The sequence below is a fragment of the Streptomyces sp. NPDC044921 genome (genome assembly GCF_056432865.1).
The window spans coordinates 1-57,671 of sequence record NZ_JBWKIF010000007.1; the positions used below are offsets into that span (position 1 = coordinate 1).

52 protein-coding genes, 1 tRNA gene and 2 pseudogenes (1 of these 55 running past the window's edge) are annotated in these 57,671 nt (G+C 69.4%); 28 read left to right on the forward strand and 27 right to left on the reverse strand.

The genetic code is table 11. The features are described 5' to 3' along the window. Positions 1–97: 97 nt before the first annotated feature. Positions 98–215 (forward strand): annotated as a pseudogene (locus AC07DA_RS12725) (IS481 family transposase); the annotation flags it as partial. Positions 216–283: 68 nt separating this feature from the next. On the opposite strand, the gene AC07DA_RS12730 reads toward AC07DA_RS12725, so the two are convergent. The 3 genes from AC07DA_RS12730 to AC07DA_RS12740 form a co-directional block, all read right to left on the reverse strand. Continuing rightward, entirely contained in the window at positions 284–1,549 is a 1,266-nt protein-coding gene (locus tag AC07DA_RS12730) for an ImmA/IrrE family metallo-endopeptidase (protein WP_479127341.1), read from the reverse strand. Between the two features lie 33 nt (positions 1,550–1,582). Next, positions 1,583–2,218 carry a hypothetical protein gene (locus AC07DA_RS12735; RefSeq protein ID WP_479127343.1) on the reverse strand — a complete coding sequence of 212 codons (636 nt, stop codon included), beginning with the start codon at positions 2,216–2,218 and terminating at the stop codon, positions 1,583–1,585. 217 nt (positions 2,219–2,435) lie between these two features. Beyond that, on the reverse strand, positions 2,436–3,107 hold the full coding sequence (locus AC07DA_RS12740) for a TetR/AcrR family transcriptional regulator (RefSeq protein ID WP_479127345.1): 672 nt from the start codon (positions 3,105–3,107) through the stop codon (positions 2,436–2,438). Between the two features lie 139 nt (positions 3,108–3,246). Here AC07DA_RS12740 and AC07DA_RS12745 point away from each other — a divergent pair, with 139 nt between their 5' ends. Beyond that, on the forward strand, positions 3,247–3,924 hold the full coding sequence (locus AC07DA_RS12745; RefSeq protein ID WP_479127347.1) for an antibiotic biosynthesis monooxygenase: 678 nt from the start codon (positions 3,247–3,249) through the stop codon (positions 3,922–3,924). Between the two features lie 55 nt (positions 3,925–3,979). Continuing rightward, positions 3,980–5,194: an MFS transporter gene (locus AC07DA_RS12750; RefSeq protein WP_479127349.1), complete on the forward strand. Its 1,215-nt coding sequence runs from the start codon at positions 3,980–3,982 to the stop codon at positions 5,192–5,194. 47 nt (positions 5,195–5,241) lie between these two features. On the opposite strand, the gene AC07DA_RS12755 is transcribed toward AC07DA_RS12750, so the two are convergent. Continuing rightward, positions 5,242–6,681 carry an MFS transporter gene (locus AC07DA_RS12755; protein ID WP_479127351.1) on the reverse strand — a complete coding sequence of 480 codons (1,440 nt, stop codon included), beginning with the start codon at positions 6,679–6,681 and terminating at the stop codon, positions 5,242–5,244. Between the two features lie 92 nt (positions 6,682–6,773). Between AC07DA_RS12755 and AC07DA_RS12760 the strand changes: the two genes are divergently transcribed. Next, positions 6,774–7,418: a TetR/AcrR family transcriptional regulator gene (locus AC07DA_RS12760; protein ID WP_479127353.1), complete on the forward strand. Its 645-nt coding sequence runs from the start codon at positions 6,774–6,776 to the stop codon at positions 7,416–7,418. Between the two features lie 93 nt (positions 7,419–7,511). Here the strand turns inward: AC07DA_RS12760 and AC07DA_RS12765 are convergent, their stop codons facing one another. Continuing rightward, positions 7,512–9,197 (reverse strand): ribonuclease J, encoded by a 1,686-nt coding sequence (locus AC07DA_RS12765; protein ID WP_479127355.1) that lies wholly within the window; start codon positions 9,195–9,197, stop codon positions 7,512–7,514. Between the two features lie 81 nt (positions 9,198–9,278). After that, a complete protein-coding gene (locus AC07DA_RS12770; RefSeq protein ID WP_451524630.1) occupies positions 9,279–9,908 on the reverse strand; it encodes an antibiotic biosynthesis monooxygenase in 630 nt (209 codons plus the stop codon). Between the two features lie 301 nt (positions 9,909–10,209). Here AC07DA_RS12770 and AC07DA_RS12775 point away from each other — a divergent pair, with 301 nt between their 5' ends. From AC07DA_RS12775 to AC07DA_RS12800, 6 genes are all read left to right on the forward strand, one after another. Beyond that, positions 10,210–10,656: a MerR family transcriptional regulator gene (locus tag AC07DA_RS12775; RefSeq protein WP_479127358.1), complete on the forward strand. Its 447-nt coding sequence runs from the start codon at positions 10,210–10,212 to the stop codon at positions 10,654–10,656. After that, complete coding sequence (locus AC07DA_RS12780; protein WP_479127360.1) at positions 10,653–12,254, forward strand: peptide chain release factor 3; 1,602 nt, start codon at positions 10,653–10,655, stop codon at positions 12,252–12,254. The genes AC07DA_RS12775 and AC07DA_RS12780 overlap by 4 nt, the downstream gene beginning before the upstream one ends. 391 nt (positions 12,255–12,645) lie before the next feature. Then, positions 12,646–13,707, forward strand: coding sequence for an acyltransferase family protein (locus AC07DA_RS12785; RefSeq protein WP_479127822.1), 1,062 nt, complete (start codon positions 12,646–12,648; stop codon positions 13,705–13,707). 190 nt (positions 13,708–13,897) lie between these two features. Continuing rightward, positions 13,898–15,943, forward strand: coding sequence for a glycosyltransferase (locus tag AC07DA_RS12790; RefSeq protein WP_479127823.1), 2,046 nt, complete (start codon positions 13,898–13,900; stop codon positions 15,941–15,943). 72 nt (positions 15,944–16,015) lie between these two features. Beyond that, positions 16,016–16,798 carry a hypothetical protein gene (locus AC07DA_RS12795; RefSeq protein ID WP_479127362.1) on the forward strand — a complete coding sequence of 261 codons (783 nt, stop codon included), beginning with the start codon at positions 16,016–16,018 and terminating at the stop codon, positions 16,796–16,798. Between the two features lie 301 nt (positions 16,799–17,099). After that, positions 17,100–17,852 (forward strand): hypothetical protein, encoded by a 753-nt coding sequence (locus tag AC07DA_RS12800; protein ID WP_479127364.1) that lies wholly within the window; start codon positions 17,100–17,102, stop codon positions 17,850–17,852. A gap of 159 nt (positions 17,853–18,011) precedes the next feature. Here AC07DA_RS12800 and AC07DA_RS12805 read toward each other — a convergent pair whose 3' ends face one another. After that, on the reverse strand, positions 18,012–18,428 hold the full coding sequence (locus AC07DA_RS12805) for a MerR family transcriptional regulator (protein ID WP_102910773.1): 417 nt from the start codon (positions 18,426–18,428) through the stop codon (positions 18,012–18,014). A 409-nt stretch (positions 18,429–18,837) separates the two neighbouring features. Between AC07DA_RS12805 and AC07DA_RS12810 the strand changes: the two genes are divergently transcribed. Then, a complete protein-coding gene (locus AC07DA_RS12810) occupies positions 18,838–20,340 on the forward strand; it encodes a SulP family inorganic anion transporter (protein WP_102910777.1) in 1,503 nt (500 codons plus the stop codon). A 108-nt stretch (positions 20,341–20,448) separates the two neighbouring features. Here AC07DA_RS12810 and AC07DA_RS12815 read toward each other — a convergent pair. Together AC07DA_RS12815 and AC07DA_RS12820 are read right to left on the reverse strand one after the other, a co-directional pair. Further along, positions 20,449–21,679, reverse strand: a pseudogene (locus tag AC07DA_RS12815) (MFS transporter). Then, positions 21,676–23,082, reverse strand: a complete 1,407-nt coding sequence (locus AC07DA_RS12820) for an NAD(P)-binding domain-containing protein (protein WP_479127367.1) — start codon at positions 23,080–23,082, stop codon at positions 21,676–21,678. Before AC07DA_RS12820 ends, AC07DA_RS12815 begins: the two are co-directional and overlap by 4 nt. 109 nt (positions 23,083–23,191) lie before the next feature. On the opposite strand from AC07DA_RS12820, the gene AC07DA_RS12825 reads away from it, so the two are divergent. Next, on the forward strand, positions 23,192–24,250 hold the full coding sequence (locus AC07DA_RS12825; protein ID WP_479127369.1) for a flavin-containing monooxygenase: 1,059 nt from the start codon (positions 23,192–23,194) through the stop codon (positions 24,248–24,250). 51 nt (positions 24,251–24,301) lie between these two features. Further along, a complete protein-coding gene (locus AC07DA_RS12830) occupies positions 24,302–24,676 on the forward strand; it encodes an ArsR/SmtB family transcription factor (protein ID WP_102910770.1) in 375 nt (124 codons plus the stop codon). 105 nt (positions 24,677–24,781) lie between these two features. Here the strand turns inward: AC07DA_RS12830 and trxA are convergent, their stop codons facing one another. Genes trxA through AC07DA_RS12845 form a run of 3 tightly spaced genes read right to left on the reverse strand, consistent with a single transcriptional unit; the run spans position 24,782 to position 26,542 of the window. Next, positions 24,782–25,105: a thioredoxin gene (gene trxA / locus AC07DA_RS12835; RefSeq protein WP_102910769.1), complete on the reverse strand. Its 324-nt coding sequence runs from the start codon at positions 25,103–25,105 to the stop codon at positions 24,782–24,784. 28 nt (positions 25,106–25,133) lie between these two features. Further along, positions 25,134–26,123 (reverse strand): thioredoxin-disulfide reductase, encoded by a 990-nt coding sequence (gene trxB / locus AC07DA_RS12840; RefSeq protein WP_479127372.1) that lies wholly within the window; start codon positions 26,121–26,123, stop codon positions 25,134–25,136. Further along, positions 26,120–26,542, reverse strand: coding sequence for an arsenate reductase ArsC (locus AC07DA_RS12845; RefSeq protein ID WP_328336361.1), 423 nt, complete (start codon positions 26,540–26,542; stop codon positions 26,120–26,122). The genes trxB and AC07DA_RS12845 overlap by 4 nt, the downstream gene beginning before the upstream one ends. 89 nt (positions 26,543–26,631) lie before the next feature. On the opposite strand from AC07DA_RS12845, the gene AC07DA_RS12850 reads away from it, so the two are divergent. Genes AC07DA_RS12850 through AC07DA_RS12860 form a run of 3 tightly spaced genes read left to right on the forward strand, consistent with a single transcriptional unit; the run spans position 26,632 to position 29,151 of the window. Continuing rightward, positions 26,632–26,940 (forward strand): ArsR/SmtB family transcription factor, encoded by a 309-nt coding sequence (locus AC07DA_RS12850; protein ID WP_365962786.1) that lies wholly within the window; start codon positions 26,632–26,634, stop codon positions 26,938–26,940. Beyond that, entirely contained in the window at positions 26,937–28,043 is a 1,107-nt protein-coding gene (gene arsB, locus AC07DA_RS12855) for an ACR3 family arsenite efflux transporter (RefSeq protein ID WP_479127376.1), read from the forward strand. Before AC07DA_RS12850 ends, arsB begins: the two co-directional genes overlap by 4 nt. A gap of 37 nt (positions 28,044–28,080) precedes the next feature. Further along, entirely contained in the window at positions 28,081–29,151 is a 1,071-nt protein-coding gene (locus tag AC07DA_RS12860) for an ArsO family NAD(P)H-dependent flavin-containing monooxygenase (protein WP_479127378.1), read from the forward strand. A 573-nt stretch (positions 29,152–29,724) separates the two neighbouring features. On the opposite strand, the gene AC07DA_RS12865 is transcribed toward AC07DA_RS12860, so the two are convergent. The 5 genes from AC07DA_RS12865 to AC07DA_RS12885 form a co-directional block, all read right to left on the reverse strand. Continuing rightward, positions 29,725–30,336: a hypothetical protein gene (locus AC07DA_RS12865; protein WP_365962789.1), complete on the reverse strand. Its 612-nt coding sequence runs from the start codon at positions 30,334–30,336 to the stop codon at positions 29,725–29,727. Between the two features lie 159 nt (positions 30,337–30,495). Beyond that, positions 30,496–32,559 carry a hypothetical protein gene (locus AC07DA_RS12870; protein WP_479127380.1) on the reverse strand — a complete coding sequence of 688 codons (2,064 nt, stop codon included), beginning with the start codon at positions 32,557–32,559 and terminating at the stop codon, positions 30,496–30,498. Then, positions 32,556–33,005, reverse strand: a complete 450-nt coding sequence (locus AC07DA_RS12875) for a hypothetical protein (RefSeq protein WP_479127382.1) — start codon at positions 33,003–33,005, stop codon at positions 32,556–32,558. Before AC07DA_RS12875 ends, AC07DA_RS12870 begins: the two co-directional genes overlap by 4 nt. Before the next feature lie 598 nt (positions 33,006–33,603). Continuing rightward, positions 33,604–33,765 (reverse strand): hypothetical protein, encoded by a 162-nt coding sequence (locus tag AC07DA_RS12880; RefSeq protein WP_479127384.1) that lies wholly within the window; start codon positions 33,763–33,765, stop codon positions 33,604–33,606. A gap of 74 nt (positions 33,766–33,839) precedes the next feature. Continuing rightward, positions 33,840–34,304: a hypothetical protein gene (locus AC07DA_RS12885; protein WP_102912304.1), complete on the reverse strand. Its 465-nt coding sequence runs from the start codon at positions 34,302–34,304 to the stop codon at positions 33,840–33,842. A gap of 254 nt (positions 34,305–34,558) precedes the next feature. On the opposite strand from AC07DA_RS12885, the gene AC07DA_RS12890 reads away from it, so the two are divergent. Both AC07DA_RS12890 and AC07DA_RS12895 read left to right on the forward strand, forming a co-directional pair. Beyond that, positions 34,559–37,216, forward strand: a complete 2,658-nt coding sequence (locus AC07DA_RS12890) for an AAA family ATPase (protein WP_479127387.1) — start codon at positions 34,559–34,561, stop codon at positions 37,214–37,216. A gap of 243 nt (positions 37,217–37,459) precedes the next feature. Continuing rightward, positions 37,460–38,080: a hypothetical protein gene (locus AC07DA_RS12895; protein WP_479127389.1), complete on the forward strand. Its 621-nt coding sequence runs from the start codon at positions 37,460–37,462 to the stop codon at positions 38,078–38,080. Positions 38,081–38,277: 197 nt separating this feature from the next. On the opposite strand, the gene AC07DA_RS12900 is transcribed toward AC07DA_RS12895, so the two are convergent. After that, a complete protein-coding gene (locus AC07DA_RS12900) occupies positions 38,278–38,589 on the reverse strand; it encodes a helix-turn-helix domain-containing protein (protein WP_479127391.1) in 312 nt (103 codons plus the stop codon). A 111-nt stretch (positions 38,590–38,700) separates the two neighbouring features. On the opposite strand from AC07DA_RS12900, the gene AC07DA_RS12905 reads away from it, so the two are divergent. Beyond that, the gene (locus AC07DA_RS12905; protein ID WP_479127393.1) at positions 38,701–39,612 is read left to right on the forward strand and encodes a hypothetical protein; all 912 of its coding nucleotides are present in this window, start codon (positions 38,701–38,703) and stop codon (positions 39,610–39,612) included. Between the two features lie 3 nt (positions 39,613–39,615). Further along, positions 39,616–41,382, forward strand: coding sequence for a hypothetical protein (locus AC07DA_RS12910; RefSeq protein ID WP_479127395.1), 1,767 nt, complete (start codon positions 39,616–39,618; stop codon positions 41,380–41,382). 206 nt (positions 41,383–41,588) lie between these two features. Here AC07DA_RS12910 and AC07DA_RS12915 read toward each other — a convergent pair. Beyond that, positions 41,589–41,675 (reverse strand) — tRNA-Leu (locus AC07DA_RS12915). Between the two features lie 471 nt (positions 41,676–42,146). Here AC07DA_RS12915 and AC07DA_RS12920 point away from each other — a divergent pair. The 6 genes from AC07DA_RS12920 (at position 42,147) to pknB (ending at position 50,368) form a co-directional block, all read left to right on the forward strand. Beyond that, entirely contained in the window at positions 42,147–43,010 is an 864-nt protein-coding gene (locus AC07DA_RS12920) for an FhaA domain-containing protein (protein WP_479127397.1), read from the forward strand. 10 nt (positions 43,011–43,020) lie between these two features. Further along, positions 43,021–43,530: an FHA domain-containing protein FhaB/FipA gene (locus AC07DA_RS12925; RefSeq protein WP_425944265.1), complete on the forward strand. Its 510-nt coding sequence runs from the start codon at positions 43,021–43,023 to the stop codon at positions 43,528–43,530. Between the two features lie 140 nt (positions 43,531–43,670). Then, a complete protein-coding gene (locus tag AC07DA_RS12930) occupies positions 43,671–45,218 on the forward strand; it encodes a Stp1/IreP family PP2C-type Ser/Thr phosphatase (RefSeq protein WP_479127400.1) in 1,548 nt (515 codons plus the stop codon). 27 nt (positions 45,219–45,245) lie between these two features. Beyond that, positions 45,246–46,697: an FtsW/RodA/SpoVE family cell cycle protein gene (locus AC07DA_RS12935; RefSeq protein WP_479127402.1), complete on the forward strand. Its 1,452-nt coding sequence runs from the start codon at positions 45,246–45,248 to the stop codon at positions 46,695–46,697. Then, positions 46,694–48,172: a peptidoglycan D,D-transpeptidase FtsI family protein gene (locus AC07DA_RS12940; RefSeq protein ID WP_479127404.1), complete on the forward strand. Its 1,479-nt coding sequence runs from the start codon at positions 46,694–46,696 to the stop codon at positions 48,170–48,172. Before AC07DA_RS12935 ends, AC07DA_RS12940 begins: the two co-directional genes overlap by 4 nt. A 168-nt stretch (positions 48,173–48,340) precedes the next feature. Further along, on the forward strand, positions 48,341–50,368 hold the full coding sequence (gene pknB, locus AC07DA_RS12945) for a Stk1 family PASTA domain-containing Ser/Thr kinase (protein ID WP_479127406.1): 2,028 nt from the start codon (positions 48,341–48,343) through the stop codon (positions 50,366–50,368). A gap of 85 nt (positions 50,369–50,453) precedes the next feature. Here pknB and AC07DA_RS12950 read toward each other — a convergent pair whose 3' ends face one another. From AC07DA_RS12950 to AC07DA_RS12975, 6 genes are read right to left on the reverse strand one after another with little or no spacing between them, the layout of a single operon-like run. Further along, positions 50,454–51,203, reverse strand: a complete 750-nt coding sequence (locus AC07DA_RS12950) for a class E sortase (RefSeq protein WP_479127408.1) — start codon at positions 51,201–51,203, stop codon at positions 50,454–50,456. Positions 51,204–51,216: 13 nt separating this feature from the next. Further along, positions 51,217–52,464 carry a class E sortase gene (locus AC07DA_RS12955; protein WP_479127410.1) on the reverse strand — a complete coding sequence of 416 codons (1,248 nt, stop codon included), beginning with the start codon at positions 52,462–52,464 and terminating at the stop codon, positions 51,217–51,219. Further along, positions 52,461–53,099, reverse strand: a complete 639-nt coding sequence (locus AC07DA_RS12960; RefSeq protein ID WP_479127412.1) for an aminodeoxychorismate/anthranilate synthase component II — start codon at positions 53,097–53,099, stop codon at positions 52,461–52,463. Before AC07DA_RS12960 ends, AC07DA_RS12955 begins: the two co-directional genes overlap by 4 nt. Further along, entirely contained in the window at positions 53,096–53,293 is a 198-nt protein-coding gene (locus AC07DA_RS12965; RefSeq protein WP_179272487.1) for a hypothetical protein, read from the reverse strand. Before AC07DA_RS12965 ends, AC07DA_RS12960 begins: the two co-directional genes overlap by 4 nt. Before the next feature lie 17 nt (positions 53,294–53,310). After that, positions 53,311–53,988, reverse strand: coding sequence for a class E sortase (locus tag AC07DA_RS12970; protein ID WP_479127414.1), 678 nt, complete (start codon positions 53,986–53,988; stop codon positions 53,311–53,313). A 24-nt stretch (positions 53,989–54,012) separates the two neighbouring features. After that, a complete protein-coding gene (locus AC07DA_RS12975; protein WP_479127416.1) occupies positions 54,013–54,792 on the reverse strand; it encodes a DUF881 domain-containing protein in 780 nt (259 codons plus the stop codon). 139 nt (positions 54,793–54,931) lie between these two features. On the opposite strand from AC07DA_RS12975, the gene crgA reads away from it, so the two are divergent. Beyond that, positions 54,932–55,186, forward strand: coding sequence for a cell division protein CrgA (crgA, locus tag AC07DA_RS12980; protein ID WP_479127419.1), 255 nt, complete (start codon positions 54,932–54,934; stop codon positions 55,184–55,186). A 257-nt stretch (positions 55,187–55,443) separates the two neighbouring features. Here crgA and AC07DA_RS12985 read toward each other — a convergent pair whose 3' ends face one another. Together AC07DA_RS12985 and AC07DA_RS12990 are read right to left on the reverse strand one after the other, a co-directional pair. Beyond that, positions 55,444–56,334, reverse strand: coding sequence for a rhomboid family intramembrane serine protease (locus AC07DA_RS12985; protein ID WP_479127421.1), 891 nt, complete (start codon positions 56,332–56,334; stop codon positions 55,444–55,446). A 93-nt stretch (positions 56,335–56,427) separates the two neighbouring features. After that, entirely contained in the window at positions 56,428–56,955 is a 528-nt protein-coding gene (locus AC07DA_RS12990) for a peptidylprolyl isomerase (protein ID WP_059417132.1), read from the reverse strand. 338 nt (positions 56,956–57,293) lie between these two features. On the opposite strand from AC07DA_RS12990, the gene AC07DA_RS12995 reads away from it, so the two are divergent. Then, on the forward strand, positions 57,294–57,671 hold the 5' portion of the coding sequence (locus AC07DA_RS12995; protein WP_479127423.1) for a DUF5324 family protein. 327 nt of this gene lie beyond the right edge of the window; the window shows 378 of its 705 coding nt (coding positions 1–378); it begins with the start codon at positions 57,294–57,296; its stop codon lies off the right edge, out of view.

Here is a 57,671-nt window from a genome sequence, read left to right on the forward strand (position 1 = left end):
GCTACGAACGCAAGGCCGAGCACTTCCTGGCCTTCACGGCCATCGCCTGCAGCCTCATCTGCTACCGCAGACTCACCAAATGAGACGACGTCTTAGACGACAGGCCGCGTTTCCCGACTGGCCGGACTGGTACAACTACCACCGTCCCCCACGCCGGAATCAGCGGCCACACCCCAGCCAGCCGCGTCACCAACCTCTCCGAACAGCACAGCTAGCCCCAGCTGCGTCGCCAAGCCGTCCGGACAGCACAGCTAGGCGCCCCGCAAGCCCACCGCCGGGTAGGTCACGTCCGCCGGGGGCTCTGTGGACCGGACATCCTCGATCGACCAGGGTGCCGCAGTGGTATAGGGCGCCCCGCGCCCTCATCGATCGACTCGTCGAGGGGAGGCCTCGCTGGCCCGGTGACAGCCGTGGAGGCTGAGGGTGCCATGGGTACGACACCAGGCCGTGATGGACTGGCCGGGGTGTGGACCAAGCGCAGCTCGGGGCGTGGCGCCGGCGATTTCCTGCCGCCCCCCGGAACGCTCACCGGCACAAGCCCGAAGACGTAGTCGTTGAGATCGTCGAGGTGAATGCCCATGTGGGCCGCGATATCAGCGGGGGCCATGCTCTTGGTGCGCAGGGCGTCGAAGACCTTGGCCAACAGTTGGCTGCTCTCCCTGGCCAGCAGGGACCCGGGCTCACCGTTGCGGTAGCCCATCTGGGCGAGTTTCTTCACTGTCTGGGTATGGCGCCACTCGGAGAGGAGGCCGAGGTCGCGGAGGCGGTAGGCAAGGGCCATGGCGGAAACACCCCAGCGGCGCTTGGCGCTGAGGATTCGCTCGACGGACGCGTCATTGAGGCGTTGAGCGATGATGCCGGCCCGGGGCATGAGGAAAGCAGAGGCGAAGGAGTTGGCCTCCGGCTCACCCTCCCGGCCGCCGGGAATGCGGTGCTCTGAGTGCAGGACCAGGTGACCGAGTTCGTGGGCGGCGTCGAACCTGCCACGCTCGCCGGTCTTGCGTGTATTGAGGAAGATGTACGGCGTACCGGACTGGACGGTGGAGAAGGCGTCCGCGTCCAGGCAATCCGGCGCCAACGAGAACACGCGTACGCCGTTGGCCTCTAGCAGATGGACCAGGTTGGGGACTGGGGCCTCGCCCAGGCCCCAAGCAGCTCGTACCTGCTCAGCGGCCTGTTCAGGGGTGAGATGTGGATAGGTGGGCACGTTGGGGGCCGGCAGGCGGAAGCGCTCCTCCATCCAGGCGTTGAGGGTGGACGCCACGGCACCGGAACTGAGCGTGGCGTCGCGCTCCAGGGCGCTCATCTTGGTCGGCGCCCGGAAGCTGACCGCGTCCAGTTGCATCTCCGGCGCGGGCGGGGCCTGGAAGAACGCCACGGGGAAGCGAAGGATCTCGGCGAGCGTGGCCAGCGTGTCCGCAGACGGGGCTTTGCGGTGCTTCTCGAAGGCGTTGATGCTCTGCGCGGACAGGCCGGAGGCGGCCGCCAAAGCGGCCTGGGTCATACGACGACGCTTGCGCGCGAGAACCAGCCGCTCTGGCGTGAACACCTTGCCTCAACTCCCATGTCTTGCTCTGACCAGCTAATTCTCCCCCAGAAGCTCCACGACGACCTCCGGGCCCTGGTCGTCCCCGGGCTCGTCGAGCGAGATGTCGAAGCCGGGGTCGTCCATCGGCGGGAGGCTGATGGGTATGCGCGTCAGCCACTCGTCGACGAACTTGCCGTTCATCTTCACCGGCAGCGAGAGCTCCGCCTGCATGATGCCCTCTTCCCGCTTGTACAGCAGACACCAGGTAGGGAGCTGATCCAGCTCCACCCCGTACTCCACCTCGTCACGAGAAAGGAAGGCCAGCTGGCCGTTCTTCTCCACCATCCGCGCCATTGCGGGACCCTTGGGGTTCTTCGACCGAACGCGGCGGCTCAGGTCGGCCACGCCGCCCTCCGCGCTGATGGCCGTGATGGCGTGCGTCCGGTCGGGGTGAATCACCCGCAGGATGCTGTCCCGCGAGGTGCGTCCCCACCCGTCGGGCACCAGCACCTCCGCCAGGTAGCGGTTGGCCCGGCTCCAGAACAGGAACCCGCGTGCCGCCGGGGCATCGAAGTCGGTACACCCTCGCACGTCCTCCAGCGCCATACTCAGCACCAGGGTGAACAGATCTGAGGACACATCTAGTTCGGCGAGTTGCTGAGCGTGCTGCTGGGGGTCGAGCTCGGCCAAGGTCAGGTCCTCCAGGCTTAGTTGGTTTCAGAAATGGTACCTCAGTCGAGGTGGCGTTTCTGAAACCAGACGCATCATCGCACATCAGTTCGACTTTGTCACCCAAACCCAACTGACCCGTAACGCTTGGCTCTTGTTGGCGTATCAGCTCGCATGCCAGCTAGCCCGGCCCTAGTGCCGCAGCCGAAGCGGGGCATGGCGCAGTGCCGTGCCCCGCTCAGGGCAGGTCGAGGGCGAGGCTTGCGGGGATGGAGTCGAAGGCTTCTTCGACGCGGCGAGCCAGCGATTTGGTGCCGCCGTGTCCGCGGCGTCGATCGGGTCCCTCGGGGGTACGGCCGGCGACCCAGTTGCGGGCGCCGCAGCGCCAGGCGCTGAGGGCGAATTCACCGAGCAGGCGCAGGCGTACATCGTCCCGGCCATCGATACCGAGGCGTTCTTCGAGGGTCTCCACCAGACGCTGCTGGGTCTTCATGGAGGACAGGATGCTGTGGTCGCGGAGGACGGGGGTGCCGGCAGCGAGACGGCGGGTGCGCAGGAAGCGGTGGTCCCAGCCGTCGGGCATGGACAGGATCGCCGCGCTCAGCGAGGTACGCAGGGCGTCGAGCGCCGGACCGGGGCCGGCGTGCTGGGCGAAGTGGGCGATGTAGGCGTCCCACAGCTCGCCTTCGGCCGCCATGGCGACGTCTTCCTTCGTGCCGTAGTAGCGGAAGAAGGTGCTGCGGCCGATCTCCGCGTGAGCGGTGAGCTCTTCGAGGGTGACGCGGTCGAACCCGCGTTCACTGAACAGCTCCAGCGCGGCGTCGGCGAGCGCACGGCGGGTGCGCCGCTTCTTGCGCTCGCGCAGCGACAGGTGCCCGTCGCCGACGGGAGCAGGGAGGTCGGTGGTCATCGATCCAGGGTACCGAGGCGGGACCAGGGCTTAAATGACACTGGAGCCATTTCGGAACTCATGACAGTCTTGGACTCAGTTCCATTTCCTCTAGGTGGGCAGCGCCCTGCCCACTGGAGCGACCTGTGGGGAGACTGTCGTGATCCGCCATAGCAAAACCCCGCCCGAGATCACCCGCGCCGATGCCGGCCTTGCGGTGATCACCGTCCGGCATTTAGGTGACGCCGCGAAGCAGTCGGCCATCGCCGACGCGGCGGTCAATACCCGTCGTGAAAGTCCCTGGCCTGCAGGGCTGTTGAGCTGGTCCGTGTTCACCAGCACCGACGTGCAGGCGCTGATGGCGTACGAGCAGTGGGCGGACGACGACGCCTTGGATACTGCTCTGGCGGCACCGATGCCGTATACGCCGGGTATTCCTGGCACCGAACCGTCCGCTCCGGTCCGCTACCGCCTGCACCGCTCCCACATCAGCCACGGTGAGGCCGCGGTGGGGTGCGTCGTGACGCCCGTGTTCGACGTGGACGGGCCGGAGCGCCAACGGCACTTCGTCGACGAGGTCTTCGCGATGACGAAGGACATGGCGCCGATGCCCGGCTCCGTCGCCGCGCACTTCCACACCAGCCTGGACGGCACCCGGGTGTTCAACTACGCCGAGTGGAGCGACGAGCAGGCCCACCTCGACGCGGTCACCGCCGACGACCCACGAGGCTTACGGCGTCGGCTCACCGGCGAGATCGCAGGGGTGCGACCGTGTGGATACCGCCGCTGGCATCCGCACGCCACCCTGCTCGGCACCGGGCCCGGCGATGCCCGCTGACGCTACCGTGCCCGGAAGTTCACCGGAGTCGGCGGCGGACAGGGGCTCACTCACGGTGCTGTTGCTGGCCTCCACGCTGGGGGTCATGGGTGGCGCCACCATCGCTCCGGTGATCGAGGTGATCCGCCAAGCCCTCGATGTAGGCGGCACAGCCGCCGGACTGGTGCTGACCTCCCACAGTCTGGCCATCGCCCTCGTCAGCCCGCTCGTGGGCCGGACCACCGACCGGTTCGGCCCCCGGCTGCCGCTCGCTGCGGGACTGGTGGTGTACGGGCTGGGCGGAGGGGCCGGCCTGGTCATCGACTCCTATCCGGTGCTGTTCGCCTCCCGCTTGATTCTTGGTGTGGGGGCGGCGGCGGTCTTCACCTGCTCCACCGCTGCGCTGCTGGGCCTGTACCGGGGCGAGATGCGGGACAAGGTGATGGGCTGGCGGACGACCGCCACCACCGCGGGTGGCTTCGCTTACCCGCTCGCGGCCGGTGCCCTGGGCAACGCCTCCTGGCACGCGCCGTTCGCCATTTACCTCATCGGCCTGCCGCTCGGCGCAGCCACTCTGCTTGCCCTGCCCAAGACCAGCCATGCGAGTCCGAGCGACCCGTCTGCGAAGGGCTCGCGTCGTGGCGCGGTGCGGTTGCTGCGTGAGCACCCGCTGGTCTTGGCCCTGTGCGGGCTGTGGGTGGCGACCACCGGGCTGATGATGGTCCTGGCTGTCTCCTTACCCCGCCGCCTGGACCAACTAGGAATCCACGACACCCTGGTGGTCGCCTTGTACGGCACTGTGCTCGCGTCCGGCGCCGCCAGCCTGGTCGGACTCACCTACGCCAAGCTCACCGCCCGCCTGGGCTATGCGGCGCTGATGCGGACCGCGGCCGGAGCATGGACGGCGGCGCTGCTGGTGTTCGCCGTCGCCGAGCACTGGGCGGTACTGATGCTCGTGCCAGTACTGACCGGCATCGGCAGCGGCATCACGATGCCCACCCTGACCGTCCTGGTCGACCACGCCGCACCCGCCGAACAGCGCGGGACGGCCACCTCTTTGCAGGCCACGGCACTCTTCGGCGGTCAGTTCGCCTCGCCCTTGGTCTTCGGGCCGCTGATCGACGCCACCTCGATCGCCACCGGAGCCCTAGTCGCCGCGGCAGGCACCGCAGGGATTCTCGCCGCGTTGTTCCGGCTGAAGGAACCGGACCAGACGACCGGGCTCACAGACACGGACGAGGGCGATCGGCCCGAAGCGCCGGCCGGCGAACGGCCACAGCGCGGCAGCTGACAGTGGCGCTCCCAGTCCTTCCTCGTGCACGGTGGCCGGGTCGGGGCTCAACGTCCCGGCAAGGCCGCCGCTTCATTGCGGCGCGGGGTCGGCAGCGCCACTGCCAGGGCGGCAACGCCTACCAACATGGCTGCGATGGCCAGGAACACCGTGCGGTAGGACATGGCCGAATCAGTGGTGGCTGTGGCAAGGGTGACCAGGACGGCCAGGCCGATCGCGCCGCCGATCTGTCGGGCTGCGTTCATCAGCCCGGAGGCCGCGCCGGCGTCCGTGGAGGAGACACCGGAGGTGACGGTGGTGGTGATCGGGGTGATGAGCAGGCCCATCCCGGCGGACATGGCCAGTGCCGGCCCGAGCAGTCCGTCCAGGTAGCCGCTGTCCGCCCCGATCCGGCTCTGCCAGACGAATCCCGCAGCGGACAGCAGCGCGCTGCCGACGATCAGCGCCCGGGCACCGGTGTGCCGCATGACCATGGGAGCGAGGCGGGCGGCCGCGATCCCGGCCAATGTGTGCGGCAGAAACCCCACACCGCATGCCAGCGCCCCGTAGCCGAAGACGTCTTGCATGTACAGCGACAGGAAGTACCACATGGGGATGAAGCAAGCGCCGGCCAGCAGCATCACCGCGTTGCCCGCCCAGACCGGGCGCATCCGGACCAGGTGCGGCGGCAGCAGCGGGGCCGCCGCCCATCGGGCCTCGACGACTGCGAACGCGGTCAGCGCCAGCGCGCCGACGGCCAGTCCGACGAGGGCGGCGGGCCCGCTCCAGCCGTGTACGCCGGTCTGGTTGACGCCGTAGACGAGCGCGGTGACTCCCAACGTGGCCAGCGTCGCGCCCAGTACATCAAGTCTGGCGGGCATCGTGCCCGGGCGGTCGTCCGGCAGCAACCGGACGGCCGCCAGCAGAGCGGCAGCACCGATGGGTACGTTGATCAGCAGGATCCAGCGCCACGACAGAGCGTCCGTCAGTACGCCGCCGATGAGGTTCCCAGCGGCGCCGCCGGCGGAGCTGACCGCGGTCCAGATCGCCAACGCCCTTATGCGCCCCGGCCCTTCGGTAAAGGTGGTGGTGAGGATGGTCAGCGTGGCCGGGGCCAGAACCGCAGCACCCAGGCCCTGCACCGCACGCATCGCGATCAACACGGCCGGGCTGGTGGCGAGCCCGCCCACCAGACTGGAGGCGGCGAACAGCACCACTCCCCACACGAACACCCGTCGCCGGCCGTACAGATCCGCAAGGCGGCCCCCCAGCAACAGGAATCCGGCGAAGACCAAGGCGTAGCCGCCGACGACCCACTGCAGACCCGCGGCGGTGAAACCGAGCGCGGACTGAACGGAAGGCAGGGCTACGTTCACCACCGACACGTCGAGCACGACCATGAACTGTGCCGCGCATGCCAGCCACAGCACCGCCGCCGGAGGACTCGCCCGAACCCGCTGGGCTGCGGTGTCTGGTGCGCCGTTCCCGCATGCTCCGCGCTCCACCATCACCCCTCCACTCGTGACCGCGAATTTTTATCGTACAGCGGTACTATGAAAACGAACGGGCGGGCAGGAAGGGACACAGGGTGCCGAAACGGGTGGATCACGCCGAGCGGAGAGCGCACATCATCGACGCGCTGGTCCGCGTGGCTGCGGCCGAGGGCCTGCACTCGGTAACGATGCGGGCGGTCGCCGCCGAGGCGGGCATGTCACTGAACCTGGTGCAGTACTACTTCGACTCCAAGGCCAAGCTGATGCACGCCGCCCTGGAGCGGCTGGAGCAGCAGAGCCACCAGCGGTGGTCGAAGCGGCTGGCCGATCTGCCGCAGCCGCATACGGCGCACGCTTTCATCGAGGCGTTCCTGGCCGAGGCGCTGCCGACCGACGAGGCCAGTCGCGCCTTCCACCTGGTGTGGACCTCCTACGCGGTGCTGGCGATGACCGACCGGGAGCTGGCCGCCGAGCCGTTCGTCGCCGGGCCCGATCGCCTGGAGCGGCAGCTGACCGACGTGCTCAGCCGAGCTCAGCGCGACGGCGCGCTGGCCGGCGGGCGGGATCCGGCGGCGGAGGCGGCCCGACTCCTGGCCCTCAGCCACGGGTTGGGCACCGGCGTCCTGGTCTGCCAACGGTCCGCCGAAGCAGCCATGGCCATCCTGCGCGCCCACCTCGACCAGCTCTTCGACGACCGTCTCGTATGGTCGGCGCCCCGGTCGCCTGTCGAAGTGACGAGTGACGGCGGGTGATCAAGCGCAGCCCGCTCGCCTGTGCGTGCCGTAGTGGGTGAGGTGGTGTCTGTCCGTCCTGAATGAGGCAGGGGCCCGGAGCGCGGCCCCCGGTCAGGCGTCGATGATGACGGGGATGATCAGTGGCCTGCGGCGGTGGGTGCGGAAGGCCCAGTTGGCCACGGCGCGGGCGATGAGCTGTTCGAGTTGGTGGGCGTCGCCGACGCCTTCCTCGGCCGCGGTGGCCAGGGTCTTCTCGATGACGGGGATGACCGGCTCGAAAGTGGCGTCGTCGTGGACGAAGCCGCGGGCCAGGAAGTCGGGAGCCTCCGCCAGGGCGCCTGTATCGGCGTCGACGATGGCCACGACCGTGATGACGCCCTCCTGGGCAAGGGTGACACGGTCCTTGAGAGACGCCTCGGTGGCGCCGCCGACTTCCATGCCGTCCACGTAGACGTTGCCGGCGGGCACCTTGCCGGTGATGGACGCGCGGCCGTCGACGAGGTCGACGACGACGCCGTCCTCGGCGATGACGACCCGGTCGGGGTCGACGCCGGTGCGGATGGCGAGGTCGCCGTTGGCCCGCAGGTGACGCCATTCGCCGTGCACGGGCATGACGTTGCGGGGCCGGACGATGTTGTAGCAGTAGACGAGTTCACCGGCGCTGGCGTGCCCGGAGACGTGCACCTTCGCGTTGCCCTTGTGGACCACGTGGGCGCCCCACCGGGTCAGGCCGTTGATCACACGGTAGATGGCGTTCTCGTTGCCGGGGATGAGGGAACTGGCGAGCAGGACGGTGTCGCCCTTGCCGATGCGGATCTGGTGGTCGCGGTTGGCCATGCGTGACAGCGCGGCCATCGGTTCGCCCTGCGATCCGGTGCACACCAGAGTGATCTTGTGGTCGGGGAGCTTCTCCAGCTCCTTCGTGCTCACGACCAGACCGGAGGGGACCTTCAGGTAGCCCAGGTCACGGGCGATGCCCATGTTGCGGACCATGGAGCGGCCGACGAAGGCGACCTTGCGGCCGTGCTGGTGGGCGGCGTCCAGGACCTGCTGGATGCGGTGCACATGGCTGGCGAAGCTGGAGACGATGACCCGGCGCGGCGCGGTGCGCATCACCTGCTCGATCGCCGGGTTCAGCTCACGTTCGGAGGTGGTGAAGCCGGGGACCTCGGCGTTGGTGGAGTCGGTGAGGAACAGGTCCACACCCTCCTCGCCGAGGCGGGCGAAGGCGCGCAGATCGGTGATGCGGTCGTCCAGGGGGAACTGGTCCATCTTGAAGTCGCCGGTGTGCAGCACCGTCCCGGCTCCGGTGCGGATCGCGACCGCGAGGCTGTCCGGGATGGAGTGGTTGACCGCCACGAACTCGCAGTCGAAGGGCCCGAAGCCGCGCCGGTCGCCCTCGCGCACGCGCACCGTGCGCGGCCGGATGCCGTGTTCCTTGAGCTTGGCCTCGATGAAGGCGAGGGTGAGCTTGGAGCCGACGAGGGGGATGTCCCTCCGCTCCCGCAGCAGATAGGGCACGCCGCCGATGTGGTCCTCGTGGCCGTGGGTGAGCACCACGGCCACGATGTCGTCCAGCCGGTCCCGGATCGAAGTGAAGTCCGGCAGGATCACGTCCACGCCGGGCTGGGTCTCCTCGGGGAACAGCACGCCGCAGTCGACTACGAGCAGCTTGCCGGAATGCTCGAACACGGTCATGTTCCGGCCGATCTCGCCCAGGCCGCCCAAGGCGGTGACCCTCAGCCCTCCCTCGGGCAGTGGCGGGGCGGCTTTGAGTTCTGGGTGCGGATGGCTCATACCCTCACGCTACCGAAGGGTCTGCCGGGACTACCCACTGCCCGCCGCTGCACGCGAGGAGAGGCGCGGCGCCGGGCTCGGTCACGGCAGGGGCAGGGAGCGGTGGAGGCGGTAGCGCCCGCCGTGGGTGAGGCGCACCCCGGGCGTACTGGAGAAGATCTCGTGCCCCTGGTCGTGGTCACCGGCCTCGGCGGCCTCCTCGTGCGCCTCGACGCTGATCCACTCCGTGTACAGCAGGACGCGGCTGCCGTCGGCGCTGTGCAGGAAGTGGGCCGAGATCGCGCCGCGGTGCCCGCCGTCCTTCGGCTGGGCGGCAATCACGGCGTCGGTGAAGTAGCGCTGACGCTCGGGCCCGTCCACGTCGAAAGCGGCCGTGATCAGGCAGCCCGGGACGCGGGTCTCGTTCTCCTCGACCAGGCTGCGGTACAGCCGGTAGCGCGGCGGACCGGCCAAGGGCGCGGCGTAGCCACCGTCACGCAGGTACGCGTCGTACGCCCCGACGCTCTCCCATTGCGCGAGCGACAGCACCGTCTCACCGTCCGTGCTCGCGAACCAGCTCACCTCAGACAGGCCGCAGGGCGGGGAACCACTCTCCAGCGCATGCAACTCGTCGTCCATGACCAGCCGCTGCCGGTCGGGTCCTCCGACGTACCGTGCGCCGATCACGGCGGTACCGGTGCGGGCTATGGCCGGGAAGCGGTCGGTGGTCAACGCGGTCTCCCTGAAAGGTGAGGGGTGGTCGGTCCCGACGATGATGCGGGGGGCGGGGGCCTGCGCGGGCAACTGCTTTACCGAGCCGCAAGGCAGGGCGTCGGGTGCGCCGGAGGGAACTCTCGGTGGGTGGGCAGACGGCAGCGCCACCCCGAGGGGGAGTGAGGCGACGCTGCCGAGACGACGACGGCAGCCTGTCCGCGGTTGCCCTCGGTTCCACTCGCTTGCAAACCTACCCTAACGAGAGGGTAGGTTTGAAGTCCGGCAAGGGCGCCGGCACGCGACGTGAGGCGGTGAAGCCGTGGGCGAGAAGCTGATGCAGATCGGCGAGGTGTCCGAACGCACAGGACTGTCGCTACGAACGATCCGCCATTACGAGGACATCGGAGTGGTCGCCCCCAGCGAGCGCAGCATGGGTGGCTTCCGCCTCTACACCGAGGCCGAGGTGCGCCGACTGGCGCTATTGCGGCGAATGCGGCCGCTGGGCTTCTGCCTCGACGACATCCGCGCCCTGCTGGACGTACTGGAACAACTCCCCGACGACGGCCGACCGTTGCCGGAGGACCACGAGCAAGTACACGAGGAACTGGTGGAACGGTTGCGTACGTACTGGGTGAAGGCCGACGCGCGGTGCGAGGACCTGCGGCGGCAGCTGGGCCATGCGGAAGACTTCGCCCGCTCCCTGCATGGCCACCTGGCCCGGCTCGTGGACGCCACGTCCGAGGCGGACACGGAGGCGGTGCGATGAGCTCCACCAGTGAATGGGCTGCCTCCGAGGCGGCCCGCCGACGCACGTTCGCCGTAATCAGCCACCCCGACGCGGGCAAGTCCACCCTGACCGAGGCCCTCGCCCTGCACGCACACGCCATCACCGAGGCGGGCGCGGTGCACGGCAAAACCGGGCGGCGCGGAGTGGCCTCGGACTGGATGGAGATGGAAAAGACCCGCGGCATCTCCGTCACCTCCGCGGTACTGCAGTTCGCCCACCGGGGATGCGTGCTGAACCTGCTGGACACCCCCGGCCACGCCGACTTCTCCGAGGACACCTACCGCGTGCTGGCCGCGGTGGACTGCGCGGTGATGCTCATCGACGCCGCCAAGGGCCTGGAGGAGCAGACCCGCAAGCTCTTCGACGTTTGCCGGCACCGCGGTATCCCGGTCATCACGTTCGTCAACAAGTGGGACCGGCCCGGCCGTGAGGCGCTGGAGCTGCTGGACGAGATCGAGCGCGAGTTCCGCCTCAAGCCCACCCCCGTCGCCTGGCCGGTCGGCGACGCCGGATACCTGCGGGGACTGATCGACGTACGGAGGCCGGGACAGATGCTGCGCTACGCCCGCACCCCCGGCGGTGCCCGCGAAGCCATCGAGGAACCCGTCTCGGCTGATCGGGCTGCTCTGGAGGACGGCGCGGACTGGGGAAAGGCGGTCGAGGAGCTTGATCTCCTCCAGGTCGACGGTGCCGTACACGACCAGGAGGCGTTCCTGGCGGGCCGGACCACGCCGGTCTTCTTCGGTGCGGCGATCTCCAACATAGGAGTGCGGCTGCTGCTGGACGCGATCGTCGACCTGGCCCCTCCACCCGGCCCGCGCGAAGTGGAAGGCGGAGGCGTACGCCCGGTGGACGCCCCCTTCTCGGGGCTGGTGTTCAAAGTGCAGGCCAACATGGACCCCGCCCACCGGGACCGGATCGCCTTCATGCGCGTGTGCTCAGGGATCTTCGAGCGCGGCATGACCGTCACCCGCGCCGCATCCGGCAAGCCGTTCGCCACCAAGTACGCGCACAGCGTCTTCGGCCAGGACCGTTCCATGGTCGACATCGCCTATCCCGGCGATGTGGTCGGCTTGGTCAACGCCACCGCCCTGCGCGTCGGCGACACCCTCTACGCCGGCCAGTCGACGGTGTTCCCGCCGATGCCCACCTTCGCGCCCGAGCATTTCGCCGTGGCCCGCCCGGTCGACCTCGGCCGGTCCAAACAGTTCCGGCGCGGCATCGCCCAGTTGGACGAGGAGGGTGTCGTCCAGGTCCTGGTCTCCGACCTGCGCGGGGACCAGGCGCCGGTACTGGCCGCGGTCGGCCCGATGCAGTTCGACGTCGTCAGCGCCCGCATGGCCGGGGAGTTCTCCTCCCCCGTGAAGCTGGAGACGCTGCCCTTCCGCCTGGCCCGCGCCACCGACACGGCCGGCGCGGAAGCCCTCAACCGCTCCCGGATCGTCCAGGGTGAGGCCCTCACCCGCATCCGCGACAAGGCGCAGCTCGCCCTGTTCCCCGACGGCTGGCAGGCGGGCTCCTTCGAGCGGGAGTTCCCCACCGCCCGACTGGACCACCTCATCGCCGCCCACGAGTAGGACGGCAGCCGACAGGGAGCAGGCTAATATCTCACCCTAGGTGAGAGTGCATATCTGATCCTGTCGGCCATCGATCGGTTGATCAGCACTTCTGGACCTTCGGCTCGAAGAGCTGCTGGGCGAGCCGGTGACATGTAAAGCAATCGCCATGGTTCGGCAAAGACCAGGTAAATAGGCTGCTAGAGTGAGTGGCAGATGATCGCCCTCACGGCCGTTGCGTGCGGATGGGGTGAGTGTCGCCGGTGCCTGAGGCTGTCGCTCCGCGCCGCGGCCGGTGACTTGTGTCGTCGGTTCGGCGCCTGAGCGCTCTCGGGAATCTCTTCTGTAACGAGAGGGTAGCGTCTTGTCGAACGACATACCGAATGCCGTCACACAAGTCCGTTCCCCAGCTCTGGAGGCGGCAACGCAAGACAGCGGCCCGTCATCTCACGGCGGTACGCGTGACGCGTTCTTCGACAACGCGAAGTACCTGCTGATCGTCCTGGTGGCCGTAGCGCATGCCTGGGAGCTCGTGGAGACCAGCCGCGCCACCAAGGCGCTGTACGTCCTCGTCTACACGTTCCACATGCCGGCGTTCATCATCATCTCCGGTTACCTGTCGCGGAGCTTCACCGCCCGGCCTCATCAGATCAGGCGCCTGGTCGGTGGCATCGCCGTTCCGTACGTCGTCTTCGAGACCGCCTACTCCATGTTCAAGCGGTACGCCGACGACGCGCCCGACCATCCCATCAGCCTGCTCGATCCGTGGCTGCTCACCTGGTTCCTCGCCGCCCTGTTCATCTGGCGGCTCACCACACCGCTGTGGCAGCAACTGCGGCACCCCTTGGCGGTCGCGCTGATGGTCGCGGTGCTCGCCTCCGTCACCCCTGGCTTCGGCGACGACCTCAACCTCCAGCGGGTTCTGCAGTTCCTTCCGTTCTTCGTGCTCGGTCTGTGCCTGAAGGCCGAACACTTCCAGCTCCTGCGACGCCGTGAGATCCGGCTGCTGGCCATACCTCTCTTCGTCGGCGCGCTCACCTTCGCCTACTGGGCGTCGACCCGCCTGCGGACCGAGTGGTTCTTCCGACGCTCCAGCGCCCAGGAGATCGGGGAACCCTGGTGGACCGGCGTCGTCATGACGTTCGCGCTCTTCGGCTGTTCCGTGCTGCTGACGGCCGCCTTCCTCTCCTGGGTACCGCGTCGGCGCACATGGTTCACGGTGCTCGGCGCCGGCACGATCTGCGGCTACCTGCTCCACGGCTTCCTGACCAAGGGAGCGGAGTACGCGGGTGTCCTCGACACCCACACCTGGCTGAACGACCCGGCCGGGAAGGTCCTTCTCTCTCTCATCACCGCCGTTGCCGTCACCCTGTTGTGCACCCCACCGGTGCGCAGTCACCTACGTCCGGTGACTGAGCCGGACCTGTCCTGGGCCTTCCGCTCAAACCTGACGGAGCGGCCGGCCAAGGGCTGAGCCCCCCTATTTCCCCTTTCCCCGCCGTACGGCGGCTGTGGCCGGCTGACGCCCGCCCAGCAGCGATGCCGCACATGGCGAAGAACACCCCTCCGGCCGCAGGAATGCCTGCGGCCGGTGGCGCGGTACGCCTGCCGCACCCCAGTCGGGCACCTGCCCTTTCACGAGAAGGCCAAAGTCTGTGAGTGATATGCCGGTTGACGTCGTCCCGGATGTTTCGGTCGTTGTCGGCGCGTACAACGCGATGCCCTATCTGACGCGCTGCGTGATGTCGGTGGTGGAGCAGACGATCGGCCGCGGCAGCATCGAGCTGATCGCCGTGGACGATGGCTCGACGGACGGCACCGGCGACGAACTGGACCGGCTGGCCCAGGAGTTCCCCGAGGTCATCCGTGTCGTGCACCAGGCCAATTCCGGAGGGCCCTCGGCTCCGCGCAATGTGGGACTGGAACTGGCCCGCGGGCGGTATGTGTTCTTCCTGGACGCCGACGACCACCTCGGCCCCGAGGCCCTTGAACGCATGGTCGCCATGGCCGACACCAACGGATCCGACGTGGTGCTCGGCAAGATGGTGGGGGTCGGCGGCCGGGGCGCACCCCGCTCGATGTTCCGGCGCAACCAGCCGAGAACGGACGTCTTCAGTTCACGCGTCTACTGGACACTCAGCCCGCTGAAGCTCTTCAGACGCGAGCTCATCGAGCGGCTCGGGCTGCGCTTCCGCACCGATCTGCGGGTCGGTGAGGACCAGCCGTTCGTCGCCATGGCCTACCTGCACGCCGCCGCGATCTCCGTTGTGGCCGACTACGACTGCTACTACTGGGTCGAACGCGAGGACGGCAACAACGTCACGCTGACCACCCGGGGAACACAGCCCAGACTGCGCTTCCTGCACCTGATGTCCAAGCTGCTGGAACGGGAAGTGGAAGCAGGACCACGCCGGGATCTGCTGATCCGCCGCCACCTGGAGGTCGACCTCAACGGCGCCCTCACCCACCTGGTACGCGAGAACGAGCCGGACGTACGCGAGGCCGCCCTCGCTGGTGTCCGGCGCCTGCTCGACACCTGGTGCACCGACGAGATCACCGAGCGACTGCCCGCGATGACCCGGCTGCGCTTCAACCTCGCCCACCGGGGGATGCTGGACGAACTGCGCACGGTCATCGACTTCGACAGATCCGGCCGTCGGGACAAGGTGGTCGTCGACAAGGGACGTGCTTTCGGCGCCTACCCGTTCTTCCGGGATCCCACCGTCGGCGCCCCGGACGACTGCTACGACATCACCGAGCAACTGCCCGTACGTCACCACCTCGACTCGCTATCGCTGAGCGGCAGCTGGCTCGAAGTCCAGGGCCACGCCTACATCCATCGCGTCGACACCCACGAGACGGGCACTGAGGTCGTCCTGCGTGAGCGCGAGAGCCGCACCGAGTACACCTTCCCCGCAGCAACCACCGACACAGCGGACCTGACGACATCGGAAGGGGAAGGCCTGTACGACTACGACCGAGCCGGGTTCGCCGCACGGATCGACACCGCCACCGCAGCCGACGGCGGCCCCCTGCCCGCCGGACTGTGGGACGTCTTCCTCCGCGTGCGCAGCCAGGACATCGTCAAGGAAGCCCGGCTGGGCAACCGGCGGTCCCCGGACATCGACTCCCGTCCCCGGCCGCACCTGGTGCGGCTCGCGGAAGCACGGGCCGAGATCATCACCCCCTACTTCACCAAGCCGTACGACAACCTCACCCTCGACGTCGGCCAGCGCAAGCACTCCGTGCGCCCGCACTGCACGATGAACGGCGTCACCTGGGCGGACAACGCCCCCGCCACCCTCACCCTCGACGGCCGCATCGGCGTCCAGGACATCACCGCCGAGGACCTGGTCGTACGGGCCCACCGCGAGGGCCGTACCATCGAGCTCGACGCCTTCCAGACCCTGACCATCGGCGCCGGCGGCCGAGTCGAGCTCCGCGTCGACCTCCCCCGCGCCGTCGCCGCCGGAACGCTGCAGTGGGGCGACTGGCGGCTCTCCGTGGCCTTGCGGGTTCCCGGGGCGGAGGAGGTGCCCGTCCCTGGAGATCGCGCTCTTCCCACCTTGCGTTTCCGCCACCGGGGCCTGCCCGCATACGTCAGACCGCTTGCCGGGCACGACCGCCTCACCCTGCGTCTCGCTACCGTCGACCCGATTGCCGGCGTCCGACGGCACCTTCGCCACGTACTCAGTCAGAAGAAAACCTGACCGGGGTGCATACTCTCACGTGACGGTAGACTTCGATGGGCAAATACTCCGCGGCGAGGAGGGCGGACGATCATGGCCGGTGTGGCGGCATGTCCGTCGTGCGGGGAGGCCGAGGACCTGCGTGGCGAACAGGTGAAGGACGACATCAGGATCACCTGTCTGAGCTGCACGGCGCAATGGATGCGCGGCGGCGCGCGCTGCGCGAACTGCGGCGGCCAGGACATCGTCCACCGCCCGCAGGCCATGACCCGGCACTCGCGCGGCACCCAGCTGTCCATCATCGGCTGGCGCGAGCTCCCGCTGTGCCGCCGTTGCGACGCCGAGGCGCTGGAAAAGTCCATCTCCCAGAACACCCCCGTGCCCAGCGACTACGTCGCCGCCTGTCTCGGCGCCGCCCAGAACTCGGCGGCGGCTGCCGCGCCGCAGGCAGAGGCGCCTGCTCCCGCCCCACCCCCGAAGCACGCTCCCGCCGCCGCGGCGAACTCAGCCGAACCCGCGAAGAGTTCACCCGCTCCGCTCGGCCCGGCTCGCCCTCGGCAGACCCGGCCGAAGGCCGCGCCGTCGCCGTCCATGGCGCCCACCGTCCGGCAGGCCATCGCCGCGTTCATGGGCGAGTCCTCCGGGCAGGCCGATGCCACCGCGATGCTGCTGCTGGGCACCCATCTGGGCTCCCACAACCGGCTGACCGTGCTGGACGAGGACGGCGCCGCCGACCGGCTCGCCCGCTGGAGCCTCGGGCACTGGGGTGACGGCGGCGACCGCGCGCAGCGGTGCCTGAGCACGATCTGCCGGGCGGTCGACTTCTGGGGCGCCCGCGGCTGGCTCACCTCCGACCCGGCCGCCGGCCTGCGCTGAGGAAGACCGGAAGCGTAGAGAGCCTACCTGGGGCTGCCGCGCCGAGGAGTCTGCTTCACACCAAGCGACTCTCACGTTAGGTTAGAGATGAACATCGGAAGGCCACCGTTCGTCCCGCCTCGGGCCACAGAGGCGGGGCCTCAGGGCCGTCGTTCCGAAGCGGCCGTCGGGTCGCAGCCCGCGAGGCCGCCTCCTGTCCTGCCCCGCAGGTCTCGCGGGCCGCACACCCCCGGCGCGGTTGCGGACCGCATCCCCGAAGCCGCCTGATCGGCAGTCCGTCCCGAGTGCGCAAGGAGTCCGCATGCTGTCCTCGACCTCGCCCCCCGGCACCGGATCCGCCACGGACGGGCCGGAGACTGAACGCTTCTTGGCGGCCGCCGTACGCCTCGCCGGCACCCTCCCCGCCGTGCGCCCCACCTTGGCCATCGTGCGAAGCTGGGACCGCGGTGGCCGGGAGCGGGCCCTGCTGCTGCGCACACGGCTGGCCGAACACGGCATACGCAGCACGGAGTTGAGTCCCATCCCCGAAGCCGGCGAGCGTGGCGGCCCAGACCGCGGCGTCCGGCGCCCGGCCGTCGATTTACTGGTGCACGCCGGAGGACCCCATCCGGAGCAGGCCATGCGGGCCGCGGCCCTGTGGCAGCTGCCGCTGCTGATCGACCGCCCCGAGGGGCGGTCGGGCGGCGAGCTGAACGCCTTCGGAGCCCATCGCAGCCCTGTCATCGGCATCCATCTCCCCGTCGGCGGCTTCGGCGTCGCCGTGCGCGAGACCATCCTGGTCTCCCTGCAGCCGCACCCGGGCAACGCTCGCCTCATCCTCGGCAACGAGAAGATCACCGCACCCGGCGACCTGCCCCTGCGCATCACCCTGGCCGAGGAGGGGCTGCTGGAGGCGCGCGGTGACTCCTTCGGCAGACGCCTCATCCGCCGACTTCGCTTCGAACGCGCCTGGGGCGCCTACCGGTTGGACGTGGACGGCGCACCCGCCCGCGAGGTGCGCGCCCCACTGCGCATCGAGGCCCTGCCCGGCCGCCTGCACCTGCTGCACCCCTAGTAGCACGCCAGCGCGCCGGGGCGAGGTTGGGCGGGTGAACTCACCCCGTGGCGGGCGCAGCCACGGGCTTCCGGCCCGCAAAACCGTTCCCGGGCCGCATCAAGGGGCGGACCGCCATAGCCGTGGCCCCCGTCTGGGTACTGCGACCGCCGACGCGGCTCAGGTGCCCGCGCGGGCATCGGCCTGCAGGCGTCGGCGGAGTGTGGTGGCGAAGTCCTCGGCCATCTCCAGACGGGCCCGCAGGGTCTCGCAGCGGGCGTCGGCCACCTTGCGGTAGGAGTCCAGCCGCTCCCGCAGCCGCTCGCGCTCCTCGCCGGCGGGCGGGTCGTCGGTGGCGGCGAGGCGGTCGGTGATGTCCAGCAGGTCGCGCATCTCCTCCAGGGAGAAGTCCAGCGGCTTCATCCGGCGGATCACCATCAGGCGCTCGACGTCGGACTCCGTGTACAGCCGGAAGCCACCCTTGCTGCGGGCCGAGGGGATCACCAGGCCCACTTCCTCGTAGTGCCGGATGGTGCGCAGAGACAAACCGGTCCGCTCGGCCACCTCACCGATCTGCATCTGCCGCTGATCCGTCATCGCCCGATGATCCCCTTCGTTGTTTACTTCGATTTTCGAATCCGCAAAGCAACCCACCTTACGTGAGATGAATCACGGGATCTCGGCGGGTATTTACCTGTGTTTCACAAGCCGCAAGTCGCACTCTGCCCTCACGTCAGGGTAGAGTCTCTACGTGTTCACGGCCGCCGTCGAGAGTGACGGCAGGAGTGAACGCCATAGCGTGGGCCTGACCGGGCCCCGATGGCATCCGAGACTTCCGGGCCATGATGCCCGACCGGCAGCCGGACGGCTGCCTTGCAGATCGGCTGGGCCCCGTTGAAGTGGCCGGGCCGCCGAGGATTCCGCCTCATTTTTCGTGCGCGGAGTCGTGTACGACGTGGACGCGTCCGCCCTCTGCTGGCGCATCCGCCTGAACAGAAACGGTTGCATGTCCTCACCGCTGTCCGCAGCCCCGAAGTTCCGCCTGGCCAAGCCCGACTGGCTCGACTCCCCGAAGGTCTTCCGTACCGAGGTGCTGGCCGGCTTGGTCGTCGCCCTGGCCCTGATCCCCGAGGCGATCTCCTTCTCCATCATCGCCGGGGTCGACCCGGCGGTCGGCCTGTTCGCCTCCTTCACCATGGCCGTCGTCATCTCGGTCGTGGGCGGCCGCAAGGCCATGATCTCCGCCGCGACCGGCGCGATCGCCCTGGTCATCGCCCCGCTCAATCACGAGCACGGTCTCGGCTATCTGATCGCGGCCGTCATCCTCGCCGGCGTCTTCCAGGTGATTTTGGGCGCGCTGGGTGTGGCCAAGCTCATGCGGTTCGTGCCGCGCAGCGTCATGGTCGGCTTCGTCAACGCCCTCGCCATCCTGATTTTCATGGCGCAGGTGCCGGAGCTGCACGACGTGCCGTGGGCCGTGTATCCGCTCGTCATCGGCGGTCTCGCCCTGATGGTGTTCTTCCCGAAGGTCACCAAGGTGATCCCGGCCCCGCTGGTCTCCATCGTCGTCCTGACCGTGATCACCGTGGCGGCCGCGATCGCGGTGCCGACCGTCGGCGACAAGGGTGAGCTGCCCTCCTCGCTGCCCGTGCCGGGCCTGCCCGACGTGCCCTTCACGATGGACACGCTGACCACCATCGCCCCCTACGCCTTCGCGATGGCGCTGGTCGGTCTCATGGAGTCGCTGATGACGGCCAAGCTCGTCGACGACATCACCGACACCCACTCGGGCAAGACGCGTGAGTCGATCGGCCAGGGCGTCGCCAACATCATCACCGGCTTCTTCGGCGGCATGGGCGGCTGCGCCATGATCGGCCAGACGATGATCAACGTGAAGGTGTCCGGCGCGCGCACCCGCCTGTCGACCTTCCTGGCGGGCTCCTTCCTGATGGTGCTGTGCATCGTCTTCGGCCCGGTCGTCTCCGACATTCCCATGGCCGCCCTGGTCGCCGTCATGATCATGGTGTCGTTCGCGACCTTCGACTGGCACTCCATCGCCCCGAAGACCATCAAGCGGATGCCGCTCGGCGAGATGACCGTCATGGTCGTCACCGTCGCGTGCGTGGTCGCCACCCACAACCTGGCCATCGGCGTCGTGGTCGGCTGCATCACCGCGATGGTCGTCTTCGCCAAGCGCGTCGCGCACCTGGTCAACGTCTCCGGTGTGGTCGACCCCGACGGCAACCAGGTCGTCTACGCCGTCACCGGCGAGCTGTTCTTCGCCTCCTCCAACGACCTCGTCTACCAGTTCAACTACAAGGACGACCCGGACGACGTCGTCATAGACCTCTCCGCCGCCCACATCTGGGACGCCTCCTCCGTCGCAGCCTTGGACGCCGTCGAGACGAAGTACGCCCAGCGGGGCAAGAAGGTGACCATCATCGGCCTGAACAAGTCCAGCGCCGACATGCACGAGCGCCTCGCCGGCCAGCTGACCGGCAGCCACTGAGACTGCAGAGGCCGCCCTTCCCCTTGCTACGGACGTAGCAAGGGGAAGGGCGGCCTCTCTGTGCCTGGGCCGGGCCCGGGGCAACTACCGGTCACGAGTTTTCCCGGATCAGACATGAGGGCTGCCGTCACCGGACCGCACGGTCGTACGCAGGGCGATGAGGGCCGCCAGGAGGGAGAGGACGGCCAGCACGCCGAACATCTGGGAGTAGCCGCCCAAGGGCAGGACGAGCACGGCTCCGGCGAACGGTGCCAGTGCCGCGGCCATCGAGGCGGGAGCGGTGAGGAGTCCTGACAGCCGGCCGTAATGGGTGGCCCCACCGGTCGGTCACCGCCGTGGCCTGGAGAAGAGTGAGGTTGCCTCGGACCGCGCCAGCTGCGATCGACAGGCCGACCAGCAGGGCGTATGGGCCGGGGACGAGCGCGAGGGCCGCTGTGGTGGCACCGCCGAGCGCGATCAGGGCGGTGGTGCGGGCGGTCGGTCGGGTGTGACGGGCGAGTGCGGCATACAGGATGCGGCCCAGGGTCTGTCCGGCACCGCCGAGGCCGAGGGCCCAGGCCGCCTGGGTGGTGGTGTATCCGCGTTCGAGAAGCAACGGGACCAGAGCGATGACGACGGCGTACATCGCGAATGACGAGAAGGTCAGCGCTGCTGCCAGCATCCAGAACGGGCGCGTTCGCTCCGCCCGCTCAGCGGCCTGTTCCGCCATTACGGGTGAGTGGGGCGCGTCAGGCCAGGGAGCCTTCAGGGCGAGGGCATGCGCCGGGATCGTGATCACGGCCAGGACTGCGGCGAGCACCAGGTAGGTCGTGCGCCAGGACGTGTGGTCGGCGAGTACGGCGGTCACGGGGGCGAAGACCGTGGAGGCGAGACCGCCGGCGAGCGTCACGATGGTCAGGGCGCGGATGTGGTCGGGCGCCCACCAGCGGGTGAGGGCCGCGAAGGCGGGCTGGTAGAAGGTGGACGCCATGGCGAGTCCGGCGCACAGCCATCCGGCCACGAACACGACGATGTTGGGGGCTGCTGCCACGATCACGAGGCTGAGCACGCCGAGGACCGAGCCGGTCGTCATGACGGCGCGCGGCCCGCGGTGGTCGAGCAGGCGCCCCACGCGGATTCCGGCCAGTGCGGAGACCAGCAGTGCCGCGGAGAAGGCGGCCGTGGTCGCGCCTGTGGACCAGCCGGTGTCAGCGGTGATCTGCGGGTTCAGGACGGGGAAGGCGTAGTAGACGATGCCCCAGCTGGTGATCTGCGTGGCGCAGAGCGCGGGCAGGGCGGCGCGGGGCCGCGACCGGTCCCCTGTTCCGGTCGCGGCCCCGCTGGTGGCGACGTCGGTCATGAGCCGCAGCATCCGCCGCCCGACGCCTGCTCGGTGGGTGCGGTCGGCTCGGTCGCCGGGGCGCTGCCGATCTGGACCAGAGCGGGCGCGGGGGCACAGCAGCCTCCGGCGTCGGCATCGGCGTCGGGCTGGTCGAAGAGTCCGGCGCCGCCGCAGACCCCGGTTTCGGGCAGGGTGAGCTCGACACGGTCGGCGGCCTCCAGGTCGCCGGCGATGGCGGCGGCCACGGAGCGGACCTGCTCGTAGCCGGTCATGGCCAGGAACGTCGGCGCGCGGCCGTAGGACTTCATGCCGACGAGGTAGATGCCCTGTTCGGGGTGGGACAGCTCGCGGTGGCCGTGGGGGTACACGGTGCCGCAGGAGTGCTGGTTGGGGTCGATCAGCGGTGCGAGCTCGACCGGCGCCTGGAGGCGCTCGTCCAGGTTGAGGCGGACCTCGGACAGGAACGACAGGTCGGGACGGAAGCCGGTCAGCACGATCACCTCGTCCACGGCATCGAGGCGTCGGCCGTCCTCGCCCACCAGCACGAGTCGGCCGTCACCGTCGCGCTCGATCGCCTCGGTGCGGAACCCGGTGACGGCATCGGCGTAGCCCTCGTCGACGGCGGCCTTCGCCGCGAGGCCCAGGGCGCCTCGGGCGGGAAGCTGGTCGGCGGTGCCGCCGCCGAAGGTGGAGCCCGAGATCCCGCGGCGCAGGATCCACACCGCCCGCGTCCCGGTGCCGTCGTCGGACTTGGCGAGGTCGGAGAGGTAGGCCAGGGCGGTGAAGGCGGAGGCGCCCGAGCCGATGACCGCCGTGCGCTTCCCGGCGTAACGGGCCTGTACGGCCGGGTCCTTGAGGTCGGGGACACGGTAGGTGACGTGGTCGGCGGCGGCCTTCTCGCCCAGCGCCGGGAGGCCGCTGCCGCCGGCCGGGCTCGGTGTGGTCCAGGTGCCGGAGGCGTCGATCACCGCGCGGGCGAAGACGCGCTCTTCCGTGCCGTCCGCGTTCCTGAGGTGCACGACGAAGGGCTGGGTTTCCCGGTCGGCGTCGACGATCCGGTCACGGCCGGCTCGGGAGACGCCGGTGACGGTGGCGCCGAAGCGGACTCGCTCGCCCAGGACGTCGGCGAGTGGCTGAAGGTACTGCTTGGCCCAGTCACCGCCCGAGGGGTAGGTGGCGGGGTCCGGCTTGACCCAGCCGGTGGGGGCGAGCAGCTTCTCCGCGGCAGGGTCGGTGACCTCGCCCCAGGTGGAGAACAGCCGCACGTGCGCCCACTCGCGCACTGCCGCTCCGGCGGCCGGACCGGCTTCCAGGATCAGGGGCTCGATGCCGTGGTCGACGAGGTGGGCGGCAGCGGCCAGCCCGGTCGGTCCGGCTCCGATCACAACGACGGGCAGCTCGGCGGTGGCGGGCGCGTTCACGGCGACTCCCTGCATGTTTCGACATCTGTCAATGGCTTGCGCAGCCAGCATGGCACCTGATTCGATGAGCGTCAACATAGACATTCACCGAATCAGGCGAGGATGGTTCATGGAGCACATCGATGTAGCGGTGATCGGCGGCGGTCAGTCCGGGCTGGCCGCGGCGCAGGCCCTGCTGCGGGAGAGACTTCAGCCGGTGGTCCTGGAGGCGTCCGAACGGGCCGCCGGGTCGTGGCCGCGCTACTACGACAGCCTCACCCTGTTCTCACCCGCCCGGTACAGCTCACTGCCGGGCATGCCGTTCCCCGGCGGCGATCCGGACCGCTACCCGCACCGGGACGAGGTCATCGCCTACCTGACCGCCTACGCCGCCCGCCTGGACGCCGACGTCCGCACCCGCAGCCGCGTCACCGCCGTGCGGGCAGACGGCCCGGGGTTCGTCGTGGAGTTGGAGGGCGGCGGGCGCCTGGCGGCCCGGGCGGTGGTCGCCGCATCCGGCACCTTCGGCCGCCCGCATCGTCCGGGGTTGCCTGGCCTGGAGCGGTTCACGGGTGCGGTGCTGCACGCCGCCGACTACCGACGCCCCGAGCCCTTCGCCGGTCAGCGAGTGGTCGTGGTGGGCGCCGGGAACTCCGCGGTGCAGATCGCCGCCGAACTCGCCGCCGTGGCACAGGTGACGCTCGCCAGCCGTCACCCGGTGAAGTTCGCGCGTCAGCGCATTCTCGGCCGCGACCTGCACTTCTGGCTGAAGCGAATCGGCCTCGACACCGCCCCGCTCGGCCGCCTGGTGCGGACTCCGCCGACCCAGTTGGTCATCGACGACGGCCACTACCGGGCCGCGGTCGCGGACGGAGCGCCGGACCGGCGGGAGCTGTTCACCGACGCCGAGGGCAGCAAAGTGACCTGGGCCGACGGGAGCGCCGAGGCGGTGGACACGATCCTGCTCGCCACCGGCTACCGCCCGGACCTGCCCTACCTTGCACCGCTCGGCGCCCTCGACGGTACGGGTCATCCGCTGCACCGCGACGGCGCGTCCTCCGTGCGCCCGGGCCTGGCGTTCACCGGCCTGGAATGGCAGCGAAGCCTGTCCTCCAACTCCCTGCGCGGTGTGGGCCGCGACGCAGCCCGCGCCGCTCGGAGACTGGCCGCCCACCTGTCCAGCACGTGATGTCGCTTGCCACCCTCCCTCACTTGGTTCGACATATGTCAACATAGACGTATGTCAAACGCGAGGGTGTTGCCGCTGCTGGAGCCTGACGCCGGCCAGGTTGTGGTGCCGTGCTGCCCGCCGCTCACCGAGCGCCCCATGACCGCGCAGGAGGCCGAGACCGCCGCGCGGATGTTCAAGGCGCTCGGCGATCCGGTGCGTCTGCGGCTGTTCTCGGCGGTGGCCTCGCACGAGGGCGGCGAGGCGTGCGTGTGCGACATCTCCGATGTCGGCGTCTCCCAGCCGACGGTCTCCCACCACCTGAAGAAGCTCAAGGAGGCCGGGCTGCTCACTTCGGAGCGGCGCGGCACGTGGGTGTACTACCGGGTCGAGCCGTCCGTCCTTGCGGCGATGGGCAAGCTCCTGACGACTGCGGATGCGGCCTGACGCCCGGGCCGGATCGAGCTACCGACTCCTGGCTGAGTGCCCCGGCGCCTGGTTACCAGCCTCTGATGATCAGTACTGCGCGGGAATCGCACAGGTAGCCACGCGTCAGACGAGGTGGTCGGCCAGCTCGCGTTCCAAGGCGGCCTTCGGCTTGGCGCCGACGATGGTCTGCACTACCTCACCGCTCTTGTAGACGTTCATCGTCGGGATGGACATCACGCCGTACTGGGCGGCGATGGCCGGGTTCTCGTCGATGTTGAGCTTGACGATCTCGATCTTGTCGCCGTGCTCGGCGGCGATCGCCTCCAGGGAAGGCGCCAGCTGGCGGCACGGGCCGCACCAGGCGGCCCAGAAGTCGACCAGGACGGGCTTGTCGCTCTTGAGGACGTCCTGCTCGAAGGAGTCCTCGGTGACGTTCTTGAGAGCCATGGGGTGCTTCTCTCCTGCGGGTGGGGCGTCAGACGGCGGCCGCGAGCGGCTCGTCCTCGGTGTGGGACTCGCTCGTGCCCGCATCGGCGAGGGCTGCGAGGTACCGCTCGGCGTCGAGCGCGGCCGCGCATCCGGTGCCGGCGGCGGTGATGGCCTGGCGGTAGGTGTGGTCGACGACGTCACCGGCGGCGAAGACGCCGGGGATGTTCGTGCGGGTGGACGGGGACTGCACCTTGAGGTAGCCGTCCTCGTCCAGCTCCAGCTGGCCTTTGAACAGTTCGGTGCGCGGGTCGTGGCCGATCGCGATGAACAGGCCGGAGACGTCCAGGTCGCGGGTAGCGCCGGTGAAGACGTCGCGGAGCACGACGCCGCCGAGCATGCCGTCCTTCTCCTTGATCTCGGCGATCTCGCTGTCGAAAGCGAAGGAGATCTTGTCGTCGGCGAAGGCCCGGTTCTGCATGACCTGGGAGGCGCGCAGGGTGGAACGGCGGTGGACCACCGTGACCGAGCGAGCGAAGCGGGTGAGGAAGGTGGCCTCCTCCATCGCGGTGTCGCCGCCGCCGACCACGACGATGTCCCGGTCACGGAAGAAGAAGCCGTCGCAGGTGGCGCACCAGGACACGCCGCGCCCGGACAGTTCCTCCTCGTTCGGCAGGCCGAGCTTGCGGTAGCCGGAACCGGTCGCGACGATCACGGCCCGCGCCCGGTGCACGGTTCCGGCGGTGTCGGTGACGGTCTTGATGTCCCCGCTCAGGTCGACTTCGACGGCATCGTCCTCGACGATCTCGGCGCCGAACCTCTCGGCCTGCGCCCGCATGTTCAGCATCAAGTCCGGACCGTCGATGCCCTCGGGAAAGCCGGGGAAGTTCTCGACCTCGGTGGTCGTCGTGAGCGAGCCGCCTACGAAGATGGCGCCACCGAAGACGAGCGGCTTGAGGTTGGCACGGGCGGTGTAGAGGGCGGCGGTGTATCCGGCGGGTCCGGAGCCGATGACGATGACGTTCCGGATCTCGCTCACGCGGTGGTCTCCGGCTTCTCCGGCGCGATCTCCTCGATCAGGCCCTCGACCAGCTTCTTGATCTCGTCGCGGATCGGCCGCACGGCCTCGACGCCCTGGCCGGCCGGGTCGTCCAGCTGCCAGTCGAGGTACTTCTTGCCGGGGAAGACGGGGCAGGTGTCACCGCAGCCCATGGTGATGCAGACGTCCGACTCCTTGACCGCGTCGATGGTCAGGATCTTGGGGGTCTCGGCGGAGATGTCGATACCGACCTCACGCATGGCCTCGACGGCTGCCGGGTTGACCTGGTCGCCGGGCGCGGAACCGGCGGAGCGGACCTCGACGCGGTCCCCGGCCAGGTGGCTCAGCCACGCGGCGGCCATCTGGGAGCGGCCCGCGTTGTGGACACAGACGAAGAGCACGGAGGGCTTGTCGGACATCAGAGGTCTCTCTCGTCTCGCAAGGAACGGGCACAGCTCACATCAGCACCCGATGGTGTCAGCTATCACTGATGTGAGAGTATCAGCCCATGATGACGTCAGTCGACACTGACCTGATCCGGGTTCTGGCCGACCCGCTCAGGCTCCGGATCGTGACCCTGCTGGCCAGAGAGACCCTGTGTACCACCCACCTGGTGGAGGAGACCGGCGCACGTCAGACCAACCTCTCCAACCACCTGAGAGTGCTGCGCGAGGCCGGGGTCGTCGAGACGGAGCCGTGCGGCCGGTACACGTACTACAAGGTGCGCCCGGACGTCATCGCCCAGCTCGCCGGCCAGTTCGCCGACCTGGCCGAGTCCGCTCGCAATGCCGCCGACAACAAGAGGGCCTGTCCGTGACCCGCACTGAAGCACCCGCGACCACCGAAGAATCGGTCGTCGCGAAGCTGTCGACGCTCGACCGCTTCCTCGCCGTCTGGATCCTGCTCGCCATGGCCATCGGCCTCGGCCTCGGCCGTGTGATCCCTGGCCTCAACGACGCCCTCGCGAAGGTCGAGATCGGCGGCATCTCCCTGCCGATCGCCATCGGCCTGCTGATCATGATGTACCCGGTGCTGGCCAAGGTCCGCTACGACAAGCTCGACGCCGTCACCGGCGACAAGAGGCTCATGGCCTCGTCGCTGGTCATCAACTGGATCGTCGGCCCGGCGGTCATGTTCGCACTCGCCTGGATCTTCCTGCCGGACCTGCCCGAGTACCGCACCGGCCTGATCATCGTCGGCCTGGCCCGCTGCATCGCCATGGTCATCATCTGGCACGACCTCGCCTGCGGCGACCGCGAAGCCGCCGCCGTACTCGTGGCACTGAACTCGGTCTTCCAGGTCCTGGCGTTCGGCGTGCTGGGCTGGTTCTACCTCGACCTGCTGCCGGGCTGGCTGGGTCTGGGCAACGGCGAGCAGCTCGACATCTCCATGTGGAAGATCGCCCTGAACGTCGTCATCTTCCTCGGCATCCCGCTGCTGGCCGGCTTCCTCACCCGCCGCGTCGGCGAGCAGAAGCTCGGCCGCGAGAAGTACGAGTCGAGCTTCCTGCCGAAGATCGGCCCGTGGGCCCTGTACGGCCTGCTCTTCACGATCGTCATCCTCTTCGCCCTGCAAGGGAAGACCATCACCTCGCAGCCGCTGGACGTCGCCCGTATCGCGCTTCCGCTGCTGGTGTACTTCGCCGTGATGTGGTTCGGCACGTTCGCTCTCGGCAAGGTCATCGGCCTCGCCTACGACCGCACCGCGACCCTCGCCTTCACCGCGGCGGGTAACAACTTCGAGCTGGCCATCGCGGTCGCCATCGCCACCTTCGGCGTGACCTCCGGCCAGGCCCTGTCAGGCGTCGTCGGCCCGCTGATCGAGGTGCCGGTCCTGGTCGCGCTGGTGTACGTGTCGCTGGCCTGGCGGCGGAAGTTCAGCGCCGGTCGGCAGCTGACGGCGGCACCGCAGGAGAGCTGATGCACTGCCTGGACCGCATCGGCATGGTGCGGACCTCGTGACGGCCGCCCGGCGCACGCAGGTGGTGATCGTCGGCGGCGGCCAGTCCGGGCTCGCCGCCGGCTACCACCTGCGCCGCCTCGGCCTGGACTTCGTCATCCTCGACGCCCAGGCCCAGCCGGGCGGCGCCTGGCAACACGCCTGGGACTCGCTGCACCTGTTCTCCCCGGCCGCGTACTCCTCGCTGCCCGGGCGGCCCATGCCCGTACAGGCGGGGGAGACCTACCCGGACGCACGGCACGTGGTCGGCTACCTCACCGACTACGAGCACCGGTACGGCCTTCCAGTGCAGCAGCCGGTCCGCGTCTCCGGCATCCACCGGGACGGCGGACTCCTGCGCGTCGAGACCGACTCGGGCGACTGGCGTGCCCAGGCCGTCATCAGCGCCACCGGCACCTGGTGGCGCCCCTTCCTACCCGCCGTGCACGGGCGCTCGGCCTTCCGAGGACGGCAGCTGCACACCGTCGAGTACCGCAATCCGCGCGACTTCGCCGGACAGCGCGTCGTCGTGGTCGGCGGCGGCAACTCCGGCGCGCAGATCGCCGCGGACCTGGCGCACGACACCGAGCTGACCTGGGTGACCCAGCGCCCACCCCGCTTCCTCGCCGACGACATCGACGGCCGCGCCCTGTTCGACGCGGCCTCCGCCCGCCGCCGCGCCCTCGAGGAGGGCCGTGCCGACACCGGAGGCGTCGCCTCGCTCGGCAACATCGTGGCCGTACCGCCCGTACGCGAGGCGCGGGACGCCGGGCTGCTCAAGGCATCGCCGATGTTCACACGCCTCGACCGCGACGGAGTCGCCTGGGCCGACGGCACGCGGGCTCCGGCGGACACGGTCATCTGGTGCACCGGCTTCCGTCCGGCCCTCTCGCACCTGGCGCCCCTGGGCCTGCGCGGCCCACGCGGCCACATCGCCACCGCGGGCACGCGAGCCGTGGACGAACCACGTCTGCACCTGCTCGGCTACGGAGACTGGACCGGCCCTGCCTCGGCCACCCTCATCGGCGTCGGCCGCCCGGCCCGCGACACGGCCCGCGAAATCGCCGAACTCCTCAGAGACAGAGGCTGATCCGGGTGCCGTCAGCCCAGCGTGCTGACGACCTTGCGTACCTCGGCTGCGACGGATTCCGGCAGTGGCACGTAGTGAATCCCGGCCAGCGGATTTCGGGGCATCAACTGCGCGCAACCGGAGGGGGCCAGGAACTTCCTGGCCCGCACTCAGCCCAGTGCCAACGCCCTACGCCTGGTCATGGCCGCCTGAGGTCGACCAGCTGCTCGGACTCTTTATTCACAGCCTCTTGCACGACGTTTGTCAGGCACTGAGCGAGCGGGACGCAGGCTCCGAGCCAGAGCAGGCAGATACGGAGCAGATGTGAGCGCCCCCGGACTCACCGGAGGCGCGCAGTCGGATCGTCGAGCCCACCGTCCGCCGGGAGATGGCCGTACTGTTGATAGGGCATGTCATCCGGGTTCTTTTCGAGCCTCGTACGCCGCCACGCCGCGTCGAACGAGAGGTTGCCCCGGCTGGCCCGCGCCAGCCGCCCAGCGCGCCAACTCGTCCACGGCGTAAGCAGCCACCGCCACACGGACGTGCTCACCGGACCACCACGTCCGCAAGCACGGGTCGGACCTGCCGCCCTCCTCACGACTCACCCGCCGGATCCACCACGACGTGCCCGTTGACCAGTGCCTGGGCCTTTGCGGCGTGGTGTGGTCGCTGGGCGCTGTGCATGCCGGCGGCCAGGAGGGTGTACAGCATCTGTTTCTGGGTGTGGTCGGGGAAGCTGGAGAGGAACTCGCGCAGCACTTCGACGGCTTCGTGTTCGACGGTCCGTTCGTCCTCGGGGCGGTGCTGGGCGAACACCCCGGCTACCGTGCTCACCTTGTCGGCGAGGGTGGGGAGTTGGGACAAGTCCGCGTTGTCTCGCTCGATCCATCGCGCCAACAGGGCCGCTGGGTTGGCCAGTTCCACGGCGAGCGCGTCGGTCTTCTGCCGGCGGAGGAGATCGGTAACGGCCTGCCGACGTTGAGCGGCCAGCAGTGCGGCCACGGCGGCCCGATCGTCGGGCAGCAGATCGAGCGTCAGCTCGGCCGTGAACTCGACGGGAGGGTCGGTGGGCAGCCGACGCAGCCGGGCGAGATGCTGGCCGCAGACGTCCCGCGCCGAAGCGAGATCGGCTGGGTCGCACGTCTTGGAGACCTTGCCCGCAGCAGCCCTGAGCGTGCTGCGCACCGCCCCCGCGATCTCCTCCACCGGGCCTGGGTACGGCGGCTCGGTGAGCACCGTGGCCGTGATCCGGGCGCTGAAGCCGATTCCGGGGCAGGCACTGCGCAGGCGGACTTCGAAGCGGCTCAGACCACGCCGTACCGCCCTGCGCTCGCGGCGGCGCGACCATCTTGTGGAGGCCATCGGTCAGGACCCCGCCGAAGCGTGTTCGTGGGCGGAGACAAGAGACGACAACGCCGGGGGCAGCCGGAGGTCCTTGCGCAGTTCGATGACCGCCTCGCCGTCGGCGACCCCGGGCTCGCCGAAGATGAGGGCCGAGACCGGAGTGGCGACCAGGTGATCCAGAACGACCTGGTTGATGATCTCCGTCATGAGCTCGGTCGGCACGTCCGCCGTCTTCCGCACCTCGGCCCAAGCGGCCAGCAGCTGTCGGCATTCCGCTTCGACGCGGGTGTCGGCCAGAGCCGCTTTCCAGCCGGCCACAAGCGCTTCCCTGACGTCTTGCTTCAGCTCGGCCGCGGCCAGCATGACCTGTAGAACGTACGGATCCACGCTTGGATCCAGCAGCGACAGGAAGGCTCGGTGTCCCGCCAGGTGCTTCTTCTCGGTAGCCCACTTGATGACCGTGTTCCATACGCGTGGCAGCTGGCCGTCGCGTGCGGCTATGTCCCGCAGCGCCTCCTGCGCCGTCCGTACGGCCTCGTCCGGCTCGGGCCGGTCGAGAATGTGCCGCAGGCGGACGAGGGCCTGGCGCGGGTAGTGCTCGGCGAACTCACCACGGCAGACCAGGGCGACGACCGTTGCGACGGCTTTCGAAGTCTCCTGCGCAGAGTCCAGCAATAGACCCCGGACCCCGGCGCCCAGTGTGTCCGACTCCGCGGCGACGGTCAGGAAGCGGGCGATCAGTGCACGGTGCTCGGGGCTGTCTGCTCCGTTGTCGATCCAGGCGTGGACCTTCTGGACGACCCGGATGTCGTTCTCGGCGACGGCCAGTTCGACCAGGAGGTCGCTGATGGCAGCCAGGTCGCTACCCGCCCCCTTCGGGGATGTGATGGTGTCCAGCCACTTCAGCAGGTGCGGGTGGATGTCGGCACGCTGCTGCCACAGGTGGAGCAGGACCGCACGGGCGTATCCGGGCTTGTGGTCCAGGGACACCGTCCGCCCGGTGACCTCGGCGCCCATCGCGGTCAGCCGGCTGGTCAGATCCGGTCCGGTCAGGATCGTGCGGACGTCTGCCTTCGGTGATTCACCCAGCAGTTCCCGGGCGCCGTCCTGAACAGTCAGCGCATCCTTGCCGTTGAGGAAGACAGAGGAGATCAACAGGGCGCGGTCATCCGGATTGTTCTCGGTCGCAGAGAAGACGTCCCGCACGTCGGTGCGCCACTCCTGGAAGGCGCTCAGGGCTCTCTCGAGACCCTTCGGGGAGTCTTCCGCAGCGGCGAGTTTGGCGGCCAGGTCGGCGGCGTCCGCGGGTCGGCTGCCGTCGGTCAGTTGCTGCGCTGCCTTGCCGGCCAGGCCAGTGCCCGACGGCACACCGGTCAGCCAGTGCAGGCGGCCCGGCTGGTGGTGCACGTACTCCAAATGCATCCTGGCCACGCGACGCGCGGACGGTCGAGCCGTGGCACGGACGACGACGCCCGCTACCGCCCCCGCCACCGCCTCGGGCCAGCCGTGTTCATCGGCGATCACAACGAGGAACGAGCCCGAGAGCCTCAGCTCTTCCGCGTAACTCACCAGTTGCTGAGCGAAAGCGCCCCGATTCTGCCAGGCGCTGATCTCCGCAGCCACGTCCAGCAGGTAGCCCGTGCCCGGCTCATCAGGCAGCTCGGCGACGTCCGGGGAGCCGGGCTTCTCCCAGTCGGGCACGATCTCCTGGAGCTTGAGGGACTGGCCTTGGGCCACCTCCCACAACGCCTTGATTCCGGCGGTTCGCTTGCCATACCCAGGCGGGCCCGTGACGACTGCCAGGCGAGGCCCGTCCCCGGTGAGACGGGCGACGGCCTTCTCTGCGGTCGGCACGCGCTGGTCGCGCACATCCAGCTCCACCCACGCCCGTCGTACGACGTCGAGCTCGGCCTGCGGGATGTTGACCACCGGCAGCTGCGGCTTGTCCTTCATCGTGATGGAGCCGGCGGCCACGATGATCTTCGAGTTCTGGTTGCCGTCGACCTGCACTTGGAAGCCAGGCATCGGCGGGGCGGCGAGCGGAGGCGGAGGCGGTACGGGCCCGGAAAAACTGTCCTCATTCACCGGCTCTGCTCCGGAGCGCGGTAGTGGAAGCCGCCCGAGGCGTTGATGTCGCCGCCGGAGATGACGACCATGCTGTCGGTGTTGTGGTGCACGCTCGTCCGCGCCCCACCGCCGTCGTTCGCCCCCTTGGCCTGGTCGACCAAGTCCTGGAGTTCCTGTGCCGCATCCGGGTGCTTCTGCAGAAACGCCGCCAGCTGGATCATCAGCTCGTTCCGAAGCCGGTCCTCCACCGATCCGCGCTCGCTCTCCGAGCTGTCGACGAGCCGTTGCCGCGCAGCGTCGATGAGCCGCAGTTCCTGCGCGGCACTCTCCTCCCCACCCCGCCGGAAGAGCCGGGCCACCCCTGCCCGCATCGACTCCCATGTGCTCCTGGCCATCTCGGCGACCAGAGCGCCGGCCCCCACACCCGCGATCTGCATGATCTCCAACGTGTCCCCCATGGTCATGGCCGTTTCCCCTGCTCGACGACGCGTGCAGGGGGCAGCGGCATATTCGACCCATCAGGGTGGATGCCGTCGACAGGGGCGGCAATCGAACATATTTGCCAGATACTGGAATCGGTAATCATCACGCGGACAGATCCGGCCGTTTCGGATGAGAGTCGCGAATTGCCGCACTGAGCAGACCTCCGTAAACCGCAGGCTGGGCGGCAGTTCATGTTTCAGCTACGGAGCAACTTGGCCAAAGCATCACTTTGGGCGATTGTCCGGAAGTGGGTAGAGCGTGCTGGTGTGGGCATCGTGAGCCTGGTAAATGGCCGGTGCCGGAGTGAGGCACCTAGACAGCAGGTCATCCAGTGAGGCAGGGGCGCGGCTGACCGTGACCCTCCGGAGATCGGCGTGGGAGCCGGCCAGAGTCCCACAATCGCCAGGGACAGCCGACGGATCCACCGTGGGCATGGTCCTCGACCAGGCCGTTGACCACCGGCGTGGGTCGACGAGACGGCGACCGGGCTGATCTGCTGACGGTGCGGATTCGTGCACCTCTTCGTGAACAGAGACCTCAAGCTCTATCGCGCGGACGAGTAGCCCCCGAAACGGGGCTTCAGCTGGGCGCGGCGAACGACTCCACCGCGCGGGTCTTGCCGGTGACGACGATGACGTCGCCGACCGCTCTCGCCCTCCCCGCGACCTCGCGCGCGGTCGTCGGCCAGCGTCGGCGGGCCTGGTGCTGGCTCGGTACCGGGATCTCGGCTGTCGTCGCCAAGTCGGCCACGGGCAAGAGCCGTCTCACTCCTGAAGCGCCACATCGGTTGCTTCACTGCGACGTCCTGGTGGGCCTCACTCGAGCGACACCTCCCCATCGGGCAACCACCCGTCCCAATAGCCCTCCAAGAGCAGGGGCAGCGTTTCCGGCTCCACGGCAACGCCCTTGCCGTGCAGTTCGTCCAAGGTCCACCAGCGTGCGCCGGCCTCCAGCCGTGCGCACACATCGTCGGTCCAAGCCGCAGCGACCGGTCGCACCAGGACGACGTACTGGGTGCGGCGCCGGGCACCGTCGGCTGGAAGGACGCCGACGACCGGCGCGATCCGCAGGTCGGGCAGCCCCGTCCGACGGCACAGCCACTGGACGACGGCCCGGGAATAGGACTGCCCCGCAGGCACCGGTACCAACGGCACCGTCCAGCAACCGGCGGTCTGTTGCCCGGGGGCCAGCAGCACAAAGCGGCGAGCAGTGGACTCGATGACGACCGGGCGAACCCAGCAAACGGCCGCCGTCGGGCAGGAAAGGGCCAAAAAGGTCACAAGGACACCCTCCCCTCCTGTGATTGGAATAGCATCACAGGTGTGGCATCCGGGTGCCGCCGGGCAGGATGGAACCGTTATGGCGTCCAGCGGACCAGATGCGCAGGGCCGGTGCAGGGCCTTGTCGCATCTGGTCCACTGGACGGCGAAACCAGGTCGGCGCGAGCAGTGCCGAGGTGTTCCCGGCACGGTGTGAGCGTGCGGGGCGCACCTCGGTGCCGCTCGGCCGGTCTTGTCTACGGACCGGGGAACGGATGGACGCAGCGTGGCCCGACCGGATCGGCACAGGTGACCGGGTCCGGTTGGACGGACGGGTCTACACCGTGGGCGAGTTGCAGGGCCGACGGCTGACCCTGGTGGACTCCTCCGGTGTCACCCGTCAGATGGATCTGGTGGCGCTGCTGCGTGGCTGCCATGGGGAGGTACTTCAAGACGGGGACGCGCCCGCTGGGAGCGACGAGCTGCCGTCGGGTGATGCGCTGGGGCGGGCGCGGTGGTGGCAGAGGCATGTCGTCGAGGTGCTGACCGGGCTCACCCCGGACGCACCGCCTGGTACGCAGCCCCGTCCCGCGTTCGACCCTGCTCACCGCTCGCTGGCGGAGCGGGAGGAGGCCAAGGCCCGAGAGCTGACGGAATCAGGCATGCGCGGCACGTCGGCGCGGACGGTGCGACGCAAGCGGCAGCGCTACCAGACGTTGGGGCTGGCCGGGCTGGTGGACGGGCGGGCCGGACGGCGTGAGGCGCCAGGGGTCCGACTCGATCCCCGGGTGGTCGACGCCGTGCGCGAGATCATCCATTCGCAACCCCGCCCTGGCCGACTGAGTGCTGAACGGGTGCGGGCGCGACTGCTGGATCGGCTCGCCGCTCCGCTCGCCGACGGCGAGGTCTCCGTGCCGTCTCGGTCCGCCCTGCGCAGACTGTGCGCGGAGCTCGACGGCCGTCCGCCACAGAGCGCCACGACAACGCTCACCCAGGTGGGTGAGCGCGTCCACCTGTACGTCGTGCCGGTCCCGGCTCTCGGCGATCAGCCCCACGGAGGGCCGCGGCTGCGCGTGCTGTTCGCGCTGGACGAGGCCAGCGGTGTGCTGCTGACGGCCGTCGTCGGCGACGCCCATGAGCGCACGGTGTACGGACCGGCGCTGCTGGCCAGGATGTGCGTCCCCGCCGACCAACGGACCAACTGGATCACACCGCCGTCGACCGCGCCCGGCCCTGCACCTCCGTACCCTCCGGTGAGCAGTCCGCCGGTGATCCGTCCGCGCACGCTCGTCGTCGATCACGCTTCTGCCCCGGGTATGGGTGCCCTGCGCGCCGCATGCGCGCGCAGCGGCGTCCGCGTGCAGTACGCGCGTCAGGCACCCACGCATGAGCGCGGCCGCGTCGAGCACGTCACAGCGACCGCGGCGGGGCGGTTCGCCGCCTACCTCTTCTCTCCCGCCGGCCAGCCTGCACGTGCGGCGGGTTGGCCCATCGAGCGGGTGCAGGAACTACTGGACACCTGGGTGGAGGACTGCTGGCTGCACACCCCCCTCCCGACCCGTGCCGGATTCCCGCAGACACCGCTGGAACGGTACGAGGAACTGACAGCCCATACCGGACGGGTCCCAACTCCCATACCCCCAGAGGAATTCCTGCATCTCCTCAATTCCTGCTGGAGGGTGGTCGGTCCCGGCGGAGTGCGTTTGGGCGGGCACTTCTACGATGCGCCGGCGCTGCATCCGATGCGTCGCCTGGTGTCGCCGCACGGCGGTCGCCAGCCGTTGCAGGTTCGTTGGGATCCATACGACCTACGGCAGGTGTGGCTTCGGGCCGACGAGGACGAGTGGCTCGTGGTCCCTGCCGCACCATCCCGTATCCGACCCCCTTCCCGCCCTTCCATTCCCTCTACCCGCGCCGAGAAGCAGCCCAGCACCTGCGGCAATGCGGCTCCCGCGATGGCCAGCAGCCCCGTGGGCGCTGCCACCTTCGTCCAGGCATCTGGACCGGCCGCGGCAAGAGGAGTCGTCGAGCGGACCGGCATGCCGCGTCTGCCCGTGGTTCAGCAGATCCATGCGCATGAGGCGCCTGACGTGCGCCTGGCCTATCACGCTCGACTCCCGCTCAGCGTGCCTGAAGTCAGCTTTGCCGTGGACCGGATCGAAGACGTGCGGCTCCTCAACCAGCATGCGGACGGAGCCCGTTACGGCCTGCTGCTGCACGGCCCGTCCGGCACCGGCAAGACCACCGCCATGCTGGAGTCCTGGCGGAGTTGCACCGCACCACACGACCGGCAGGGCGACGAGCCGACGGCTGGGACGGCTACGGCGGGGCTCTACGTGCGGCTGCCGCCCGCGACATCGCCCCGCCTGCTGCTGGTCGAGCTGGCCCGGTCCCTCGGCGTGACCCTGCGGGGATCGCCCACCACCGCCGCGCTGACAGACCGCGTGGCCACGGCCATGGCGGACGCCGGTACTGCGCTCGTCCTCATCGACGAGGCCCACCACCTGCACAGCCCGGGCTGGTCCGCGTCGACCGTGGCCGATGTCGTGGACTATCTATGTGACCGGCTCCCGGCGACGTTCGTCTTCGCCGGCATCGGCGACCCCGACTACCTTGCTGCGAGGGCAACCAACGCCCCGCACCGCCGACTGGTGCCTGTGCACCTGTCCGCCATGCCACTCGGCGAAGACTGGCAGCAGGTCCTCTCCGCAGCCGAAGCAGCGCTGCGCCTGCGCGCGCATGCCGACGGCACACTGCCCGGCCTGGCCGATCTTCTTCACGAGCGCACGGGAGGCAATGCGGGCCAACTGGCGTTCCTGCTGCGTAGCGCGGCTGTCCGGGCCATCAAGGACGGCTCCGAAAAACTGACCGCGCCGCTCCTGGCCGGGCTGCAGCTTCCACGCTGCGACAAAGCCTCCACCGCAGCTGGCTGAGGAAATCAGCCTCACCGGAATATCTGTGGTCGCCGGGCCAACTTCGTGAGGGCAACGAGGCTTCATCGGCCAATCCGGGCCAGATACATGGAACCCGACAGCCTCACATCAGCCAGACAAGAAAGCGAACAGCGAACGTGTTGCCGAGGAAAAGCCTCGCCGCAAGGCTTACTTTCGTCAACTTGGCTATCTCGCCAGCCAAAGCACAGACAACCAACTCGCATTAGCCCTACCTTGGTCCACATGACGTACCAGGAGACGTTTGCCAGTCACCCGAGTGACTCCGCGGACGAAGCGGAGCACGTGGTCCGTCAGTACGACACCCTCATCGCTGAGTGCGACACGACCATCGACCAGCTGAGCACGGCACTGCGCGAGGTGAATGAAAAGCGTGAGGCGATGGTCGCTCTGCGCGAGGAGGCGCGGAGCCTGCAGGGGGTCGGTCCGCGGTTGCGGGCGATGCGTGCACACGCCCAGAAACACGGCATCGTCCCCGGTCAGCCGGGCCCGCAAGTCACACTGCGTGTGGTACCCAGCCCGCCGGCCCCCGACCAGGAGCCGCAGACGGCAGCCGAGGACAGCATGCGGGTCACGGCAGAGCCGGAGCCCCCTCGGCCGGCCGAGGTGATCATCCGCAGCAAGAAGCAGCAGGAGGTCCTGACCGTCATCGCCTCCCGCCCTGACCTTCCCTGGGGCAGCGGCGATCTGGCCCAGGTGCTGGGTATTCCCGCGGATCCCCGGGAGAGGAAGAGCCTCCGTAACTGCCTGCGGGCCCTCGTCGTGTGCGGCGCTCTGGAGCGCATCAGCCGAGAGGACGACCGGCACGTCTACTACCGCCCGCGCATGAACTGGAGATTCGCCTGACTCATCTCCCTGCCCTGCAGACATCACAGCCGTAAAAAGACCGCCGCCGCTTGAAGGACCCAGTTGCACCTGGGTCCGCGGCGACGGTCATGACCCTGTACAGGCCGTCTCCGACATTACCCGGATCCGCCCGGGCGTGTCCGGCATTCGGCCAATTTCCCCTGCCCTCTTTCGGAAAGCCGAATGCCCATGCGAATTCATTGCGGAGGATTTCCCGGCTCACGGCCGGGCCACAGGTCCGCTTCCAGCGCCTTCTCCAGGTTCGCGATCGTCAGCAGGTCGCACCACACCGCCCCGTCCAGCACCTGCGCGATCGTCATCCGTGACACCCCGCTGCGCCGGGATGCCTCGGCGACCGACCATCCCCTGGCGTCCATCAGCCGACGCAGCCGCGCGGCCACTGCCTGCGCCACTCGGGCCCCGTGGTGGTCATCGAGCACGGCGTGCGGCCAGATGCCCTCGACAACGTACTCGAACGGCTTGAGGCGTCGCTTGTCTCCCTGGGGCACGTCGAAGAGTGTCGCCCATACGGACCTCCAGGCATGACAGCATCCGCCACCTCCACTGCATGCTATTGGAACAGCACCCCTCCCGGGGTCCTTTCCTGGTGGAGAGTCACGGTGGACGCGATCGAGCAGTACCGGCCCGCCCTTCCGAGCCCTGTCTGGGAGCGCATCGGGGCCGACTGCCGCCGCGCCGTGGCCCAGGCCAAGCCGGCCACTCCCAAGCAGGCCCGCGACTGGCTCGGCGCGCTCGCCCACGCCGCCGCGTATGCCGACGCCTGCGGGCGCCCGACCAAGGCCGAGCACCTGCTGACCCAAGAGGCGATCGAGTGGTACCTGGCCACCGGCTGCCTGCACCTGGGTGACGCCTCGCGCTCCAACCGCCGCTGCCGCCTGAACAACCTCCGCCGCGCCCTGCTCGGCCCGGACCTGGTCACCGGCGAGCCGGCCGCCTACTCCGGCTCGGACTCCTCGCGCCCCTACAGCCGTTCCGAGCAGGCCCAGCTGTACGCATCCGCGCGCGCTCAGCCGACCGAAGAGCTGCGCTACGGCCTGCTGACCCTGCTCTCCCTCGGCTTCGGCTGCGCTCTGGACTCACCCGAGGTCATCCCGCTGCGCACCCATGACGTCCGGGAAGCCTCCAACGGAGCCGTGGCCGTGGCCGTCCGCGGTGCCCGCGGCCGCGTGGTGCTGTGCCGTACCGCCTGGGCCGACGTCCTGACAGAGGCCGCGGAGTGGGCCGACAGGCCCGGTCAGGCCCGCTACCTCTTCCGGCCGAGCAGCCACGCACGCGGCACCAACACCGTCACCAACTTCCTCGCCCGCGCCAAGGAACCGCCCGGCACACCGCGCCTGGTCATGGGCCGGACCCGCGCCACCTGGCTCATCGACGCCGTCGAGGCCCGCATGCACCTGCCCACCCTGATGGCCGCCGCCGGCCTGACCACCCTGCGCTCCATCGACCGGATCCTCCCCCACGTCCGAAACCTCACGCCCCAACAGGCCGCCGCCGCGCTGAAGGAGTTCTGACAGGTGAACCGCCGCCTCGCCCGCCACGCCCTCATCACCCGTCTGCGTGCCCAGCGCCCCGTCATCCCCGATCAGGAAGTCCGCCGTGTCTACGACGAGGTGGCCGCCTCCGGTCTCGTCGAGGAGATCGAACCGCTCATCGCCCGCACCAAGGGCCGCCGCTGCACGCTCTCAGTGGAAGCCCTGCTGGTCGGCATGGCCCTGGCCGCCCAGCGCAACAGCGGAGTCGTCACCTTCACCACTGTCACCAACCTGCTGTATTTCTCCCTCTCCGGCGCGATGCGCGAACAGCTCGGCCTGCACCGCTACCCCGACCACGACCGCGGCTTCGAAGCGGCCTACGCCGTGGTCCGCCGCCGCCTGCACAGCATCCTCGAGGCCATCGACCCGTCCCCGCTGCCGAAGAACCACCGCCTGGCCCGCCGCCACGCCGAAAAAGTCCTGACCAGGGCCGACCCGGAAGCACTCACCCACAAGCGCGCCCGCCTGCTGCGCGTGTCCAACTTGATCCTCGGCATGTCCCTGCGCGAGGCCCTGCCCCTGCTGGAAGAGCGCTGGGACGGCTCGGTCAGCCTCGACGCCACCGCCATCGGCACCTACGCCAAAGGGCTGCCTTCCCACAGCCCCGTCACCTCCACCGATCCCGACGCCGGCTGGTACGTCCGCACCACCCGCCACCAAGACCCCCTCGCCCTGGACGGCCTGACCCCGATCGAGGCAGCCGGCGGCAGGCAGAAGACCAGCGGGCAGAAGAAGACCGAGAGGATCAAGAAGCGCCTCTTCGGCTACGACGCCTCCCTCGTCGTCGCCCGCGACCCCGAGCGCCACGGCGCCCCGTTGCCCGACGGTTCCGCCAATCCCGACGTGGTGCCCGCCCTGATCGTGGCCTTCTCCGTGGACAAGCCAAGCCACCGCCCCGGCCAGGTCGCCGTCGAGGCCCTCCAGCACGTCGACAACCGCTTCCCCCGTGGCTACCTGGCCGGTGACCGCGCCTACAACGGCCAGAAACCGGAGAACTTCCAGCTCCCCATCCGGGCCATGGGCTACGAGCCCGTCTACGACTACGCCTCCGACCAACTCGGCGTCCAGACCGGCTTCGCGGGAGCCGAACTCGTCGAGGGCAACTGGTACTGCCCGTCCATGCCCCAGCCCCTCAAGGACGCCACCAAGGACCTCCTGGCCAAGAAAATCGACAAGCAGACCTGGATCGACCGCATCCGCGCCCGCATGAACTACGTGTTCATGCCCAAGCAACGCCCCGACGCCGAAGGTCACCGCCGCGTGATGTGCCCGGCAGAGGCCAACCGCGCGCAGTGCCCCCTCAAGCCCCGCACGCTCGGCCGCGGCATCCACCTGCCACTCGTCGACCCCGCCCCGAACCCGGCCGGCTCACCGCCCTGCTGCGTCCAGCGCACCGTCACCGTCCCCCCGGAAGCCGGCGCCAACCTCTGGCAGCCGCTCCAGTACGGCTCCGAAGCCTGGCAACGGGTCTACTTCCGGCTCCGCAACAGCGTCGAAGGCATCAACGGCTTCGCCAAGGACCGCCTCCAGGAACGCCTCGAAGACGCCGGCACCCGCCGCATCCGCGGCATCGCGGCCCAGACCCTCCTCCTGGCCTTCCAGCTCGCCCACGCCAACCGCCGCAAACTCGCTTCCTGGGCCGACGCCATCGCCCTGGGCGGCGAACGGCCCCGCCGACGGCCCACTCGCCGCCGCAGGACCAAGCCCCTGGGCACGTGGACCCCCAAGGGCCACATCACGCAGCGCTGAGACCTTCCTCACAGAGCGCGCCCCGAGAGCCACTCAAGCAAGATCCACATACAGACGCGGACCGCCGCCGGCCCATAGGCCACCGACGGTCCGCTTCACCGTGCCCAGAGACAGACATCACACCGCAGAAACAGGAATGGGCGGCATCGTCATCACGATGCCGCCCATTCCGTCGGTGCAGCTAGAGCACTTTCGTCGGTGCTCCCTGGTGCGCGAGGGGGGAGTTGAACCCCCACGCCCTTGCGGGCACTGGAACCTGAATCCAGCGCGTCTGCCTATTCCGCCACCCGCGCATTGGGTGTGTCCTGGGCTCCGGCCTTTCGGCCCGGCGCCTTCCGACACCCAGAACATTAGCACGCTGGAGGGGGTGGGTTCACATCCCTTCTTCCCGCAGGCAGCGGCCCCGCCGAACCTTCCGTGGTCCCGCCACGTATCAACGCGTGCCGCTCCACGTATCAACCTCGTACCGGTACCCGCTCTCTTCCCACAGGGCGGTCGGGGTCCACAGCCCGGTGCGGGACACTGGTCTCCGGCCGCCTCTACGATCCTTGGCGGGAGTACCCGAAGCGGTTGCGCGCGGCGGTACCCCGGCAGGAGTTCGAAGGGGAGCTCCACAGGGAACTTCGTCATGCGTCGACACCCGTCGGCCGCCCTGACAGGGGGAACCAGCCGATCGACCGGCGCGTGGATACGATCAGTAAGCAGTACCAGGCAAGCGGCCCGCAGGGCAGTGCACAGGACGGCAGCGACGGAGGAGGTGCCCCATGGGAGTCCTGAAGAAGTTCGAGCAGCGTCTCGAAGGTCTGGTCAACGGCACCTTCGCCAAGGTGTTCAAGTCCGAGGTCCAGCCCGTGGAGATCGCGGGAGCGCTCCAGCGCGAGTGCGACAACAACGCCACCATCTGGAACCGCGACCGCACGGTCGTCCCCAACGACTTCATCGTGGAGCTGAGCACGCCGGACTTCGAGCGGCTCAGCCCCTACTCCGGCCAGCTCGGCGACGAGCTCGCCGGCATGGTGCGCGACTACGCCAAGCAGCAGCGCTACACCTTCATGGGCCCGATCAAGGTGCACCTGGAGAAGGCGGACGACCTGGACACCGGCCTGTACCGGGTGCGCAGCCGTACGCTCGCCTCCTCCAGCAGCCAGCCGGGCGCCCCGGGAAGCGGCGCCGCGCCCGCCGCCCCGGCCGGCCGCCCCGGCGGCTACGGCTACCCGCCGGCCGCCTCCCCCACCGGCGCACCGCCTATGCCGGCCGCGCCGCCGCCCGGCGGCCGTCCCGGCGGGTACGGCTATCCGCCCGCCGCGGGCGCCCAGCGGCCCCCGGCCGCCCCGGCCGCCGGCGGACGCACGCGCCACTGGATCGAGATCAACGGCACCCGCCATCAGATCTCCCGCCCGACGCTGGTGCTGGGCCGCAGCACCGACGCCGACGTGCGGATCGACGACCCCGGCGTCTCCCGCCGGCACTGCGAGATCCGGACCGGAACGCCCTCGACGATCCAGGATCTCGGATCCACCAACGGCATCGTGGTGGACGGGCAGCACACCACCCGCGCTACGCTCCGCGACGGCTCGCGGATCGTCGTGGGCAGCACCACCGTTATCTATAGGCAAGCCGAAGGGTGAAGCGGGGGCAATGTCAGAGCTGACCCTCACGGTCATGCGGCTGGGGTTCCTGGCCGTACTGTGGCTGTTCGTGATCGTGGCCGTGCAGGTCATCCGGAGCGACCTGTTCGGTACGCGGGTCACCCAGCGCGGATCGCGCCGCGAGGCCGGCCGCCAGCAGCAGGCCGCGCGCCAGGCGCCGCCGCCGCAGCGCCAGCAGTCCGGCGGCGGCCGGCGCGGCCGAAACGCCCCCACCAAGCTCGTCGTGACCGAGGGCACCCTCACCGGCACGACGGTCGCGCTCCAGGGGCAGACCATCACCCTGGGCCGGGCGCACGACTCGACGATCGTGCTGGACGACGACTACGCCTCCAGCCGCCATGCCAGGATCTACCCGGACCGCGACGGCCAGTGGATCGTCGAGGACCTCGGCTCCACCAACGGCACGTACCTGGACCGCACCCGGCTGACGACTCCCACACCGATTGCACCGGGCGCGCCGATCCGCATCGGCAAGACCGTCATCGAGCTGCGGAAGTAGTGCTACATCATGGATAGGCGCGAGCGGAGCGAGCACGCAGTGGCGGGCCCCACCCCGGGCCCCGGCGCGCTCCCGACCGGAGGGTGGGCAGTGTGGCTCGACACGACCGGCTGTACCCGGAGCCGACAGGCGAGGTGCGCATGAGTCTGTCACTGCGCTTCGCCGCCGGATCGCACAAGGGCATGATCCGGGAGGGCAACGAGGACTCCGGATACGCCGGCCCGCGCCTGCTCGCCATCGCCGACGGCATGGGCGGCGCCGCCGCCGGTGAGGTCGCCTCCTCCGAGGCCATCTCCACCATCGTCGCGCTCGACGACGACGTCCCCGGCTCGGACATCCTCACCTCGCTCGGCACCGCGGTGCAGCGCGCCAACGACCAGCTGCGCTCGATGGTCGAGGACGACCCCCAGCTGGAGGGCATGGGGACCACCCTCACCGCCCTGCTGTGGACCGGTCAGCGGCTCGGCCTGGTGCACGTCGGCGACTCGCGCGCGTACCTGCTGCGCGACGGTGTGCTCACGCAGATCACCCAGGACCACACCTGGGTGCAGCGCCTGGTCGACGAGGGCCGGATCACCGAGGAGGAGGCGACCACGCACCCGCAGCGCTCGCTGCTGATGCGCGCCCTCGGCTCCGGCGACCACGTCGAACCGGACCTGTCCATCCGCGAGGTCCGCGCCGGCGACCGCTACCTGATCTGCTCCGACGGCCTGTCCGGGGTGGTGTCCCACCAGACGCTGGAGGACACCCTCGCCAGCTACCAGGGCCCCCAGGAGACCGTCCAGAACCTGATCGAGCTGGCGCTGCGCGGCGGCGGCCCGGACAACATCACCGTCATCGTCGCCGACGTCCTCGACCTGGACACGGGCGATACCCTCGCGGGGCAGCTCTCCGACACCCCGGTCGTGGTCGGCGCCGTCGCCGAGAACCAGCACCAGCTGCACGACAACGGCATCATGCAGACGCCCGCCGGCCGCGCCTCCGGCCTCGGCCGCCAGGGGCACGGGGGCGGGGGCGGGGAGTTCGGCCCGCCCGGCTCCGGCGACACCACCGGCTACATCCCGGCGGCGGGCTTCGACTACGACGACGGCGACTTCGCCAAGCCCCGCAAGAAGGGCCGCTGGCTGAAGAGATCCCTCTACGGCGTCCTCGCCCTGGCCGTCGTCGGCGGCGGCCTGTACGGCGGCTGGCGCTGGACGCAGACGCAGTACTACGTCGGCGCCCAGGACGAGCACGTCGCGCTGTACCGGGGCATCAGCCAGGACCTGGCGTGGGTGTCGCTGTCGAAGGTCGAGAAGGACCACCCCGAGATCGAACTCAAGTACTTGCCGCCCTACCAGCAGAAGCTGGTCAGGGCGACGATCGCCGAGGGCGACCTGAAGAACGCCCAGGCGAAGATCGAGGAACTGTCGGTGCAGGCCTCCGCGTGCAAGAAGGAGGCCCAGCGGCGCGCAGCCGAGAGCAACAACGCCAGGACCGGCGAAGGCGAGGCCGGGGGCACCACGGGAACCACTCCCGCCTCCTTCACGTCCAAGGCCACACCGACGCCGAACCCGTCGAACCCGTCGGGCTCGCCGTCGGCGCCTGAGAAGTCCACGCCCCCGACCACGACCGCACCCACTCCCAGCCCCGGCCCCAGCCTCTCGGAGGAAGAGCAGAAGGTCGTCTCGCTGTGCGGTAAGCAGTAGGCAAGCCGTGAGAGGCCCCGTCACACGATGAGCAGTACTTCCAACTCGCCGACGCACCACACGTCCACCATCGGCGCGATCGGCGCCCCGAGCCGCCGCAACACCGAGCTGGCACTGCTGGTGTTCGCCGTCGTCATCCCGGTGTTCGCCTACGCCAACGTCGGCCTGGCCATCAACGACTCGGTGCCGCCGGGCCTGCTGAGCTACGGCCTCGGACTCGGCCTGCTCGCGGGCGTCGGCCACCTCGTCGTACGGAAGTTCGCGCCGTACGCGGACCCGCTGATGCTGCCGCTGGCGACGCTGCTGAACGGACTCGGGCTCGTCATCATCTGGCGGCTGGACCAGTCGAGCCGGCTGCAGGCGTCCAAGACGTTCGTCGAAGCGGCACCGCGCCAGCTGCTGTACTCCGCGATGGGTGTCGCCCTGCTGGTCGCCGTGCTGATCTTCCTCAAGGACCACCGCGTCCTGCAGCGCTACACGTACATCTCCATGGCCGGTGCGCTGTTCCTGCTGATCCTGCCGCTCGTGCCGGGGCTCGGGGCGAACATCTACGGCGCCAAGATCTGGATCAAGATCCCCGGTCTCGGCACGCTGCAGCCCGGTGAGTTCGCGAAGATCGTGCTCGCGGTCTTCTTCGCCGGCTACCTCATGGTCAAGCGGGACGCGCTCGCCCTGGCCAGCCGCCGCTTCATGGGCCTGTACCTGCCGCGCGGCCGCGACCTCGGCCCGATCCTGGTGGTCTGGGTCATCTCGATCCTCATCCTGGTCTTCGAGACCGACCTCGGTACGTCCCTGCTGTTCTTCGGGATGTTCGTCATCATGCTGTACGTCGCCACCGAGCGGACGAGCTGGATCGTCTTCGGTCTGCTGATGTCCGCGGTCGGCGCCGTCGGCGTGGCGAGCTTCGAGCCGCACATCCAGACGCGTGTGCAGGCCTGGCTCGACCCGATGCGCGAGTTCGAACTCTCCCGCGCGGGCGTCCAGGACGGCGTGGTCCACTCCGAGCAGGCCATGCAGGCGCTGTGGGCCTTCGGCTCCGGCGGCACGCTCGGCACCGGCCTGGGGCAGGGCAACTCCGACCTCATCGGCTTCGCCGCCAACTCCGACTTCATCCTCGCCACCTTCGGCGAGGAGCTCGGCCTGGCCGGCGTCATGGCGATCCTGCTGCTGTACGGCCTGATCATCGAGCGGGGCGTGCGCACCGCGCTCGCGGCCCGCGACCCGTTCGGCAAGCTGCTGGCGATCGGCCTGTCCGGCGCCTTCGGCCTCCAGGTCTTCGTGGTGGCCGGCGGTGTCATGGGCCTCATCCCGCTGACCGGTATGACGCTGCCGTTCGTGGCCTACGGCGGTTCGTCGGTGATCGCCAACTGGGCGCTGATCGGCATCCTGCTGCGCATCAGCGACACCGCCCGACGCCCCGCCCCCGCCCCCGCCGCCAACCCCGACGCCGAGATGACCCAGGTGGTCCGCCCGTCATGAACAAGCCCCTGCGCCGGATCGCGATCTTCTGCGGCCTGCTCGTGCTGGCTCTGCTGATCCGCGACAACTGGATCCAGTACGTCCAGGCCGACGAGCTGAGGACCGACCCCAAGAACCGCCGCGTCATCATCGAGCGGTACGCCGCCCCGCGCGGCGACATCATCGTCGGCGGCAAGCCCATCACCGGCTCCACCGAGACGTCGGGCAGCGACTTCAAGTTCAAGCGGACCTACAAGGACGGCCCGATGTGGGCGCCGGTCACCGGGTACGCCTCGCAGGCCTTCGGCGCCACGCAGCTGGAGTCCATCGAGGACGGCATCCTCACCGGCAACGACGACCGGCTGTTCTTCCGCAACACCCTCGACATGCTCACCGGCGAGAAGCAGGGCGGCGGCAACGTCGTCACGACGCTCAACACCGCCGCGCAGAAGGCCGCGTTCAACGGTCTGAAGCGGCAGGGCGGCAAGGGCGCGGTCGTCGCCCTGGAGCCGTCGACGGGCAAGATCCTGGCACTGGCCTCCTACCCGTCGTACGACCCGTCGTCCTTCGCCGGGAACTCCACGACGACGGACACCGAGGCCTGGCAGAAGCTCCAGAAGAAGAACAACCCCGACGACCCGATGCTCAACCGGGCCCTGCGCGAGACGTACCCGCCCGGGTCCACCTTCAAGGTCGTCACCGCGGCCGCGGCCCTGGAGAACGGGTTGTACACGGACCCGGACGCGAAGACGGACTCGCCCGACCCGTGGGTCATGGAGGGCACCACCACCAAGCTGCCCAACGAGGGCAACATCCCCTGCAAGAACGCGTCGCTGCGGGTGGCGCTGCAGTACTCCTGCAACACCGTCTTCGGCAAGATCGGCTCCGACCTCGGCAACGAGAAGATGCTGAAGGAGGCGCAGGAGTTCGGCTTCGGCGAGGAGCAGTTCACGCCGGTCCGGGCCAACGCCTCGGTCTTCTCCGACGACATGAACCCCTCGCAGACGGCGCTGTCCTCCATCGGCCAGTTCAACACCGCCGCGACCCCGCTGCAGATGGCCATGGTGGCCTCGGCCGTCGCCAACGACGGCAAGCTGATGAAGCCGTACATGGTCGACGAGCTCCAGTCGCCCGGCCTCGACCCGATCGAGAAGACCGACCCGGAGGAGCTCAGCCAGCCACTGTCCCCGGAGAACGCGCAGATCCTGCAGTCGATGATGGAGACGGTCGTCGACAAGGGCACCGGCTCCAACGCCAAGATCGACGGCGTCAAGGTGGGCGGCAAGACCGGTACCGCCCAGCACGGTGTGGACAACAGCGAGAACCCCTACGCGTGGTTCATCTCCTACGCCAAGGACGAGGACGGAAGCGCTCCCGTGGCGGTCGCGGTCGTCATCGAGGACGACAACGCCGTCCGTGACGACATCTCCGGCGGCGGCCTCGCGGCGCCGATCGCGAGGGACGTGATGAAGGCGGTCCTCGACAGCAAGAAGTGACCCCGCTCACGTCTGCTTCACATCGGTGCACGTTGCGATACCGGTCCTGTATCGGCTGACGGGCTTGGCCAGGTCACACAAAGCGAGCCGGGTACGGTAGGCCCGGACGGCAGCCTCCGACCGCACAAGCTTCCGGTCGGGACCGACGGAGAGGGCTGGTAGGTAGCTATGGAAGAGCCGCGTCGCCTCGGCGGCCGGTACGAACTGGGCCAGGTGCTCGGGCGTGGTGGCATGGCGGAGGTATACCTCGCGCATGACACCCGCCTCGGCCGCACCGTGGCGGTGAAGACGCTGCGCGCGGACCTCGCGCGTGACCCTTCCTTCCAGGCCCGGTTCCGCCGGGAGGCCCAGTCGGCCGCCTCGCTCAACCATCCCGCGATCGTCGCGGTCTACGACACGGGCGAGGACTACATCGACAACGTGTCGATCCCGTACATCGTCATGGAGTACGTGGACGGCTCGACGCTCCGTGAGCTGCTGCACTCCGGCCGCAAGCTGCTGCCGGAGCGGGCCATGGAGATGACGATCGGCATCCTGCAGGGCCTGGAGTACGCCCACCGCAACGGCATCGTCCACCGTGACATCAAGCCCGCGAACGTCATGCTGACGCGCAACGGCCAGGTCAAGGTGATGGACTTCGGCATCGCCCGCGCCATGGGCGACTCCGGCATGACGATGACGCAGACCGCGGCCGTCATCGGCACCGCCCAGTACCTCTCCCCGGAGCAGGCCAAGGGCGAGCAGGTGGACGCCCGCTCGGACCTGTACTCCACGGGCTGCCTGCTCTACGAGCTGCTGACCGTCCGCCCGCCGTTCGTGGGCGACTCCCCGGTCGCCGTCGCGTACCAGCACGTTAGGGAAGAGGCCCAGCCGCCGTCCGTCTTCGATCCCGAGATCACGCCCGAGATGGACGCGATCGTGCTGAAGGCGCTCGTCAAGGACCCCGACTACCGCTACCAGTCGGCCGACGAGATGCGCGCCGACATCGAGGCCTGCCTCGACGGCCAGCCGGTCGCGGCGACGGCCGCCATGGGTTCCGTCGGCTACGGCGGCTACCCCGACGACCAGCCGACCACGGCCCTGCGCGCGGACTCCGGCGCCGGCGCCACGTCGATGCTGCCCCCCATGAACCCGGACGACGGCGGCTACGGCTACGACGAGCGCCCCGACCGGCGCCGCGGGCAGCAACGCAAGTCCAGCACCTCCACGATCCTGCTGGTGGTGGCGGGCATCCTCGTCCTGGTCGGCGCGATCCTGATCGGCCGGTGGGCGGTCAGCGGCGACGGCGCGAGCGACGACACCCTGCCGGCGCCCAACTTCGTCGGCGAGACGGAGCAGAACGCCCGCAAACTGGCGACCAACTCCGACCTGGAACTGACGTTCTCCAAGAAGCCCTGCGAGAACCAGGCCAAGGGCAACGTCTGCTCCCAGAGCCCGAAGGCCGGCACCGAAGTCCAGAAGGGCGGGACCATCGCGCTGGTGGTGTCGACCGGGGCGCCGAAGGTGGCGGTGCCGAGCGTCGTCGGCCAGAGCCTGGACGACGCGCGGGCCACGCTGGAGGGCGACAAGTACGAGTTCGAGGTCAAGACGAAGAGCAGGGAGTCCTCGGAGGACCCCGGCACCGTCCTGGAGCAGGACCCGGAACTGGGCGCCGAGGTGGAGAAGGGCTCCACCATCACCCTCGTCATCGCCAAGGCCGAGGCGAAGTCCACCGTGCCGGACGTGCTCGGACAGAGCTGTGAGGCGGCCAAGCAGCAGATGCAGGCCAGCAACCTGGTCGGCAACTGCACCGAGGTCGAGACCGAGGACGACAACCAGGTCGGCAAGGTCATCGCGACCACCCCGCAGGCCGGCACCTCCGTCGACAAGAACTCGTCGGTCACCCTCCAGATCGGCAAGAAGAAGGAACAGCAGAAGACGCGCGTCCCGCAGGTCGTCGGCCAGACCGTCGGCCAGGCCAAGCAGACCCTGGCGGCGGCCGGCTTCACGAACATCCAGTTCGCGGGCGGCAGCGACCAGAGCGACGAGGCCCGCGTCGTGGCCCAGGACCCCCAGGGCAACCAGGAGGTCGACGACCCGGCGAACACCACGGTCACCCTGCAGACCGTGAACTTCGGCGGGAACGGCGGCAACAACAACAACGGCGGCGGTGGCAACAACGGCGGCATCTTCGGCGGCCTCAACGGTGACGACTGACGCACCGCCCCGGCTCACGTGAAAAGCCCGGCCTCCCTGATCAGGGGGGCCGGGCTTTCCGTTGTGCCGTGGGACCGGGGCCGGGTCAGCGCAGTTCCTCCGGCGGGGTGCGGTTCTCGTCGACCTTCTCGACGCGTTCCAGTTCGCCCCACACGACGTACCGGTAGGTGCTCGTGTACAACGGCGTGCACGTCGTCAGCGTGATGTAGTGGCCCGGCTTCTTCTTGCCGGACTCCTTCGGCACCTTCGCGAGCACCTTGACGTTGTACTTCGACGTCTCGGGGAGGATGGCGTACGTCTTGTAGACGTACCACTTGTCCTTCGTCTCGAAGACGATCGGGTCGCCCTTCTCGATCTTGTCGATGTTGTGGAACTTGGCGCCGTGACCGTCGCGGTGGGCGGCCAGCGAGAAGTTCCCGGGCTTGCCCGACATCGGCAGGGCCGACTTGACCGGCTCCGTGTAGTACCCGGCGACACCGTCGTTGAGGATCTTGTTCGAGGTGCCCTTCTCGACCAGGACCTCGTCGTCGCTCATCGCCGGCACGTGCAGGAAGCCGATGCCGTTCTTCGTGTCCAGCGCGCCCGGTCCCCCCCGGCCGTGCGCCCAGTCGTCCCGGACCCTGTCCGCCTGCCTGCCGGCCGCGCGGTCCGCGACGACGTTCGTCCACCACAGCGAGTAGACGACGAACAGGCCCAGGACCAGGCCCGCCGTGATCAGAAGTTCCCCGAGGAAGCTGACCGCCCTGGCGATCGGACCGGGGCGGCGGCGTGCCGCGGACGGCCGGGAGGCCGTGCCGGTGTGCTCTTCGTGCTCGGTGTCGGTGGTCGCTGCCACTGGTCATCTGCCCTTAACTGACGAGCGCATCCGGCTTGCCCTTGCTGCGCGGCCGTTCCTCGACCATCTTGCCCCAGACGATCATCCGGTACTTGCTGGTGAACTCCGGCGTGCACGTGGTCAGCGTGATGTAGCGGCCGGGCTTGGTGAAGCCCGACCCCGCGGGGATCGGGTTCAGGACGCTCGTGTTGCTCGGCGACGTCACCGGCAGGATCGAGGCCATCTTGTAGACGTAGTACTCGTCCTGCGTCTCCACGACGATCGGATCGCCGGGAGCGAGCTTGTTGATGTAGCGGAACGGTTCGCCGTGGGTGTTGCGGTGCCCCGCGAGCCCGAAGTTCCCGGTCTTGTCGCCGGGCATCGCGGTCTTCAGCGCCCCCTCGGCGTAGTGCCCGACCATGCCCCGGTCGAGCACGCCCTTGCTGCTGGTGCCCTCCGCGATGGGCACGACCACGTCCAGCTTCGGGATGTGCAGGATGGCGAAGCCCTGCCCCGGCTCGAAGACCCCCGGGTTGCGCTTGCCGCTCGCCCAGTCGTTCTGGAGGCTGCTGGCCTCCTTGCCGGCCTGCGCGTGCGCCCGGACGTTGGTCCACCACAGCTGGTAGGTGACGAACAGCAGCATCAGCACACCAGTGGTGATGAACACCTCGCCGATCGCCCGGCTCGCCACGACCGCCGCACCCGGCTTGCGGGCCCGCGCCTGACGCCGCGCCTCGACCCGGGACAGCGGCGCCCGGGCCCCTTCCCGGGCCGCGGGAGCCGTGGCGGCGGAGGCCTCCGCGGCGCTTCCGTGGCGCCCGTGGCGGCGCTTGGCGGCCTTCCTGCGGGCCGCGCGGCCTCCGGGAGCGGGGCCGTCCCGCCGCGCGCGGGAAGAGGCCGCAGCGCCCGTTGTGGAGCCTCCCGGGGCGTCGCCCGGGGCGTCCGCGTCCACGGGCGGCGGATCCGGTATCCGCAGCGCCACCGTCTCCTCGTCGGCGGGCGGCAGGAAGGACCCGCCGCCACCGGGCCCGTAGGACCCCGTGTAGGGCTCGGGACCCGGCTCCGGCGCGTAGGGCTGCCGCCCGGACGCGTGGGGCTGGGGCCCCGGCCCCGGCGGATGGGCCTGCGCCTGCGGCGTGTACGGCGGGGTCCGCGGCTGCCGCCCCGGCCGCTGAGCGGCGCCGTACGCCCCGCCCGACCAGTCCTCCGGCGCACCCGGCACCCCGTACGACTGCTGCCCGTACGAGGTGTCGGACTCGCGCTCGGGGCGCAGCGCGGTCACGCCGTGGCCCTGCCCACCACCGGGGCGAGCCCGGCCGACCTCGCCACCGCGCCCTGGTCGCCGCACTCCACCAGCCAGTTGGCCAGCATCCGGTGCCCGTGCTCCGTCAGTACCGACTCGGGGTGGAACTGCACGCCCTCGACCGGCAGTTCACGGTGTCTGAGGCCCATGACGATGCCGTCGTGCGTCCGGGCGGTGACCTCCAGCTCGGCCGGGACCGTCGCCGGCTCGGCGGCCAGCGAGTGGTAGCGGGTCGCCGTGAAGGGCGACGGCAGGCCCGCGAAGACGCCCACGCCGCCGTGCTCGACCAGCGAGGTCTTGCCGTGCAGCAGCTCGGGCGCCCGGTCCACCACACCGCCGTAGGCCACCTGCATCGACTGCATGCCGAGGCAGACGCCGAAGACGGGCACACCGGTCGCGGCGCAGTGCCGGACCATGTCCACGCACACCCCGGCCTGCTCCGGTGTGCCGGGGCCCGGGGAGAGCAGGACCCCGTCGAAGCCGTCCTGGGCGTGGGCCGTCGAGACCTCGTCGTTGCGCAGGACCTCGCACTCGGCGCCCAGCTGGTACAGGTACTGGACCAGGTTGAAGACGAAGCTGTCGTAGTTGTCGACGACGAGAATGCGCGCGCTCACTGGTTGTCCACCGTCACATCGTTGAAGGGCAGCAGCGGTTCCGCCCACGGGAAGACGTACTGGAAGAGGACGTAGACCACGGCCACGACCAGGGCGAGCGAGATCACTGCCTTCACCCACGTGTTCCCCGGCAGATGCCGCCAGATCCAGCCGTACATGCCGTCCCTTCCGTCGTACCACGGCACCAGACCCACGCCGTACAGCCACCAGACTAACGGCGCAGCGCCCCGGGTTTCCCGGCCTCCACGGGCTGGGTGGAGTCCAGGTGCCCCCAGACGATCAGCCGATGACTGTGCCCCCACTCGGGTTCGCACGTGGTCAGCGTCAGATACCGGCCCGGGCGCGTGTACCCGGAAGTACGGGGGACAGGGTCGATCACCTCGATGTCCGAGGGCACTGTTTTGTACGGTCCCTTGTCGATCCGGTACGTGAACCAGGTCGTGCCGTCGGTCAGCACCACCGCGTCCCCGCGCCGCAGCCGGGGAAAGTCCTTGAAGGGGTCGCCGTGGGTGCGGCGGTGGCCGGCGACCGCGAAGTTGCCCCGCTGTCCCAGCTGGGCGGTCTCGGCGTAGTGCCCGAGTCCCTTCTTCAGCGTGGAGGTGGCCGTGCCCTCCAGCACCGGCTTGTTCCACGTGAAACCGAGCCGCGGGATGTACATGATCGCGAACGGCCTGCCCTGCGCGTAGGGCTTCGGCTTCCCGGGGCCCGTCGGCGGGGTGCCGCCCGGCGCGCGGGGCTCGGCCCACTCCTCGCGCAGCAGGTCGATCTGGTCGTCCATGACGCCGTCGGCCCGCACCCCCGTCCAGAAGAGGACGTAGACCACGAACAGCACGATCACGGTGCCGACGGTGATGCAGAGTTCGCTGACGGTCCTGACGATCACGCGCACCGGCGGCTCCCCCGGGCTGGGCTGCTACTCCACGGGCTTCGCGTAGTGCAGATCCACTGTGCCCGAGTAGCCGGGCAGAGTCACCGGGCCGTTCTCCTCGACTTTCCATCCGAGCCCGTAGACATTGACGTAGACCATGTAGTTCTGGATCGCCGGGGACGCCGCGAGGGCCTTCTTCAGCTTCCCGGGGTCACCGACCGCGGTGATCTTGTACGGGGGTGAGTAGACGCGCCCCTGGAGGATCAGGGTGTTGCCCACGCAGCGCACCGCGCTCGTGGAGATCAGCCGCTGGTCCATGACCTTGATGCCCTTGGCCCCGCCCTGCCACAGCGCGTTCACCACCGCCTGCAGGTCCTGCTGGTGGATGACCAGGTAGTCGGGCTGCGGCTCGGGGTAGCCGGGCAGTTTGGCGGTGGCGTCCGGCGGGGCGTCGTTGAGCGTGACCGTGAGCGCTTCGCCCGTGAGCTTCTGCGTGCCCGCGCGCTTCTCCAGGGCGGCGAGCTTCTCGTCCTCCTCCTTGGTGGAGCCGTCGTCCCGCTCGGCGAGCGCCTCTATGTCCTTGCGCAGGGCGCCGTTGGTCTCGTCCAGCTCGCCGTTGGCACGGCTGCGTTCGTGGATGAGGTCGGACAGCTTCAGCAGCGAGGTGTCGGAGCGGATGTTGGTGCCCTTGGCGGTGTTGAAGCTGGTGAAGAAGATCAGTCCGGCGAGAGCGAAGACGGCCGCCGTGAGGATCCGCACGGGCCGGAAACGGCGCGCGCGCCCAGGGGTGGATCCCGTCCCGGGGGAGTCGGCAGAATTGCTCAACGTACCCTTATCTCCTTCGGCGCGGCGGAAGCACTACGCTAACGGACGCCCGGGGGAGCATTCGGAGTCCCCTCACGCTGCCCCGAGACCGACCCAGTTACCTGCGCGGCCACGCAGCGCATCGACAGGAGAGACCCTCGTGCCGAAGTCACGTATCCGCAAGAAGGCCGATTACACGCCGCCGCCGTCGAAGCAGGCGACCGCGCTCAAGCTGAACAGCCGCGCCTGGGTCGCACCGGTCATGCTGGCCATGTTCCTCATCGGCCTGGCCTGGATCGTGGTCTTCTACGTCACCGACGGCTCGCTGCCCATCGACTCCCTGGGCAACTGGAACATCGTGGTGGGCTTCGGCTTCATCGCCGCCGGATTCGGCGTTTCGACCCAGTGGAAGTAACGGTCACCGGACGGTGAACGCAGCTCTGCCCAGGGCTGTTCGCTGAGTTATCCACAGCGGTTATCCACATGGGGAAAAAGAAAGACGATCTGTGGATAACTCGTCGGGTGTTGACGCCGGTATGACGGAAGTACCGCGACTCGAAAACATGTTCGCCCCCTGCCTGACCTGCGGAAACACTGGTCGGTTACAGGGGGCACATGTGTTCCCGCACACTGTGCACAAGATCCGCCACCCGCTGTGGACAACGGTGGCGCTCAGCTGAGCTGTGCCGTCCTCAACAGGGTCACCAGCACCACCACCGCGAGCACCAGGGCGCAGGTGCCGTACTGGACCAGGGCGCGGCGCTCCCGCGGGGCGTGGACCATGGCGTATCCGACGGCGACACCGGCGACGAGTCCGCCGATGTGGGCCTGCCAGGAGATGTTGAAGCCCGGGCTGAAGGTGAAGATCAGGTTGATCGCCAGCAGGGCGATGATCGGGCGCATGTCGTAGTTGAGCCGGCGCATCAGCACGGCCGTGGCACCGAAGAGGCCGAAGACCGCGCCCGAGGCGCCGAGGGTGGCCGTGGTCGGCGAGGCCAGCAGATAGGCGAGCGCGCTGCCCGCGAGGCCCGAGACCAGGTAGAGCGCGAGGTAGCGCACGCGCCCCAGGGCCGCTTCCAGCGGGCCGCCGAGCCACCAGAGGCTGAGCATGTTGAACGCGATGTGCCAGATCTCCTGGTGGGTGAAGACCGACGTCACCATGCGGTACCACTCGCCTCCCGCCACGCCCTGGGTGGGAGTGAAGGGGGCGGTGGGCCAGGCGCCGAGCAGGACGAGGTCGTTGAGGAGCGACTCGTGGACCTGGACGGCGATGAAGACCGCGAGGTTGATCCCGATCAGGATCTTGGTGAGCAGGCGGGGGTCCGCGGCGATGCTGCCGCCCGCGAGCGTCCGGGGCATCGAGGCCGAGGGGGCGTGCCCGGTGCCGGAACCGGTGCGGACGCACTCGGGGCAGTGGAAGCCGACCGACGCGTCGACCATGCACTCGGGGCAGATCGGGCGTTCGCAGCGGGTGCAGCGGATGCCCGTCTCACGGTCCGGGTGGCGGTAGCACATGGGGACGCTGTGGGCGTCCTGCGGGCTGCCCGCAGCCTGCTCGTCCATGGGTTCCCCTCGGTCGTGGTGAAAAAGCCCGCCCTGCTCATCCCTACGGATGAGCAGGGCGATTGGTTCCCTGCACAGGCCTCGCCGGGTACCTCAGCGGGTCTCGATCACGACGGACTCGATGACCACGTCGTTGAGCGGGCGGTCGGTGCGCGGGTTCGTCTGGGTGGTGGCGATGGTGTCCACGACCTTCTGGCTGGCCGCGTCGGTGACCTCGCCGAAGATGGTGTGCTTGCGGTTCAGCCACGCCGTCGGGGAGACGGTGATGAAGAACTGCGAGCCGTTGGTGCCCGGGCCGGCGTTGGCCATCGCCAGCAGGTAGGGCTTGTCGAAGCGCAGGTCCGGGTGGAACTCGTCCTCGAACTGGTAGCCGGGACCACCGGTGCCGTTGCCCAGCGGGTCACCGCCCTGAATCATGAAGCCACTGATCACCCGGTGGAAGACCGTGCCGTCGTAGAGCCTGTCCGTGGTCTTCTGGCCCGTCTCGGGGTGCGTCCACTCCCGCTCGCCCTGGGCGAGCTCGACGAAGTTCTTGACCGTCTTGGGGGCGTGGTTCGGCAGCAGCCGGACCTCGATGTCGCCGTGGTTGGTCTTCAGGGTGGCGTAGAGCTGCTCAGCCACGATCTGCCTTCCGTTGTCTTTCTGTGACTCCCTGATCCTCGCATGGACGGGCCCGCGCGTCGCCCGCCCTCGGTGCAGCGGGGGGAAACCCTCGGCGGGGGGTCGCAGAAAACCGGTCGAGTCCTCCCGGGGCGGGGGCGCCCGGCGGCGATCCGTGGCATTGTCGACGACAAGCTCCTGTTGTCCCCTGTTCATCCGCTATGGCACGCGATCGGCGCCGGATGCCGGTTTGCGTGACCCGGATGCCCGCCGGCGCATGCCTGGCAGGGCACCGGGAGGCATGATCCGTAAAAGGGTGGAAAGTCGAAATACCGTACGCCACCGAGGAGGAGGAACCCGTGACCCGCATCGACAGCGTGCGCGCCGCGACCGGTTCGGCGAAGGACAGCGTGCTGCACGCCGCGGAAGTGGTGGCGCCCTACGCCGACACGGCCAAGGACAGGGCCGCGCACTACGCACACGAGGCGCGCGTACGGCTGGCGCCCAAGGTGACGCAGGCCGCCGGGCAGGCACGTGTCCAGTACGGCGCCCATGTGCAGCCCTATCTGGAGCAGGCCCGCTCACACGTGCCGCCGAAGGTCGACCAGGCCGCCCATGAGGCCGCCGTCCGCACCCGCAAGGCCGCCCGTCAGGCGGCGGAGTACTCCCGGCCGATGCTGGAGCAGGCAGTGGCAGCGGCCGTCCCCGTGACGACCGAGGCCGCCGCCCGGAGTGCG

Bases quoted from the DNA above. Each gene is read 5' to 3' on its own strand.
- AC07DA_RS12740 (WP_479127345.1), bottom strand. From the start codon at position 3,107: ATGACCACCGACCTCCCTGCTCCCGTCGGCGACGGGCACCTGTCGCTG.
- AC07DA_RS12755 (WP_479127351.1), bottom strand. From the start codon at position 6,681: ATGGTGGAGCGCGGAGCATGCGGGAACGGCGCACCAGACACCGCAGCC.
- AC07DA_RS12765 (WP_479127355.1), bottom strand. From the start codon at position 9,197: ATGAGCCATCCGCACCCAGAACTCAAAGCCGCCCCGCCACTGCCCGAG.
- AC07DA_RS12780 (WP_479127360.1), top strand. From the start codon at position 10,653: ATGAGCTCCACCAGTGAATGGGCTGCCTCCGAGGCGGCCCGCCGACGC.
- AC07DA_RS12790 (WP_479127823.1), top strand. From the start codon at position 13,898: ATGCCGGTTGACGTCGTCCCGGATGTTTCGGTCGTTGTCGGCGCGTAC.
- AC07DA_RS12795 (WP_479127362.1), top strand. From the start codon at position 16,016: ATGGCCGGTGTGGCGGCATGTCCGTCGTGCGGGGAGGCCGAGGACCTG.
- AC07DA_RS12800 (WP_479127364.1), top strand. From the start codon at position 17,100: ATGCTGTCCTCGACCTCGCCCCCCGGCACCGGATCCGCCACGGACGGG.
- AC07DA_RS12805 (WP_102910773.1), bottom strand. From the start codon at position 18,428: ATGACGGATCAGCGGCAGATGCAGATCGGTGAGGTGGCCGAGCGGACC.
- AC07DA_RS12810 (WP_102910777.1), top strand. From the start codon at position 18,838: ATGTCCTCACCGCTGTCCGCAGCCCCGAAGTTCCGCCTGGCCAAGCCC.
- AC07DA_RS12825 (WP_479127369.1), top strand. From the start codon at position 23,192: ATGGAGCACATCGATGTAGCGGTGATCGGCGGCGGTCAGTCCGGGCTG.
- AC07DA_RS12830 (WP_102910770.1), top strand. From the start codon at position 24,302: ATGTCAAACGCGAGGGTGTTGCCGCTGCTGGAGCCTGACGCCGGCCAG.
- trxA (WP_102910769.1), bottom strand. From the start codon at position 25,105: ATGGCTCTCAAGAACGTCACCGAGGACTCCTTCGAGCAGGACGTCCTC.
- AC07DA_RS12845 (WP_328336361.1), bottom strand. From the start codon at position 26,542: ATGTCCGACAAGCCCTCCGTGCTCTTCGTCTGTGTCCACAACGCGGGC.
- AC07DA_RS12850 (WP_365962786.1), top strand. From the start codon at position 26,632: ATGATGACGTCAGTCGACACTGACCTGATCCGGGTTCTGGCCGACCCG.
- AC07DA_RS12875 (WP_479127382.1), bottom strand. From the start codon at position 33,005: ATGACCATGGGGGACACGTTGGAGATCATGCAGATCGCGGGTGTGGGG.
- AC07DA_RS12890 (WP_479127387.1), top strand. From the start codon at position 34,559: ATGGACGCAGCGTGGCCCGACCGGATCGGCACAGGTGACCGGGTCCGG.
- AC07DA_RS12895 (WP_479127389.1), top strand. From the start codon at position 37,460: ATGACGTACCAGGAGACGTTTGCCAGTCACCCGAGTGACTCCGCGGAC.
- AC07DA_RS12920 (WP_479127397.1), top strand. From the start codon at position 42,147: ATGGGAGTCCTGAAGAAGTTCGAGCAGCGTCTCGAAGGTCTGGTCAAC.
- AC07DA_RS12925 (WP_425944265.1), top strand. From the start codon at position 43,021: ATGTCAGAGCTGACCCTCACGGTCATGCGGCTGGGGTTCCTGGCCGTA.
- AC07DA_RS12930 (WP_479127400.1), top strand. From the start codon at position 43,671: ATGAGTCTGTCACTGCGCTTCGCCGCCGGATCGCACAAGGGCATGATC.
- AC07DA_RS12935 (WP_479127402.1), top strand. From the start codon at position 45,246: ATGAGCAGTACTTCCAACTCGCCGACGCACCACACGTCCACCATCGGC.
- AC07DA_RS12940 (WP_479127404.1), top strand. From the start codon at position 46,694: ATGAACAAGCCCCTGCGCCGGATCGCGATCTTCTGCGGCCTGCTCGTG.
- pknB (WP_479127406.1), top strand. From the start codon at position 48,341: ATGGAAGAGCCGCGTCGCCTCGGCGGCCGGTACGAACTGGGCCAGGTG.
- AC07DA_RS12985 (WP_479127421.1), bottom strand. From the start codon at position 56,334: ATGGACGAGCAGGCTGCGGGCAGCCCGCAGGACGCCCACAGCGTCCCC.